Consider the following 56,352-nt stretch of genomic DNA (forward strand, 5'->3'; position numbering starts at 1 on the left):
ACGCACGTTCTCGTGCCACGGGATGCGACCGCGCGAGTTCGGGCGCACGACCAGCGGCTCGTACGTCTCGAAGCCCACGAGCTTCCAGCGCTCGTACTCGTCGACCGGCTGGTGCACCTCGATGTACTCGCCGCCCGGAAGTCGGACGATGCGACCCGATTCGTAGCCGTGCAGCGCGATCTCGCGGTCCTTCTTCTGGAGCGCGATGCAGATGCGCTTCGTGACGAAGTAGGCGATGATCGGCCCGATGATGAGCAGCGCCTGGAGGGTGTGGATGACCCCTTCCATCGTGAGCCAGAAGTGCGTCGCGATGATGTCGGAGGATGCCGCGGCCCACAGCACCGCGTAGAACGTGACGCCGGCCGCGCCGATCGCCGTGCGGGTCGCCGCGTTGCGGGGGCGCTGTGCGATGTGGTGCTCGCGCTTGTCGCCCGTGACCCACGCCTCGATGAAGGGGTAGATCAGGACGAGCACGATGAAGACGCCGATCACGCCGAGCGGGATCAGGATGTTCCACGACCACGTGTGACCGAGGAAGACGCTCTCGAGATGCGGGGGCACGAGTCGCAGGGCGCCGTCGGCGAAGCCGATGTACCAGTCGGGCTGCGTACCGGCCGAGACGGGCGACGGGTCGTACGGGCCGTAGTTCCAGATCGGGTTGATCGTGAACAGCGAGGCGATGAGCACGATCACGCCGAACGTGATGAACAGGAAGCCGCCCATCTTGGTCATGTACACGGGCATCATCGGGTAGCCCACGACATTGCTGTTCGTGCGGGCGGGGCCGCCGAACTGCGTGTGCTTGTTGATGACCATGAGCATGAGGTGCAGTACCAGGAGGCCGACGAGGATCGCCGGCAGCAGCAGGATGTGCAGCGTGTAGAGGCGTCCGACGATCTGCGTGCCGGGGAACTCGCCGCCGAAGAGCAGGAACGAGGTCCACGTGCCGATGAGCGGGATGCCCTTGACCATGCCGTCGATGATGCGCAGGCCGTTGCCCGAGAGCAGGTCGTCGGGGAGCGAGTAGCCCGTGAACCCTTCGCCCATCGCGAGGATGAAGAGGATGAAGCCGATGACCCAGTTGAGCTCACGAGGCTTGCGGAAGGCGCCCGTGAAGAACACGCGGAGCATGTGCACGCCGATGCCGGCGACGAACACGAGAGCAGCCCAGTGGTGGATCTGCCGCACGAGCAGACCGCCGCGGATGTCGAACGAGATCCGCAGGGTCGAGTCGAGCGCCGCCGACATCTCGAGACCGCGCATCGGGAGGTAGGACCCCGTGTAGTGCGTCTCGACCATCGAGGCCTGGAAGAAGAACGTCAGGAACGTACCCGACAGCAGCACGACCACGAAGGCCCACAGCGCGATCTCACCGAGCATGAACGACCAGTGGTCGGGGAAGATCTTGCGGCCGAGCTCCTTGACGAAACCCGAGAGGCTCGTTCGCTCGTCGATGTAGTTGGCCGTGGCGGCGACGAATCGTCCCCCCAGCGGCTTCTCCGGCTGCGACGTCGTGTCGGTCCCGTGCTCTTCAGAGACAGTGGCGGTACTCAATGACGCTCCCAGAAGCTCGGGCCGACGGGTTCGGTGAAGTCGCTCATGGCCACGAGGTAGCCCTCGTCGTCGACTTCGATGGGCAGCTGCGGCAGCGCGCGCGCAGCCGGGCCGAAGATCACCGCGGCGCCGTTGGCCACGTCGAACTGCGACTGGTGACACGGGCACAGCAGGTGGTGGGTCTGCTGCTCGTACAGCGCGACGGGGCAGCCGACGTGCGTGCAGACCTTCGAGTAGGCGACGATGCCGTCGTACGTCCAGTCGAGCTTGTTCGTCTCGGGGTTGAGCTGCTCGGGGAGAAGGCGCATGAGCAGGACGATCGCCTTCGCCTTCTCTTCGAGGTAGCCGTCGTGGTGGCTGAGCTCGGCGAGCGGCTCGGGGATGACGTGCACGGCGGAGCCGAGCGTGATGTCGGCGGCGCGGATCGGCGTGCCCTCGGGGTCGTGCGCGAGTCGCATCCCCTTCTTCCACATCGTGTGGCTGAGGAGGTAGACCGGGTTGCCGCCGTTGGGGTGCTCGGGGGTGTCCTGCGGCGCGAGACCGCGGAAGAGCGCGATGCCGGGGACGATGGATGCCGCGACCGCCGCGATGAGCGAGTTGCGGATCATCGTGCGGCGCCCGAACCCGGACTCCTCGTTGGCGTCCGCGAACGCCTGGACGGCAGCCGCACGGGTCGTGTCACGACCGCGTGTCGCGTGCCGGGGCTCGATGAACTCCTTGTCGGACATGACGGCCTTGGACCAGTGGATGGCGCCGATGCCGATGGCGAGCAGAGCGAGAGCGATGCCGAGTCCGACGAAGAGGTTGTTGTTGCGGATGTCGACGATCCGGCCGCTCTCGATCGGGAAGATCATGTAGGCCGCGACGGCCCAGATCGACGCGGCGACCGAGAGGTAGAAGAGCGTGTAGACGGTGCGGACGGCGGTCTTCATCGCCGCCGGGTCCTTGTCGGTCATCCGCGCGCGGTGCGGCGGCAGCTCCGGGTTGTGCACCGGGTCGGTGACCGCGACGGCGAGCCCGGGGGAGGGCTTCCAAGAAGCCCTCTCGTGCTCGAGCGCGTCATCCTCGTGTGCCATGCTGCTCCTCGTTCGTGCTGTGTTTCGTATCGTTCGTCAGTTGGACTTCGCCGTGATCCACACGGTGATGGCGATCAATGCGCCGATGCCGAAGATCCAGATGAAGAGGCCCTCGGAGACGGGGCCGAGCGAGCCGAGCGAGAAGCCGCCCGGTGATTCGTTCTCTTGGAGGAAGAGCAGCGCGGAGATGATGTCGCGCTTGTCTTCCGTCGTGAGGTTCATGTCGTTGAAGACCGGCATGTTCTGCGGGCCGGTGACCATCGCGGCGTACATGTGCAGTGCGCTCGTGTTCTGCAGGCCGGGGGCGTACTTGCCCTCGGTGAGCGCACCACCCGCGGCGGCGACGTTGTGGCACATGGCGCAGTTGATGCGGAAGAGCTCCGCGCCGCGTGCGACATCGCCCTCGCCGTCGATCGTCTCTTCGGACGGATAGGTCGGGCCGGGCGCCATCGACTGCACGTAGGCGGCCATCGCCTTGATCTGCTCTTCGGTGAACTGCACCGGCTTCTGCGGAGCCTGAGGCCCCTGCATCTGCAGCGGCATGCGACCGGTAGCGACCTGGAACTCGACCGCGAGCTCGCCGACGCCGTAGAGCGACGGGCCGCTCTCGGTGCCCTGCAGATCGAGACCGTGGCAGGTGGCGCAGTTGGCCTGGAACAGCTTCTTGCCGTCTTCGACCGAGAGGGCCGAGGCGACCTGGGTGTCGCTCGTGGCGGCGACCGCCGCAGAGGCGCCGGCGTAGATGCCGCCGGTGAGCAGAAGACCGATGCCGATGAGCGCGGCGGCAGCCCAGGGACTGCGGCGGCCGGCCTGGCGGCGCGTCTTGTGTCGTGCCATGTGGGGGTTCAGCTCCACTCTTATTTCAGGAAGTAGATGACGAGGAACAGGGCGATCCAGACGACATCCACGAAGTGCCAGTAGTACGAGACCACGATCGACGAGGTCATCTCTTTGCGCCCGAAGTTCTTCACCGCGTAGGCGCGGCCGATGACGAGCAGGAAGGCGATGAGGCCGCCCGTCACGTGCAGGGCGTGGAAGCCCGTCGTGATGTAGAAGGCCGAGGCGTACGCGTTGGCCGAGATCGGCATGCCTTCGTAGACGAGCTGGGCGTATTCCCACACCTGGCCGGACACGAAGATCGCGCCGAGCGCGAAGGTCAGCCAGAACCACTCGACCATGCCCCAGCGGTGCCAGAACCGGTTCGACTTCACGGTGTAGGGCTGGAAGCGCTCGGCCGCGAAGACGCCCATCTGGCAGGTCACGGACGACAGCACGAGGATGATCGTGTTGACCAGCGCATAAGGGACGTTGAGCAGCTGCGTCTCTTCGGCCCACAGGCCGGGGGAGGTGCTGCGAAGGGTGAAGTAGATCGCGAACAGGCCCGCGAAGAACATCACCTCGCTGCCGAGCCACACGATGGTTCCGACAGCGACCGGATCCGGTCGCTTCACGGACCGCATCGCCTGAGAGTAGGTCGCTGAGGTGGTCGTCACGCTCCCCATTATTGCCGATACCGCGGCGCGATTTTCGCATCGGCGGGTATCGATTTGGGTTGATGCGAACTTAGGCATGCCTAAGAGATGGCCGAGAATCCGCCGTGCGTCGGCTCGGCGCGGGCTGTACGGCGCCCGCGGCTAGGCTCTGGTGACATGGCGGATCTGTTCTCCTGGCCCGATGTGCTCACGAACCTGCTCGAAGGGCGCGATTTGAGCGTCTCGGAATCGACCTGGGCGATGCGCCGGATCATGGCGGGCGAAGCCACGCCGTCGCAGATCGGCGGGTTCCTCGTCGCGCTGCGCGCGAAGGGCGAGACCGTCGACGAGATCGTCGGATTCCGCGACGCGATCCTCGAGGCGGCGGTCCCGCTTCCGGTGGATGCCGGGGTGCTCGACATCGTCGGCACGGGCGGCGATCGCTTCGGCACCGTCAACGTCTCGACCATGGCGGCGATCGTCGCGGCATCCTCCGGCGTCCCCGTCGTCAAGCACGGGAACCGCGCCGCGAGCTCGTCGTCGGGGTCGTCCGACGTGCTGGGCGCTCTCGGGATCGACCTGACCCTCACGCCCGAATCGGTCGCCGAGACGCTCTCGCGCGCGGGCATCGCGTTCGTGTTCGCGTCCGCCTTCCATCCCGGGTTCAAGCACGCGGGTCCGACGCGGAGCGAACTGGGTGTGCCGACCGTGTTCAACTTCCTCGGCCCCCTGTGCAACCCCGCGCGCGCCGAGGCCAACGCGGTGGGCGTCGCCCAGCTCGATCGCGTGCCCCTCATCACGGGCGTCTTCCGCACGCGCGGCGCGACGGCGCTCGTCTTCCGCGGCGACGACGGCCTCGACGAGCTCACGACGACGGGCCACAGCCGCATCTGGGAGGTCAGTCGCGGCGACATCCACGAACACGACCTGGACCCGCGCGACCTCGGCATCCCGCTCGCCGACATCGACGATCTGCTGGGCGGTGACCCTGCGCACAACGCCGACGTGGTGCGCCGCGTGATCGGCGGCGAGACCGGGCCCGTGCGCGACATCGTGCTGCTCAACGCGGCAGCAGGGATCGTCGCCTATCGGCTGTTCCGGGACGCCGCGCAGGTCCAGCGGCCCATCGTCGAGCGGCTCGCGGGGGCGATGGCGGATGCCGCGGCATCCATCGACGACGGTCGCGCGCAGCGCACACTCGACCAGTGGGTGGCCGTGACGCGGGAACTGTCGCGCTGACGCCCGTGATCGGGCGCGTTTTGCACGGCGCGGCGCCCTTCCGCTCGTGTCGGGCGCGCCGATAGCGTGACGGTGACAGGTTCCCGTTCCGCGAGGAGGACGCCATGACCGACATCACCGCTTCAGACACCGCAGCCGCCGTCGAGCCGCCTGCACGCTCTCTCGGGGCCGTCAAGGTCGTGGGGATCCTCGGCATCCTCGCCGGCATCGTGCTGATCGTGGGCGGCATCGTCGTGTGGATCATGGTGTCGTCGCAGCTGCGGGCCGAGAACATCACGATCCCCGACGACGCGATGGCGTTCCAGGGCCAGATCGTGCAGGGGCCGTTCACGGCGTATGTGCAGGCCGACATCATCCAGCATCACGCGCTCGCGCTGTCGGACGGCAAGACCTACGCGGAGCTGCCGATGGAGGACCCGGTGCGGGCGACGCTCATGAACGCCTCGTTCCTGCGCGCTTCCCTCTTCACGTCGGTCGTGTCGTTCGGCGTCGCCTTCTTCGCGATGGGGATGGGCATCCTGTCGATCCTCTTCGGCTGGGCGCTGCACCGCCTCGCGAGTGCGCCGGTCGTCGTCAAGCGCGCGCGCCTCGCCGACGCGTAACCTGCGGGGATGGACCCGCACGAGGCGCTCTCCGAGATCGCGACGCTGCTCGAACGTGAGCGTTCGTCGCGCTACAAGTCGAAGGCGTTCCGTGCAGCGGCCGATGCGATCGAAGGGCTGAGTGACGCGGAGGTGCGGGATGCCGCATCCCTCCGCCGTCGCAAGGGCATCGGCGATTCGACGTTCGCCGTCATCCAGCAGGCGCTCTCGGGCGAGGTGCCGGGCTATCTTGCGGACTTGCGGGAGCGGGCCGGGGTGCAGCGCTCGTCGACCCTGCGTGGCCTGCTGCGGGGCGACCTCCACGCGCACAGCGACTGGTCGGACGGCCTGACCTCGATCGATCTGATGGTCGATGCAGCCCGTGCGCTCGGGCACGAGTACCTCGCTCTGACCGACCATTCCCCGCGGCTACGCGTCGCGAACGGCCTGTCGGCGGAGCGACTGCGCGCGCAGCTGAAGGTCGTCGCGGACATGAGCGGCGACGGATTCACGCTCCTGTCGGGCATCGAGGTCGACATCCTGGACCACGGCGAGCTCGACCAGGATCCGGATCTGCTGGACGAGCTCGACATCGTCGTGGCCTCCGCGCATTCCAAGCTCCGCATGGAGCGCGGGCCGATGACGCGGCGGCTCGTGAAGGCCGTGTCGAACCCGCGGGTCGACGTGCTCGGCCACGTGACGGGCCGCCTCGTCGAGGGTTCGCGGGGGACGCGCCCGCCGTCGACGTTCGACGCGCGGCCGGTCTTCGCCGCCTGCGCCGAGCACGGAGTGGCGGTCGAGATCAATTCGCGACCCGAGCGTCAGGATCCCCCCGACGATCTGATCGCGATCGCGCTGGGCGAGGGATGCCTGTTCTCGATCGACTCCGATGCGCACGCGCCCGGGCAGTTGTCGCTGCTGGACTACGGCGCCGAGCGGGCGGAGCGGGCGGGGGTACCGGCCGAGCGGATCGTCACGACGTGGCCGCTCGACCGACTGCGGGAGTGGACGCGCCGTCCCCGCTAGGACGGCGCGTTCGCGCGCAGCACTTCGAGCCGCGCGCGGTACTCGACCTCGTCGATGTCGCCCTGCGCGAACCGCTCGGCGAGCGTGCTCTCGGCCCGACGACCCGGCGTCCGGCGCCGCTCGGCGGCCGCGTGACGCCAGCGGCGGCCGAAGATCGCGAACAGCAGGGCGACGACGGCGATCCAGAACAGCGGGATGAGCAGGAACCACAGGCCGGGTCCCGGACCCCAGCCCCAGGGGCCGTGCGGGTGAAGGGCGACGGCGGTGAGAACGTCGGACATGGGCTTTCCTCTCGGTGTGCCCCGGCGGTCGCCGAGCGCATCACCAGTCCACCCGACCCGCGGCATCCCGGAATCCGCCCGTCGGCGTGAATCGCTCTGCTCCCGGTGGAGTACGAGGTCAGTCGGCGCGCCACCCCGGGGTGACGAGGCCGGCCTCGTAGCCGATGACGACGAGGGCGGCGCGATCGCGCGCGTGGAGCTTCTGCATGACGCGGGAAACGTGGGTCTTCGCGGTCAGCGGCGAGAGGAACAGCCGCTGGGCGATCTCGTCGTTCGTGAGCCCCTCTGCGACAAGGCGGAGCACGTCGACCTCGCGTTCGGTGAGCGTCTTCAGGAGGTGCGGATCGGGCGCATCGCGCATTCCGGTCGCCGCGCGTTCGAGGAGTCGTCGCGTGATGCCCGGCGAGAGCAGCGCGTCGCCCGCCGCGACGACGCGCACGGCGCGGATGAGGTCGACGGGCTCGGTGTCCTTCACGAGGAAGCCGCTCGCACCGGCGCGGATCGCCCGCGCGACGTACTCGTCGAGCTCGAAGGTCGTGACGATCACGACCCTGGTGCGGGCGAGCGCGGGGTCGGCCGCGATCTGCTCGGTCGTCCACAGACCGTCGCCGTCCGGCATCCTGATGTCGATCATCGCCACGTCGACGGGCGTCGTCCGCAGGATCCGCAGGAGCTCTTCGCCTCCGGATGCCTCGGCCACGACCTCGATGTCGGGCTCCGAGTCGAGGAGCGCGCGGAATCCGGCCCGCACGAGCTGGTGGTCGTCCGCGAGCGCGACCCGGATCACGCTGCGCCGTCCCACGGGATCCGGGCCGTCACCACGGTGCCGTTCGGTGTGCCCGGCGTGACGGCGAGGTCGCCGCCGGCGAGCTCGGCGCGTTCGCGCATTCCGCGGATGCCGGCGCCCTCGCCGCCGTGCACGCCGGTGCCGTCGTCCGTCACCGAGAGGACGAGCGCGTCGTCGCGGTGGTCGACCACGACGTTCGCGCGGGTAGCTGCGGAGTGTCGCACGACGTTCGTGAGCGCCTCCTGCGCGATGCGGTAGGCGGCCGTCTGCACGGCACCCCGCGGGCGCTCGTCCGCGAGGCGGTCGTCGAGTGTCACCGTCAGCCCGAGTCCCGTGCGCTGGGCCACGAGCGCAGGAAGCTCGGCGAGCTGCGGCTGCGGCGTGAGCGGCGCGGTCGCGGGCGCGCCCGCCGTATCACCACGCAGGAAGGACAGCACGCCGCGCACTTCGTCGAGACCGGTCGCACTGAGGCTGCGGATGCTCGCGAGGGCCTCGCGCGCACGCTCCGGCTCGCGGTCGAACAGGTGCAGACCGACGCCCGACTGCACCGCGATCTGGCTGAGCGAATGCGCGAGCACGTCGTGCAGCTCGCGAGCCATGCGGGCGCGCTCCTCCTGCTCGGCGACGCGGCGCCGCTCGGCGAGCTGTGCGCGTCGCTCCGCCCCGTGCTCGCGGCGGCCCGGATTCCCTCGCCGATCGCGAAGCAGAGCGCCAGACCCAGCGTCGTGAGGGCGACGCGGAACGGATGCCACGTCATCCCGATCGCGCCCGCGGCGACGATCGTGGCGAGCCAGGCGCTGCCGACCGAGATGAGGGCCCAGAGGCGCGCGCCGCGCACGACGGCTCCGACGATGGCGAAGGCGAGGGCGACGAAGGGCGGCCCGGCTTCGGGGGCGACGAACAGGTCCAGGGCGGTGAGCGCGGCGACGACGGCGACCGTCGGCCCCGGGAATCGGCGCGCGGCGAGAAGGGCGAGGGCGGATGCCGCGGCCAGCGCGAGACTCGCGGACGCCGCGGCGGGGGGCGTGCGGGTCCACGCCGCGATCGCGACGGTTCCGCCGACCTGGATCAGGAAGGCGAGGGCGACCGGGAGGTACAGCGTGAGCCCGGGCGGCGGTCGGAATCGGGGCTCGCTCTCGATCGCGTAGGGCCCCGACATGCGGACGAGCCTACGCCCGGGTTCGCTGAGCGTCGTCTGAGCCGGGGAGTGCTCGCGCCTACTCCCGCGGGAGTAGGCGCGTCCGCGCGGTGCGCGCTGCGAGGGTCGCGAACGCCTCGACGAGCGCGGGCAATGCCTGTGCTGCGCTCGAGCACTAACGATCGGTTCTCGGCGGCCATCTCGCCATCACGACATATCAGGAACTCGGGATGCCGTCGGAGGCGCCGGGCGCGTCGGGGGTGGTGTTCGGACTTCTGGTCGCGCAGAACGGGTTCCGGATCATGGCGTACGACGTCCCGGGCTCATCCCCGAGTGGTTCCGTAGGGGCGGGGTCGGCTCGACGTGAGAACGGGATGACGTTCACAGATCAGCCGTTTCTTCGTGTCGGTATCGGGCGAGACACTCGACGACGTGACGACCTTGTGGAACGGTCTGTCGGAGGGGGCGACGGTCGTCGAACCCTTGGCGGCGTCGGCGTGGAGTGCCCGGTTCGGGATGCTCACCGATCGCTTCGGCGTGACGTGGACCTTCGGTGTCGTCACGGCGTGGTCGGTGCGCTGTGCCCGCAGTGGATGGCGTGCGCCGCGCGCGGTGCGCCCGGCGGCTCTCGCGTGTGAGCGCGGTGGCCGCCGCGTGCCGCCACGATGCCCTGGGCTGCCTGGCGCGCCGACCGGATCTGGCGGTGCCGGCAGGAAGCGGGCGAGTGAAATCAGACGCGCGGAGGTGGAGCGTTCGAACCCTCCTCCGCAGGCGGATGATGAGCTGCCCGGAACGATCGTTCGAGTGCCATCGGGCGTGGCGCGCGGCGGTGCGGTTCGGCGCGGCGCGCGGCGGGCCGGTCGGAACGGTGGCGCGCGGCTACGCGATCGGGGCCGTTGCGCGCGTGGGATCACGGCCACGTTCACGCGGTCAAACCTGATGGGTTGACCGTACGGCTCGACAGAGCTGATCGATAAGAACGGATCGATCAGAACGGCGGTGGGTCGTCTTCCGTGCCCGGAGTCGCCTTCCCGTGGCCGGAGCTCGGAACGAACCTCACCGTAGGCGGGGGTCGGTCGATGTAGATGCGCCGGGTCGGACTCGTCCACTCGAGGACGCCGCCGCCCACCTGGCGGACCGTCCAGGCCGACTCGTGTTTGAGGGTGTGATGGCGTCGGCAGAAGTGCGCGAGGTTGCAGTCCGTCGTAGCGCCGCCGCGCGCTGCGTCGACAGTGTGGTCGATGTCGCAACGGTGCGCGGGTCGGCGGCAGCCGGGGAACCGGCAGTGCTCGTCTCGGGCTGCGAGGAAGCGCACGATCGCGGGGTTGGGTCGGTAGCGATCCACAGCGAGGACGTCCCCCGTGAATGGGTCGGTCAGTACGCGGTCCCAGCCCGGCGCGTGTCCGGCCAGGCGTCGTGCCGATGCGAGGTCGATGGGCGTGGAGCCCGCGATGATCGCCGGACCGGCGTCGCGTCCTGCGAGCGCCAGGGCGGGAATCGTCACCTGAACCCTGGCCGCGATTGCGGCGAGACCGTCACCGTGCGCGACCGGCGAACCGCCGAGCAGGGTGTCGCACAGGATGTCGAGGCGCAGCTGGTCCATCGTTCGCGAGTCAGGCGTCTGATCGGCTGGCGCGGGAGGTCCACCGGTCACGGATCGCGCTCCGGTGACGACTTCCAGACGTCCGAGAGAGTCCGCTGACGACGCCTCGTCGTCCGGGGGTGCGTCGGTCGGGCATCCGGCTTCGGTGTGCACGTCAGCAGGCCCGCGCGCATTCGGGGAAGACGAATCCTCGCACCGATCCGCGTCCGACACGTCGGCAAGGGGAGGGCGATCCTTGACCGCACGGGCCATCTGCGTGAGGCGGTCGACGATGCCGTGGGCGAGCGGAGCACTCATATCGGCGGTCAGACGCGCCATGCCATCGCCCCGATCCGTGACCCGCACCATGTGGCGGGCCTCGGCATCCGTCATCCGGTCCTGCACGCCTTCGGGGTCGATCTTGGCGACAATCGCACGGGCGATCGCGCGCAGGCGCGGTGCGGATTCGGTGTCGGCGATGCGCAGGATCTCCTGTTCGAAGTGTGCCCGGCGGTCGTCATCGACGATTCCCGCGCCCGCGTCGAGGATCGCCGACACGTGTGCGGAGTCCACGCGACCGCTCTCCCACGCATGCAGGGTCGCCGGGAAGCGGGTGACGAGCGTCCACGCGTCGCCGATGCGCCCCTGGATCGCGCGATCGCTGACCCGCATCGCTGTGCCGAGCTCGGCGCTGACTTCGCGCAGCGGCAGATCGGCTCGAGAGCGGCGGCCTTCGCGACGAAGCTCGTCGGATCGGTTGGTGACGAGGTCGGCGGCTGAAGCGAGGAGTCGAGCCTCTCGAGCCTGCAGAGCGGCGATCGAGGAGCGCACCTCGACCACGTCATCGACGAGGTCGCTCAACGCCGACCACTGCGGCGGCGGAGGGGTACTGCTTGCGCCCATTGCGGCTCCAGGTTCGAGGCTCGGTCAACGAGCGAATCGATCGGCGCGACGGGCACTTCGCGTACCTAGAGACTAGTACATAAATTCGAGACTTGTCAAGCTCGCGGAAAAGAGGAATCCTCAGACAGTCCGCGGTTCAGCCGACGGAGTCGAGAGCCTCGACCAGTCGCGTCATCGAGGCGCCGAGGGCCCACTTCTCGGCGAGGGCCGCGGCATCCGTCTTCTGATCCTCGGTGAGGGGATGAAGGCGGGAGTCCACCGTCGGCAGATCCAGATCGCGTACGACCGCCACGACGGTCGGTGCGACGGCGAGGTAGGGGCGGCCGGCGTCGAGCTTCGCGCGGACGCCGGCCGACATGCCCTCACCCGTCTCTGCGGCGGAGAGGATGCCGGCGAGATCGCCGTGCGCGGCCAGCAGGCCGGCGGCGGTCTTCTCTCCGATGCCCGCGACGCCCGGGAGTCCGTCGGACGAGTCTCCGCGCAGCGTCGCGAAGTCGGCGTACTGGCTCGGCAGGACGCCGTACTTGGCGACGACCGAGGCATCCGTCAGCACCTCGAGGTTGCTCATGCCGCGCGCCGTGTAGACGACCCGCACGTCACGCGCGTCGTCGATGAGCTGGAACAGATCACGGTCGCCCGTCACGACGTCGACGGGCATCGTCGCGGTCGTCGCGAGGGTTCCGATGACGTCGTCCGCCTCGTGCTCGGCTGCGCCGACGATCACGATGCCCGCGGCCGCGAGCGCTTCGCGGATGACCGGGATCTGGATCTCGAGGGGGTCGGGCACTTCTTCGACGTCGGGGCCGCCCGCGACGACCTCGGCGACGCGGTGCGTCTTGTAGGTCGGGATGAGGTCGACGCGCCACTGCGGCCGCCAGTCGTCGTCCCAGCACGCGACGAGATGCGTCGGCTCGTACATCGTCACGAGCTTCGCGATGATGTCGAGGAACCCGCGGACGGCGTTGACAGGTCGTCCGTCGGGGGCGCGCACGGTGTCGGGCACGCCGTAGAACGCGCGGAAGTACAGCGAGGCGCTGTCGAGGAGCATGAGACGGTCGGCCATGACGACAGTCTGGCAGGGCTGGCCGACGCGTTTCGCGGCGCTGTAGCGCCATCCTCGACCGGGGGTCGCGATCCGCGGTCATGGAGCGCTCGTGCAGCAGATTGCGCCCCTCACTTCGCCGGCCCGGAAAGTGGGGGCGCGAATTTCGGTCACGCGGCGGTCGTCGCCGCAGTTTACGGGCGACATGGGCGGCACGCGGTTCGACGTCGTCGGCTCGCCCCTGCGCGCGGGTGCGGACTGATCAGCAGCCGGGACCGCGCGGATTCTCGGCGCACGACGCCAGCACGAGCGCTGTGCGCGCCTCGAAGATCCGGATGCTGTGGCCAGACGTGGATGCCGTGACCTGACCGATGACCGGGCGCCAGTTCCCCGTGCCGAAGTCGACTGCCGCGTCGTACAGCACGCGCACGGATGCCGCGTAGGTGCCGTGTTCGCGGTAGGCATGGCTCGTCGCGGTCGGCGTGAACTGCGCGGCCCCCAGACGTGCCCACGTGACGCCTCCGCTCGCCGAACGCTGCGTCGCACCGTCGCCGTAGTCGAAGACGAAGCCCGCCGGCACGAACCGCACGGTCACCGGGAAGCCGAGCAGGTCGCCGGAGATGTGCTGGACGGATGCCGCGGCCACGAGATTCGTCGGAAGCCCCGCCACCCCGAGCCCGGCGGGCTCCGTTGCAATGCTCGGTGCTGCCGGGCGGAACGAGACGAGGTCCTCGGCGTAGACCGTGGGGAGCGCGCCGACCGCGTAGCCGCAGCGGTTGTCGAGCTGGTCGTCGCACGTGTCGCGGCCGGGAATCGGACGCGGGCTGGGGATGCCGGGCCCGTTCGATCCGGATTCCGAGCCGGCGTCGGGCCCCGCCCCCGGAGTCGAGGTCGAACCTGTCACGTCGACGTGATCGCCGCCGTTGGTGGTGCTCGCACAGAGGCCGGATGACACCTGGACTGCGCTGCAGGGCTCGGCGGCGTGAGTGGACGACGAGACGCTCAGCGCAAGCGCAAGAGTCAACAACGTCGCTAGCACTCTGCACCGGCTTTCCCCGGCTCCACGAAGTCGATGATGAGCGCGGTCTCCGATGACTTAGATGGAGCGAAGCTGACCTGGATCGATTGGAGGGTGGCCCGATCGGGTGGCAGTACTGACCTGCCCGAGGCATCGATGATGTCTACTCCCTCAGAGAGCAAGCACACGTCCGCGGTCAGCTCGAGCGGTCGGAGCGTCGCGCGACTGAAGTCGATGGCCGTGATGGTGCTCTTACCTCGCAGGGCGTATCCCTCTGCGTGGAGCTCGGAGAACGTCCCACGATCGCTCGCATTCAATTCCCCGGTAGTCCAGGCATACACGGCCTCGAAAGTGCTCGGGTCGGCCAGATCGACCTGGTTCAACGCATCCACATACGCCCGATACGTCTCTTCCGCCGCGGCGAACGCCTCTTCCTCCGTCGCGAACGTCGCGATGGTCGGCGACGAAGACGGCACGGAATCGGCAGCCGCGCTGCACCCCACGAGTGCAGACGCCGCGAGCGACAAAACGGCGAGAGACCACAGCATCCGGAACTTCACGCCGACAACCGTAAGCACCGGGCACGTGAACCGTCCGCGATTTATCCACACCGACGCCCCTGTGCAGAAGAGGACCTTCCTGCCATTCTTGCCCCATGAGCATTCGCCGCATCGCCGCCGTCGCCGTCCTCGCCGTCGCCTTCGCGCTCACCGCCTGCACGTCCGCGGGCACGCCCGTCATCGCCCCTGTGACGATGGACGTGAACGACCTGCAGGGCGCGACGGTCGACCTCAAGGTCGGGCAGGTGCTCAACATCAACACCGGCAGCCTCGCGGTGACGAGCTACAGCGGCGAGGTCGAAGACACGAGCATCGCCGAGTTCGTGAAGGGCTCCGACACGCAGGACGCCCAGTTCAATCCCGGTGTCAAGGGTCTCGCCGAGGGATCGACGAAGGTCGTGCTGTCGAACAGCGACGGCGGCATCGAGGACGTCACCTTCACAGTGGACGTCACGTCCTGACGAACCGCGGCCCCGAATAGCCGTCGCGCGAGACGGTCTCGGTCCACATCGACGCGGGCCGCACCCACAGCCCGCCGTCGCCGGAGACCGCGCGATACACGACGTGCTCCTCTTCGGTCTCGCTGTGGCGCGCGACGCCGATGACTTCGTACTCGGCGCCCTTGAAGTGCCGATATCTGCCGGGTTCGATCATTCGCTCAGTGCCTCGTGGATTCGTCTCAGGTCTTCCAGCATGGATCCGATGAGCATCCAATGCTCGGAGTTCGGTGCCCGCACGTCCACCGGCCGCGTGAGCGCCGGCAGTTCGTCGGGCTCGACGGCCGCGCCACCTCCGACGATCCGCACGTCGTGCGCCGCGCGGCGCAGCTGCTCGGCGATCGCCTGGACGACCGGCTCATCGGTGACAGACGGGTCGTAGTGGTCGGCGAAGGCGCGCGTCATGCCGATGGTCTGCGTGACGATCGGTGCGAAGCGGTCGAGCTCCGCCCGCAGCGCCGCGAGTTCGCTGCGATGCGCGCGCCGGGGGTTGAGAGTGAGGGAGTCGGATGCCTCGGCCAGCGCGGCATCCGCCTTCTCTCTCATGGGCTTCATGAGTCGCGCCTCGAGCAGCAGCTCTTCGACCTGCGCACGCGAGCGGGGCGATTCGAGCGCGCTGGCAAGCCGTTCCAGCGACGCGGCGAGCTCCGCCGCGAGCCCGTCGACGGCGTCACGCGCCGGGGAGACGGCGACGGGCGGCACGATGACGAGGTTGACGACGATGCCGATGGCCGCGCCCAGGAGCGTCTCGAGGATGCGGTCCAGCGCATAGCTCGGCGTCGTCCCGCCGAGGGCGAGGACGAGCAGCGCGCTGATCGCCACCTGATTGGCGGTACCCGGCGTCATCCGCAGCGCCCACGCCACGAGCAGCGCGATGACCGTCGCGAGCAGGATCACCCACGTCGCGCCGCCGAACGCGATGCCCAGGGCGGACGCGATGACGACGCCGGCGATGACCCCGATGGAGCGTTCGAGCGCCTTCGTGAGCGACTGGTTGACACTCGGCTGCACGACCAGCAGCGCCGCGATCGCGGCGAAGACGGGAGGCGGTCCCTGGATGAGCCAACCTGCGAGCAGCCACGCCGCGATCGTCGCAGCCGCCGACTTGAGCACCTGCAGGAACGGCGACCGGCGCGGCGCGCGGAGAGCGGCGGTCATGCGCATGGGTCGAGCGTAGCCGCGCGGTCCGCGGCGTCGGGAGCGGGGCGGCTACCCCTCCATCTCGTCGATGTAGCGACGCACCACCGGCCACGCGCCCTCGGACGAGTTCGACAGGATCGTGACGGTGAGCCCGGTCTGGGGGTCGTGACGCGTCCAGGCAGAGACGCCGGCGTCGTATCCCGTCAGGATGAGCCCTGGTCCGTCCTCGTCGAGGTAGAGGCCGAGGCCGTAGCGCAGGTCTTCGTCCTCGTCGACGTTGCGCGGTGCCGTCATGAGGTCGCGGGTCGCGGCATCCACGATCCGTCCGCCGACGAACGCGCGCCAGAACGTCGAGATGTCGGATGCCGTCGTGAACGCGCCCCCGTCGCCGCTGCCGCGGATCGGCAGGTGCAGCAGGTTGGTGCGCAGCGACGCGGGATCCTCGTAGAGATAGCCGAGCGCCGCGTCGCCCGGCAGCTCGTCGGTGCGCAGGTACCCCGTGTGCGGGAGACCCGCGCGGTCGAGGACCCGCGCCTGCACGAGCTCGTGGAAGGGCGTCCCACTCGCGCGCTGCGCGACGAGGGCGAGGAGCATGAAGCCGCCGTTGTTGTACTGGAACGTCTCGCCGGGCGGGGTCTTCTGGGGGAATCCGTCGAGCATCGGCACGAACGCCTCGACGTCGGTCAGCGTGTGCACCGGCAGGGTCAGGACGTAGTCATCCACCTCCCAGTCGGCCTCCTCATCGAGGTAGTCGCCGATGCCCGAGGTGTGGGCCAGCAGCTGCTCGATCGTGACGTCGTCGTCGACGAGCGGCAGATCCGAGCCGAGCACGGAGCGCACGCGCGTGTCGAGTGACAGGAGGCCGTCCTGGACGAGCGACATCACGGCGATCGCCGTGAAGCCCTTCGAGAGACTCGCGACCGCGAAGCGGGTCTCGGTCGTGTTCGGGATCCCGTGCCCGCGATCGGCGAGACCGTAGGCCCCGGCGAAGACGGTCTCGCCTTCGACGTCGATGCGGATCGTGCCCGACATGCCCTTGCCGCGGGCTGTCTCATCGAGGGCGGCGCCCAGTTCGTCGGGGGTCATGCCGCCAGGGTACGCCTGGCCGTAGGCTCGATGCATGCTCGCCACCGTCATCCACGCCGCCCACGACATCCGCGTCGAAGAGGTTCCCGATCCCGTGCTCTCCACCGGGGGCGACGCGATCGTGCGGGTCGTCGCGGCGTGCGTGTGCGGTTCGGACCTCTGGCCCTACCGCGGCGTCACGCCGACGAACGAGCCGCACCGCATCGGCCATGAGTTCGTCGGCGTCGTCGAGGCCGTCGGCCCCGATGTCGAGCTCGTCAAGGAGGGCGATTTCGTCATCGCCCCCTTCTACGTGTGCGACGGCACGTGCCTCAACTGCCGCAACGGCGTCTCGACCTCGTGCCTCGGCGGCGGATGGTGGGGGAGCGACGACCGACTCGGCGGGTTCGCCGACGGCGGGCAGGGAGAGCGCGTGCGCGTGCCCCTCGCCGACGGCACGCTCGCCGTCGTCCCCGGGCCCGTCGCGCCGGAAGAGATCCCCGGCCTGCTCACGCTCAGCGATGTGATGGGCACGGGTTGGCACGCCGCCGTTTCGGCGGGAGTGCGCTCGGGGGAGTCCGTCGCGGTCGTCGGCGACGGCGCCGTCGGCCTGTGCGCGATCATCGCCGCGAAGCGGCTGGGCGCCACGACGATCATCGCGATGTCGCGGCATCCGCAGCGCCAGGCGCTCGCGCGCCGCTTCGGCGCGACGCACATCGTCGAAGAGCGGGGGGATGCCGGAGTGGATGCCGTGCGCGAGCTCACCGACGGCATCGGGGCGGACCGCGTGCTCGAGTGCGTCGGCACGAAGGAGTCGATGGATCAGGCTCTGCGCTCGACGCGCCCGGGCGGCATGGTGGGGTACGTCGGCGTTCCCAACGGCGGGCCCGAGCTGCCGATCCGCTCGATGTTCAGCCGCAACGTCGGCGTCAACGGAGGTGTCGCGCCCGTCCGTGGTTACATCGAGGAGCTCCTGCCCGATGTGCGCTCCGGCGCGATCGAGCCGGGTCTCGTCTTCGATCTGGAGCTTCCGCTGACCGAGGCCGCCGAGGCGTACGCCGCGATGGACGAGCGCCGCGCGACGAAGGTCCTGCTGCGGCCGTGAACCCTCGCGACGCGCTCGAGGCGCGCCGCCGCGATGTCCTCACGCGCCTGGCGCACCTCGACGACGTGCTCGCGGGGCTGCGCCAGGACCGCGGCGCCGACAGCGCCGACGACGAGCACGATCCCGAAGGGGCGACGCTCTCGGGCGAGTGGTCGCGGCTCGAAGGGCTGCGTTCCGACGCGGCGCGCGAGGTCGAAGAGGTGGATGCCGCGCTCGCCCGCGTGGCCGCGGGTTCGTACGGCGTCTGCACGGACTGCGGCCGCGACATCCCGTCCGCACGTCTCGCCGCGCGACCCGACGCGACCCGCTGCGTCGCCTGCGCGGAGCGCGCCGGAGGGTAGCGCGGGGCCTGACCTCACTGCTCAGTCGAACGCGAGCACACGGTCGCCCCAGCTGCTGCGCAGCGCGGCATCCAGATCGTCCACGATGCGGTCGGTCGCATCGATCACGAGCGTCGACCGGTTCTCGAGGTCGTACGCCGGCCAGAGCGGCTCGGCGGCATCGATCTCGGCGCCGGGTGTCGCGCCGCGCGCGAACGCGATCCAGCGGGCCTGGACGCGCCGGGACACCTCCTCGGCGATGCGACGACCCCCGAGCCAGAAGGTCGGGTCGATCCGTCCGCGTGAGAAGTTGTCCCACACGTAGGCGAGCTCCGCGCCGTGGGTCGCACCGATCGCGAGGGCGTCGAGCGCGGGTGTGGAGTGATCGAACCGGTAGAGCCAGACATCGGCGACTCGACTGTGTCCCTCCGCGATCCAGATCGTCGGCAGGCGGAAGGCGATGTCGCGTGCGACGCCCGAGCCGACCGCCCGCTGCCGCACGCCCTCGTATGCCCGCAGCACCGTCGCACGGTCGGGCAGGGGCAGGTCGGGCCGCTCCGCCCTCATGTCGGCGAACATCTTCAGGATGCGGTCCTCGGTGACCGGCATGAGCGGACTCTTCATGTGGATGAAGAACGACGCCTCGTCGTGGTTGGTCCCGATGAGCAGCGGGACCGGGATGCCGCGGCCCGACGACAGCACGTCCGCCGGCGCTTCGGGGAGCAGGTCGCCGTCCACGACCGGGGCGAAGGCGAGCGTGCCCGGCGCCTCGGTGGGCACGCCGGCGTAGACGACCATGCCGGCCTTGACGATGTCGTCGACGGCGAGTTCGCGCACACCGGCGGCGGACGAGGCATCCATCCCCGCCGCCGTCAGGAACTGCTCGGCGACGCGTCGAGCTCGCACGGGGCCGTACATGCTCGTCGCGGGGGAAGACTCCGCGATCGCCCGGTGGAAGAGTCCCTCCGCCGAGGGCGTGGCGAGGAGCGTCGTGACGAGCCCGCCTCCCGCGGACTCGCCGAAGATCGTCACACGGTCGGGATCGCCGCCGAACGCCGCGATGTTGACCTGCACCCACCGCAGGGCGAGCAGCACGTCCTTGAGGGCGAGGTTCCCGTCGTAGGGGTCCTCCGGGGTCGCGTACGACCTCAGGTCGAGGAACCCGAGCGCACCGATGCGGTAGTTGAGCGTCACGACGACGAGATCGCCCCGGGTCACCAGGTTCGTCGCGTCGAACATGGGCTGGCTGCCGGCGCCGTACGTGTACGCGCCCCCGTGGAGCCACACCATGACGGGACGCGGAGCGTGAGGCGGCGAAGACGGCGTCCAGACGTTGAGGAACAGGCAGTCCTCGTCGATGCGCGCATCAGGCCCGAGGTCGAGCACGGGAAGCCGCTGCTGGGGGGCTGTGGCGCCGAATGCGAGGGCGTCCACCTCGCCCGCGGGCTCGGCGGCGACGGGGTCGCGGAACCGCCGGGATCCGACGGGCGCCTGCGCGTAGCGGATGCCCCGCCACACGCTCACGCCGCGCGACGTCTCGCCGCGGAAGGTCCCGGCCGCGCATGCGGCCACCGGTGCATCCGTCATCCGATCCTCCCGATCGCGGTCAGTCTAGGAGACCGCTCGTAGAGTGGCGGGATGAGTCCGCGCGCCGCGTCACCGTGCCCCTGCGGCAGCGGCGAGTCCTTCGATGGATGCTGCGGCCCGCTCCTCGCGGGGGAGCTCGCCGCGTCGCCCGAGGCGCTCATGCGCTCGCGCTACGTCGCGTACGCGCTCGGCGATCTCGCGTACGTCGCCCGGACATGGCATCCCGGCACACGGCCGGACGTTCTCGAGCCCACTCCGGGGCTGCACTGGACGGGGCTCGAGGTCGTCGCCGCCGAGCACGGCGAGAAGCGGGGAACGGTCGAGTTCCGCGCGCGATGGCGAGAGGCCGGGCGCGCGGGCGAGATGCACGAGCGGAGCCGCTTCGTGCGCCAGAGCGGGCGGTGGTGGTACCTCGACGGCGAGGTGCGCTGAGGAACATTCCGGGCGACAGGGGCGTTCTGGTAGTCTTGAGACGTCACTCGTGTGGCTTCATTGCCGTGCGTCCAAGACATCGTAAGAAAATCCATTCGCTTCCGCCGAAGCATCCGCGTGCATCCGTGCGCGTATGCGGCGCGAAGCCCGATACCCACACCCAACAAGGACAACCCCCTACATGACTATCGCAACGACCGCCCCGGCCACCAAGCAGGTCGCCATCAACGACATCGGATCTGCTGAGGACTTCCTGGCCGCGGTCGAACTGACCATCAAGTCCTTCAACGACGGAGACCTCATCGAAGGCACCGTCGTGAAGGTCGACCGCGACGAGGTCCTCCTCGACGTCGGCTTCAAGACCGAGGGCGTCATCCCCTCGCGCGAGCTTTCCATCAAGCACGACGTCGACCCCAACGAGGTCGTCAAGGTCGGCGACGCCGTCGAGGCGCTCGTTCTCCAGAAGGAGGACAAGGAAGGCCGTCTCATCCTGTCGAAGAAGCGTGCGCAGTACGAGCGCGCGTGGGGCGACGTGGAGAAGATCAAGGAGAACGACGGCGTCGTGACCGGTCAGGTCATCGAGGTCGTCAAGGGCGGCCTCATCGTCGACATCGGCCTCCGCGGCTTCCTCCCGGCTTCGCTCATCGAGCTGCGCCGTGTCCGCGACCTCACGCCGTACCTCGGCCAGGAGATCGAGGCCAAGATCCTCGAGCTCGACAAGAACCGCAACAACGTCGTGCTCTCGCGCCGCGCCCTGCTCGAGCAGACGCAGTCCGAGTCGCGCACCACGTTCCTCAACAACCTCCACAAGGGTCAGGTCCGCAAGGGCACCGTCTCGTCGATCGTCAACTTCGGTGCGTTCGTCGACCTCGGTGGCGTCGACGGTCTCGTCCACGTCTCGGAGCTCTCGTGGAAGCACATCGAGCACGCGTCCGAGGTCGTCGAGGTCGGTCAGGAAGTCACCGTCGAGATCCTCGAGGTCGACCTCGACCGTGAGCGCGTGTCGCTCTCGCTCAAGGCGACGCAGGAGGACCCGTGGCAGGTCTTCGCCCGCACGCACGCGATCGGTCAGGTCGCTCCGGGCAAGGTCACCAAGCTCGTTCCGTTCGGTGCGTTCGTCCGCGTCGCCGACGGCATCGAGGGCCTCGTGCACATCTCGGAGCTCTCGGGCAAGCACGTCGAGCTCGCCGAGCAGGTCGTCTCGGTCGGCGAAGAGGTCTTCGTCAAGATCATCGACATCGACCTCGAGCGTCGCCGCATCTCGCTCTCGCTCAAGCAGGCGAACGAGTCGGTCGACCCCAACGGCACCGAGTTCGACCCGGCGCTTTACGGCATGGTCACCGAGTACGACGAGAACGGCGAGTACAAGTACCCGGACGGCTTCGACGCCGTGAACGGTGTCTGGCTCGAAGGCTTCGACGCCGAGCGCGAGAAGTGGGAGCAGGAGTACGCGGCTGCCCAGGCTCGCTGGGAGCAGCACAAGGCTGCTGTCGCCAAGGCCATCGAGGCCGAGGCGAACTCGCCCGTCGCCGAGTCGGGTGCGTCCTCGTTCTCGTCCGAGTCGAACTCGGGCGGCACGCTCGCCGACGACGAGGCCCTCGCGGCGCTTCGCGAGAAGCTCTCGGGTCGCTGATCCGCAGCACGCTCTGAAGCGGGCCGTCAGCCGTTCCTCGGAACGGGTGGCGGCCCGCTTCCCTTGTCGGCGCCGGTCGGGCCGTCAGCCGTTCTTCGGAACGGGTGGCGGCCCGCTTCCGCTGTCGGCGCCGGTCGGTACGGTCGATCCGTGCCCTCTTCTTCCTGCCTCGTGGGCGATGGATGCCGGGGCCTCGTGCCGCCGGATTCGCCGATCGCTCTGTGCGAGCGGCACCTCGCGATCGCGGGGGAGTCCGCGTCCGTGTCCTTCGGCGCGACGGACCTGTTGCCGTCGCCCTGTCTGCTCTGCCGGTCCCGGCTCGGTGTGCGCTGGCCGTCGGGGTGGCTGTGCGCCGTGTGCGAGTGGCCCTACGGCGAGATCCCCGACACCGACCTGCCGCCGCCGCGCGTGGACGTCGTCTACTACCTGCGGTTCGACGACCGGATCAAGATCGGCACGAGCGTCAATCCGCGGCAGCGGTTCGCGGCCATCTGGCATGACGAGGTGCTCGCCTTCGAGCGCGGCGACCGCACGCTCGAACGCCACCGGCACGAGCAATTCGCCGACGAGCGCTTCGCCCGCACCGAGTGGTTCGAGGCATCCATCCCCTTGCGGGAGCACATCGAAACGCTCGCCGGCGGAATCGACCCGTGGAGTCGGTATGCACGCTGGGTCAGCGAGGCCGTCGCGTTGCGCGGGTGAACGGGCGCAGGAGCGATAGCGTCGGTGCATGGCATCCCCCGTTCGCGCATCGCGCATCTCGAGGGGTGAGCTGTTCGAGGGGCGCACGCGCGCGAGGACCGCCCTGTTGAATCAGCTCCTCCTGGGCGCTGTCGTGCTGCTGCTGGCCATCGTCGGCTTCGTGCGCCCTTTCGAGGGCGACCGGGCGCTCTTCTACCTCGCGGTCGTCATCGTCTTCGTCGCGACGGCCGCTGCGATCGTCGTTCCCTGGAACCGTATCCCCGCGACGGTGAGCGCCGTCGTGCCGATCGTGGACGTCGTCGCCATCGCGATGATGAGCGAAGCGAGCTCGACGTCGGGCTTCAGCCTGCTGTTCATCTTCCCGGCCATGTGGCTCGCGGGCAGCTTCGGGATGCCGGGACTCGTGTTCGGCGTGGCATCCATCTGCATCGTCTACACCGTGCAGTCGATCACGGACGAGAACGATGTCTCGATCACGACGCTTCTCCCGCCGTTCGCCGTCATCGCACTCGCCACGACGAGCTACATCACCGCTCGCCGCGCCAGGATGCAGCGTTATCTGCTCGACGCGCAGACCCGACTGCTCGGTCAGGCGCTCTCGCAGGCTCGCCAACAGGAGGAGACGGTGACGGAGGTCCTCGACGCGGTCGACTTCGGCATCATCCGCATCGATGCGGACGGCCGCATCGCCGTCACGAACGAGGCGCACTGGTCGCTGCAGAGCTTCCCCGATCCCGCCGATCCGACGGGGCCGCCCATCGTCCGGCCGGCGTATGCGCGTGACGGAATCACGCTCCTGGCGGCCCGGCGGCAGCCGCTCGCACGCGCCCTGCGCGGCGAAGCGTTCGACGACGAGGTCGTGTGGTTCGGCGAGCCGGGCGAGGAACGTCGCGCTCTCACGATCACGACACGACGTGTGCACAACGACGACGGCAGTCCGGCGGGAGCCGTCGTCATCTCGCGCGACATCACGGTCGAGTTGAGCGCGATCCGCGCGCGCGAGGACCTCGTGGCCTCCGTCTCGCACGAGCTGCGGACGCCGTTGACGTCGATCGTCGGCTACCTCGAGCTCGTTCTCGACGAAGAAGGTCTCGCGCCGTCCGCGCGCCGCGGCCTCGAAGTCGCGGAGCGCAACGCGAACCGACTGCTCACGATCATCGCCGACATCCTCGCCGCCTCGGGTCGCGGTCGCTCGACGATCGAGCTCAGCATCCATCCCGAACCCACCGACATCTCGGTGATCGCGGCAGCCGCCGTCGAGCTGCAGACGCCGCGCGCCGCCGAACGCGGGATCACGATCGATGCGTCGGGGCTCGAGCCGGCGATCGCCAATGTCGATCCATCGCGGCTGCGACAGGTGCTCGACAATCTGCTGTCGAACGCGGTCAAGTACAACGTGGATGACGGCACGATCGACGTCGGCACGACGGCCGACGCCGACCACGCATGGATCGTCGTCCGGGACTCGGGCACCGGCATCTCGGACACCGAGCTGCCCCAGTTGTTCGGACGATTCTTCCGCGCCGACGCCGTACGCAAGACCTCGACGCACGGAAGCGGGCTCGGACTCTCGATCAGTCGGGACATCATCCGCTCGCACGGAGGCGAGATCACGGTGCAGAGCGAGCTCGGCGTCGGCACGACGTTCGTCGTCCGGCTGCCGCTGCGCGCGGCACCGGCGACCGGGCTGATCGACGTCGTGGCCACGCCCACCCCTCAGGAGGAATCATGAGTCTGGATCTCTATACGGTCTCGCTGCTGACCGCGCTCGTGGTCGTCGTCTCGAGCGTCGTGTTCCTGGTCGGGATGCTGCTGCGCAAGGACGAGGACGCCGGGCGGCTCTGGGGGCTCGCCTTCCTCATGGGGCTGCTCACGGTCGTGTCGTATCTGGTCTGGGCGGCGACGCCCGACTCCTGGTGGGCCGTCGCGGTCGGCAACGCCGCTTTCGTGGCCAACATCGGCAGCATGTGGCTCGGTGCTCGACGGTTCAACAACCACCCGATCGGCATCGCGAGCATCGCGGTGGGCGTCGGCGCGGTCGCGGCGGCCGTCGCAGTCGCTCTCGAGGGCCCGGCCGGCGGCGACTGGGCGGGCGCTGCCGTCTTCCTGGCCGGGGTGATGCTGTTCGCGGGGCTCGGAGCTTTCGAGTGCCTGCGGGGCGAGATGGGCCAGAATCGTCTCGCCTGGGCGATGTCGGTGAGCCTCGGGCTCGTGACGGTGTTCTTCGCCGTGCGCATCGTCGCCTTCTTCGCACTCGGAGTCGACAGCGAGTTCTTCCGGACCTGGCTCGACACCGTCCCGGCGAGCTTCCTCACGATCACGCTCTCGATCGTCGCCGTGGTGGTCACGACCGTGCTGCTGTCGGGACGCGCGCGGCTCACGGCATCCATCGATCCCGAACGTCTCACGCTCAGCGACGACGACGTCCTGCCCGAAGTGTCCTTCGCACACGTTCTGCTCGACATGACAGCCCGCGCGCGGCGCCGCGAGGACCTCGTCGGTGTCGTCTCGCTGCGCATCGACGACCTGCCCGCCATCGCGACGGCGTTCGGCAGCGAAGCCGCTGCGGGGGTCGGCAACGCGTTCCGGGCGATCGTGCGCCGGTACGCGCCGACGAGCGCGTTCGTCGGCATGGACGGCCAGACCGGCCTGCTCGTCGGCATCCAGGCGGACTCCGAGACGGATGCGAGCCGCATCGCGATGCGGATCCGGCGCGGACTCTTCGACGAGCTCAGCGGGGTCGTCGGCGTCATCCTGCCCGTCGTCGGCGTCGGCATCAGCCTGAGCTCGCGGTGCGGCTACGAGCCGGGCGTGCTCATCCGCGAGGCGCGGACAGCGGCGCGGGAGGCCGCAGCGAGTCCGGACAAGGTCGTCGTGCTCTCACGCGGTGACTGATCAGCGGCCTCGGGCGGCAGCCTCGTCAGCGGGTCAGCCGGTACCCGACGCCGCGCACCGTCTCGATCCAGCGCGGGTTGCTCGGAGTCTCGCCGAGCTTGCGCCGCAGGTTCGCCATGTGCACCTCGATGGCGCGCGCGTCGGCGTCGCTGACGTAGTCGCTGCCATAGCTGTCGCCGCGCAGCATGAGCGCGAGGTCCGTCTTGCCGACGACGCGGCCTCGGGCGGCCAGGAGCTCCGCGAGGATGTCGAACTCGCTGCGGGTGAGGTCGCACTCCTCGCCATCGCGGCTCACGATGCGCATGGCGGGATGCACGCGCAGGCCGCGATGCTCGAGCCACGCACCGTCGTCCGTCGGCGCCCCGGCGGCAGCGGGCGCGGCACCCGCGGGCGCCTCGACGTCGGCGGCGGCATCGGCCGGAGCCGCGCTGTGCACGCGGGGCCGGCGCAGCATCGCCTCGATACGGGCACGGAGTTCGCGCGGGCGGAAGGGCTTCGTGACGTAGTCGTCGGCACCCGATTCGAGGCCCTGCAGGGCATCGATCTCTTCGCTGCGAGCGGTGAGCATGACGATGTACGTGCTGCTGATGGCGCGCACGCGCTTGGCTGTCTCGAACCCGTCGATGCCGGGCATGCTGACGTCGAGCGTCGTCACGACGGGGCGATGCTCGCGCACGAGTTCGATGCCTTCCAGGCCCGACGCCGCCGCGTGGACTTCGAAACCGGCCGAGGCGAGGACGTCGCTCAGAAGCTGCCGGATGTCGGCTTCGTCCTCGATCACGACGGCGACGCGGTTCTCGTCCACGCTCACACTCCCGCTCATCGATTCTTCGGAAGCTCTAGGCCCCGTGACATCCGCGATGATATCCCAGAAGACCTCACGGAAGCGGCGGCCCGCCACGTCGTTGCTCATTTGCACGTCACCCCCGTTCCGCGCTTGTCGACCATGGTGAAGTAGAAGGTCCGCGACGACTGCCAGAACTGGCCCGTGTTGGCCACGAGCTTGGGCAGCTCGGAGCATGCGGAGGTCGGGGTGATCTCGCCGCCGGTCGTGGCGGCGTTGTTCCACTTCCACGTGCCGACCCCGGTGTCGCTGCCCAGCGTCGCGGCGTTGAGGTCGAGGGTGAGCTGGACGTATCCCGAACCGGCGTTGGACTGGACATCGACGTAGTAGTTGCGGAAGTGCTGCGAGTTGTCGCCCCACTGGTCGTAGCGCACCTTGGTCACGGTGCAGGTTCCGCCCTGCATGACCGTGCCGTTCTGGTTCATCGCGACGCAGCCGTACGTGGCGGCGGGTGGCGCGGGCGCCCAGTCGCCCGACGTCACGGCAGCGGACGAGTACGAGGCATCCGTCCACGCCGCCTGCGTCGGAGCGACGGATGCGGCGGCCACCGCGACACCGGCGACGAGAGCGAGCGCGGCCACGAGTGCGAGCGCCCGCGAGCGCCACGAGGGTGAACCGGCCATGGCGGCCGTCATCGGCGCGGCCCCCACCGCGACATCGATGACGGCCGCACGGCCGACCGTTGATCGCCGGCTCATCCGGTGGCCCCCGCCACGCGGTGGGCACGGGAGCGCGTCTTCGGGTCACGCGCGACCGGTGCCGGGATCAGCCACGTGATGCCCAGGAGGGCGACGAGACCGATCATGAGCGGGATCGCAACAGCCGGAGTCGTGACGCGCGAGATGACCGTGCCGGCCCCCGCCAGCTGCATCGTCGGCTTCCACACTTCCCCCGAGATGTGGTAGTCGAGCGCGTCCTCGAACTCGTTGTTGTCGCCCTTCATCGTGACGAGGAAGCCGTCCCCTTCGGCTTCGATCGCCACGATGCGGTGCGTCACGAGGTGACTCGTGAGCTCACTCGGAAGGCTCACCACGTCGCCGACCCCCAGATCGGCGGCGGATGCCTTCGTCGCGACGAGCAGGTCGCCCGTCATGATGCCGGGCTCCATCGAACCCGAGATCACGATGAGCGGCTTGATGATGCCGGCGGCCGTCGCTCCCCAGACCAGGCCGCAGGCGATTCCGACAGCGGCGAGAGCCCAGAGGGCGACCATGGCGATGCGACGAAGCGTGTTCACGATGTTCTCCTCTGGGTCTCGTAGCTGCGGAAGGGTGATGGATCAGGGTCAGGAGGTGGCTTCGCCGGCGAGCGTGACGACGATCGTGCCGGACTTGCCCTTGTTGGCGACGTCCCAGTCGGCCGGTGCCGTCACGGTGAGCGTGAAGGCGTCGGTGTCGCCGGTCGAACCCGACGGTGCGAGCGATGCGGCGAGGTCGCCGACCTCGGCCTTGGGGTTGGTCGCGAAGGTGGAGCCGGCCCACTCGACGGACGAGACGAGCTTGGCGTTGACGTTGCCCGCGTTCTTGACGTAGAGCGTGACGGTGCGCGTCTGACCCGGCAGGAGCTTCGCGAACTTGTCGGCCGCGACCGTGATCTGCACGGCCTTCTTGTCGTCCGACTGCTTCCAGTCCTTGTTGTCGAGCGAGGCCTGCAGATCGAAGGTCGCGCCGTCGGCGGCCGCAGCCATGAACACGTTGTCGGTCCAGGCCGCGCTCGTGAGCGCGGCGCCGACGCCGCCGACCGCGAGGGTCGCGAGGGCGAAGGCCACGATGGGGCGACGCTTGTTCTTCTTGGGAGCCGCCGTGCGGTTCTCGCGGCGAGTGGTGGGCTGCGTGGTGAGGTCCGACATGACGTGCCTTTCGAGGAAGTGTGGGTGTCGCCTGGAGTGATCCCCCCGGATCTTTCGACTCCGTTCGCTTGCGACATGAGAGACGGTATGGGCCCGTCCTCAGGGCGTCCTTGGCTGAGGCTCAGGAGCGTCTTCAGATGCCCGTCCTGAGCCAAACCTGAGCGACGGGCGTCGAGGATGCCGCGGGCGTGGCATCCTCGAAGTCATGCCTCTCATCGCGCTGACGGGTGGAATCGCATCCGGCAAATCGACGATCGCCCGCAGGCTCGCAGAGCACGGCGCCGTGGTGGTCGACGCCGACCAGATCGTGCGGGACGTCCAGCAGCCCGGAACACCCGTGCTCGCAACGCTCGCCGACGCGTTCGGGTCCGACGTCATCGCCGCAGACGGGTCTCTTGATCGGCCGGCGCTCGGCGCGCGGGTCTTCGGCGACCCCGAGGCCGTGTCGCGGCTCAACGCGATCGTGCATCCCGCGGTGCGAGACGAGTCCGCCCGCCGCTTCTCGGAGGCCTTCGCGGCTGATACCGACGCGGTCGTCGTGTACGACGTCCCTCTCCTCGTCGAAGCGCGCGCGAGCGACCCGTGGCAGCTCATCGTCGTCGCCCATGCCCCGGCCGACGTCCGCACGCGGCGGATGGTGGATCTGCGGGGGATGACGGAGCAGGATGCCGCAGCCCGCCTCGCGTCGCAGGTGTCCGACGAGGTGCGGCTCGCGATCGCCGATGTCGTCATCGACACCTCCGGGACCATCCAACACACCCTCGACCAGTCCGACGAGCTGTGGGAGACGCTCGACGATCGCGTCGCCGAGCGCGCCGCGCGCTGAGGCTGTCCGTCTCGGCAGGACGCGCGTATCCTGGAGGGCACTCTCCGAGGAGGTGCGACATGGGCTTTCTGTCACGATTCCGCCGACGCACGGTGCCCTACGCGGCCGTGACCGAGGAGGAGAAGATCTCCCGGTACGTGTACCTGCTCAACACCCTGCCGGCATCCGTCATCGAGTCCGCGCACGCGACGGCGTTCGCCGACCTGCCGGCCGCACAACGCCGCGAGATGTTCGAGCAGCTGAAGCCGTTCATGGCCGAGAGCGAGCGGGACGCGGCATCCGACGATCCCATCGTCCTGGCGAGACTGCTGCGGCGCGCCGAGGAGCACCGGGCGCAGCGTGCAGCGGGAGGCACGGATGCGGCGGCGACCACCGCGACGGCCACGGCCGTCCGCGAGCGCGACGGCGTCGATTCGCGCGACGTCCTGGTGAATGCGGGCGTGATGGGGCTCGTCGCGAATCAGATCCTCGTCTCGTCGGTCATCGCGGTGTACTTCACGCAGGGCGCGGGCTCGATCGGCATCGATGCCGAGCCCGGCTGGGTGGGTTCGACGTTCGATCCGGGATCGGCGGGCGGCACGGGTTGGGACGGAGGCCCCGGCGGGCTCGACGGCGGCGGCCATGACGGCGGCGGCTACGACGGTGGGGGATTCGGCGGGTTCGACGGGGGTGGCTTCGGCGGCGGGTTCGACGGCGGCGGAGGCATGTGACGTCGTCGCGATACAGCCGCGATACGTCGTGTTCACATCGCGTCGGTAGCCTCGCGCCATGACCTGAGCACCACCTCTACTCCGGGGGGAGCACCGCCATGGCACGCAGAACCGATGGATCGGCCGTCTTCGACGACGGCGATTGGGACGATTTCGCGATGGGCGACTTCGAGTCGGGCGACGACGACGTCCACTGAGCGGGCGTGCGCTCTGAGCGGATTCGGGCGCCGTGTCGGCGGCCGCGTCTAGCCTGGAACGGTGCAGACCACACGTTCCGTCCGGCCGTTCGAAGTCGTGAGCGAATACGAGCCCTCGGGCGACCAGCCTCATGCGATCGCCGACCTCGCAGCGCGCATCAACGCGGGTGAGACCGACGTCGTGCTCCTGGGTGCGACCGGCACCGGCAAGTCCGCCACGACCGCATGGCTCGTCGAGGCGGTGCAGCGGCCGACCCTCGTGCTCGCCCACAACAAGACGCTGGCCGCTCAGCTCGCGAACGAGTTCCGCGAGCTCATGCCGCACAACGCCGTCGAGTATTTCGTGAGCTATTACGACTACTACCAGCCCGAGGCGTATGTGCCCCAGACCGACACCTTCATCGAGAAGGACTCGTCGATCAACGCCGAGGTCGAGCGGCTGCGGCACTCCACGACGAACTCGCTCCTGTCGCGCCGTGACGTCATCGTCGTCTCGACGGTGTCGTGCATCTACGGCCTCGGCTCGCCCGAAGAGTACCTGCGGGCGATGGTCGCCCTTCAGGTGGGGGAGCGCTACGATCGCGACGCGCTCATCCGCAAATTCATCGCGATGCAGTACAACCGCAACGACGTGGACTTCTCGCGCGGCAACTTCCGCGTGCGCGGTGACACGATCGAGATCATTCCCGTGTACGAGGAGTACGCGATCCGCGTCGAGCTGTTCGGCGACGAGATCGAGGCGCTGTACATGCTGCATCCGCTCACCGGCGACGTCGTCCAGCGACTCGACTCGGTGCCGATCTTCCCCGCAACGCACTACGCGGCGGGTACCGAGACGGTGCAGCGGGCGATCGGCACGATCGAGACCGAGCTCGAGGAGCGGTTGAAAGAACTCGAGTCGCAGAACAAGCTGCTCGAGGCGCAGCGACTGCGCATGCGCACGACGTTCGACCTCGAGATGCTGCAGCAGCTCGGCTTCTGCTCGGGCATCGAGAACTACTCGCGCCACCTCGACGGGCGCGCAGCCGGTGAGCCTCCGCACACGCTCCTGGACTTCTTCCCCGACGACTTCCTGATGGTGATCGACGAGTCCCACGCGACCGTTCCCCAGATCGGTGCGATGTACGAGGGGGATGCCTCGCGCAAGCGCACGCTCGTCGAGCACGGGTTCCGCCTGCCGAGTGCGATGGACAACCGACCGCTCCGGTGGGACGAGTTCAAGGATCGAATCGGCCAGACGGTGTACCTCTCGGCCACACCCGGGCGGTACGAGATGGGCATCGCCGACGGGGTGGTCGAGCAGATCATCCGCCCGACGGGCCTGGTCGACCCGCAGATCATCGTCAAGCCGTCCAAGGGCCAGATCGACGATCTGCTCGAAGAGATCCGCATCCGCGCCGGTCGTGACGAGCGGGTGCTCGTCACGACACTGACGAAGAAGATGGCCGAAGAGCTCACCGACTTCCTCGGCGAGCACGGTGTGCGGGTGCGCTACCTGCACTCCGACGTCGACACGCTCCGTCGCGTCGAGCTGCTGAGCGAGCTGCGCGCGGGCGTCTACGACGTGCTCGTCGGCATCAACCTGCTCCGCGAGGGTCTCGACCTGCCCGAAGTCTCGCTCGTCGCGATCCTCGACGCCGACAAAGAGGGGTTCCTCCGTTCGGGTACGTCGCTCATCCAGACGATCGGCCGTGCGGCCCGCAACGTCTCGGGCGAGGTCCACATGTACGCCGATTCGGTGACCGACTCGATGCGCAACGCGATCGACGAGACCGATCGCCGGCGCGAGAAGCAGATCGCCTACAACAAGGAGAAGGGCATCGATCCGCAGCCGCTGCGCAAGCGGATCGCCGACATCACCGATGCCCTCGCCCGCGAGGGAGCCGATACCGAGAAGATGCTGTCGCGCGCGTCCGCGAAGACCAAGAGCGGCAAAGGCAAGTCGCCCACGCCGAGCCTGCGCCGCGAGGGCATCGCGGCCGAGGGCGCGGAACAGCTCGAGGCCACGATCGCCGACCTCACGACGCAGATGCTGTCGGCGGCGGGCGAGCTCAAGTTCGAGCTCGCCGGGCGCCTCCGCGACGAGGTTCAGGACCTCAAGAAGGAGCTCCGCGCCATGGAGCGTGCGGGCCACGCCTGACGGCGCGGCGCCCGATCACGGGCAGTGCATGAGCGGCTTCGGCCCGGAACGGTCGAACGTGTGCGCCGACATGGCCGCGCCGCATAGGGGGCAGGGGCGCTCGGTGCGCACGGGCTCGGGCGTCGTCTCGTAGGGGCCGACCGCCGCGGGGCCGGCCAGACGGATGAGCCTTGCGTTCAGGTAGGCGTACCAGCCACCCGCCGCGCGTACGCGCTCGCGCAGCGAGCCGGTCCCTTTCGGTGAGCCGTCGGCCGAGGCATCCATTCGCTCCATGGTCATTAGTGTACTAACGATTCGTGCCGATAGGATGCTCCGCATGAGCGACGACGATCTGCTGCGGCTCGAGAACCAGTTGTGCTTCGCCGTCGTGACCGCTGCGCGGAACGTCGTGGCCGTCTATCGGCCGGTGCTCGAGCCGTTGGGGCTGACGCATCCGCAGTACCTCGTCATGCTCGCACTGTGGGAGAGCTCGCCCCGCGCGCTCGGTGAACTTGCGGACGAACTCGCCATGGAGCCCGCGACGCTCAGCCCGCTGGTCAAGCGGCTCGAGGCGCAAGGCAGGGTCACGCGCTCCCGACGGGCGACGGACGAGCGCGTGCTCGACATCGGGCTGACCGACGAGGGCCGGGCGCTGCGCTCGGACGCGCTCGATGTGCCGCGGCGGATCATGGCGAGCACGGGTCTCGATGCGGCTGAAATCGCGCGCCTGCGCGATGCGCTGTCGCGCTTCGCGGGCGGCACGACCCGCTCCACGTGACGCCGACGCGACCGCTCTGTCTCGGTTGCGTTGCCGTTCGATGAACTCCTTCTCATGTTCCTGGGTGGATTCCCGGCGGAATCATAGGCTCGAACGTGCGCACGGCGGCGCGACATGATCGAGCCCCCGACGCGTCCCCATCGGTCAGAACTCAGAGGAATCCCATGCGATCTCGGTCACACCCCGACCACGTGTCATCCCCCACTCGCCGTCGCGTCGCCGCTCTTGCGGCGGCGACAGTCGCGGCCCTCGGTGCCAGCGTTCTCGCGGCCGCTCCCGCTCAGGCGGCGACGACCGAGATCCAGATCATCGCGACGAACGACTTCCACGGCCGCATCCTCGCCGACGGTGCCAACGCCGCCGGCGCCGCCGTGCTCTCGGGTGCGGTGAAGCACCTGCGGGCGACGAACCCCAACACGATCTTCGCCGCGGCGGGCGACCTCATCGGCGCGTCGACGTTCGAGTCGTTCATCGCGAACGACAAGCCGACGATCGACGCGCTCAACGCCGCCGGACTGGATGTCTCGGCGGTCGGCAACCACGAGCTCGACCAGGGCTATGACGACCTGATCAACCGCGTCATGGACCCGACCGACCCCGAGGGCGGCGCGCAGTGGCAGTACATCGCGGCCAACCTCAAGGTCCGCGCTACCGGAAACCCCGCCGTCCCGGCGACGTGGATCGAAGAGCGCGGCGGAGTGCAGGTCGGATTCGTCGGAGCCGTGACCGAGGAGCTCCCCGCCCTCGTGAGCCCGGGTGGCATCGCCGACATCGAGGTGACGTCGATCGTCGACTCGGTCAACGCCGAAGCGACGAAGCTCGTGAACGACGAGGGCGCCGACCTCGTCGTCATGCTCGTCCATGAGGGTGCGCCCAGCACGGACTGCACGGCGATGAACCAGGGCACCGGCGCGTGGGCCAACATCGTCAACAACGTGTCGGCCGACGTCGACGCGATCGTGTCGGGTCACACGCATCTCGCCTACAACTGCGAGTTCCCCGTCGCGGCGTGGGCCGACAAGGCGGTCAAGAATCGTCCGGTCGTCTCGGCCGGCCAGTACGGGACGAACCTCAACAAGCTCACCTTCACCGTCACCGACGGAGAGGTCGCGGCCAAGACGCAGTCGATCATCACGCTGACCGACGGCACTCACAAGGCGGATCCCGATGTCGCAGCCATCGTCGAGAAGGCGCGGGTCGAGGCCGACATCCTCGGAGCCGAGCCGCTCGGTCAGATCGGGGCGGCGTTCAATCGTGCGCAGCTGAGCAGCATCAACTCCACCACCGGGCTTCCCAACGAGAACCGCGGCGGAGAGTCGACGCTCGGCAACCTGGTCGCCGAAGTCCAGCGCTGGGCGACCGAGGAGCCGGAGTCGGGCGCGGCGCAGATCGCGTTCATGAACCCGGGCGGCCTGCGCGCCGACATGGTGGGCACGAACCCCGGCGACGATTCGTACCCGCGCACGCTGACGTACAAGCAGGCCGCGGTCGTGCAGCCGTTCGCGAACACGCTCGTCAACCTGCAGCTCACCGGCGCGCAGATCAAGACGGTGCTCGAACAGCAGTGGCAGCGCGATGCTTTCAACGCGCTGCCGACGCGGCCGTTCCTGCGGTTGGGCGTGTCCGACGGGTTCGAGTACACCTACTCGCAGGCGACCGTCACCGAGACGCAGCTCGACAACCCGAACACCGCGGCGAACGAGGCGGGCCTGACCTACTCGGCGCCGAAGGGCACCATCACGAGCATGACGCTGAACGGCGAGCCGATCGATCCGGCGGCGACGTACTCCGTCACGGTCAACTCGTTCCTCTCGACGGGTGGCGACAACTTCCGGGAGCTCGCGAACGGCACCGGCAAGCGCGACACCGGCAAGATCGACCTGACGGCGATGGTGGATTACATGGATGCCTTCGCGGCGACCACTCCGCTCACGGCGGATTACGCGCAGCGCGCCGTCGAGGTCGCCTTCCCCGCCGATGCCCCGGCATCGTACGAGGCAGGCGCGACCGTCGCGTTCGACGTCAAGTCGTGGACGATGTCCACCGCAGCCGACGTCAAGGACACGAACGTCGACGTATCGCTCGGGAATCGCTCGCTGGGCAGCTTCCCGCTCGACAACTCGATCGGCACCGCGGTGTACGACGACTACGGCACCGCCTCGATCTCGGTCGATCTGCCGGCGAACGTGCCCTTCGGCGCAGCCGTCCTGACGCTCTCGGGCGCTGAGACGGGCACCGAGGTGACGGTGCCGATCACGATCGCCGACGCGACGGCACCGACCGTGACGGTCAAGCCCGCTTCGCAGGGCGTCGACGGCGTGTACAAGCGCGTCTCGTTCGCCTTCGCCGACACGGGCAAGCTCGACAAGCTGACGATCAACGGAGTCGAGACCGACCTCCCCGACGCGCGGCGGGCCTCGCTGAACGGTGTGAAGCCGGGCGTGTACGGCGCGAAGTACGGCGCGAACGAGCTGAAGGTCTACGACGCGTCGGGCAACGTCGCGACGCTGGCCTTCGTCCTCGACGACGTGTCGCCGACGATCACGGTCAAGAGCGGTGAGAGCTTCACGGTCGGAACCGCGTCGCGCGGGTACGAGAAGGTCTCGTTCAAGCTGTACGACCAGTACAAGATCGACAAGATCACGCTCAACGGCACCGAGAAGAACCTGACCGATAACGCGTGGTCGGATCTCAACTTCGTGAAGCCGGGCTCCTTCGGCGCGAAGGCCGGCGCGAACGTGCTCAAGGTCTACGACGTGCTCGGCAACGTCACGACGCTGCGGTTCAAGCTCGTCGCGCCGTAGGCGCCTGATGGACGATGGATGCCGCGGGGTCGAGGCCCCGCGGCATCCATCGTCTTCGGGTGACGCTTCGCGGCCCGCGAACACGAAGCGGATCCCATGTCGGAGGCCCCACCTAAACTTGTAACGTGCCCATCGTTCCCGTCATCGCGCCCGGATTCCCGTCCTCCTCCGGGGGGCATGACACCCACCCTCGAGGCAACTCGAGTGGAACGCTCAGCGTTCGCGGTGCCCGCGTCCACAATCTCAAGAACGTCGACCTCGACATCCCGCGCGACTCGCTCGTCGTGTTCACGGGCCTGTCGGGCTCGGGCAAGTCGAGCCTCGCGTTCGACACGATCTTCGCCGAGGGCCAGCGCCGCTACGTCGAGTCCCTGAGCGCTTACGCGCGTCAGTTCCTGGGGCAGGTCGACCGCCCCGACGTCGACTTCATCGAGGGCCTCTCGCCCGCCGTCTCGATCGACCAGAAGTCCACGAACCGCAACCCGCGCTCGACCGTCGGCACGATCACCGAGATCTTCGACTACATGCGCCTCCTGTGGGCGCGCATCGGCGTGCCGCACTGTCCCGAGTGCGGCGAAGTGATCCAGCGCCAGACGGTGCAGCAGATCGCCGATCAGCTCATGGAGCTTCCGGAGCGCACGCGGTACCAGATCGTCGCGCCGATCGTCACTCAGAAGAAGGGCGAGTTCGTCGACCTCTTCAAAGAGCTCGGGGCCAAGGGCTACGCGCGCGCGATCGTCGACGGCGAGCTCATCCAGCTCGCCGAGCCGCCCGTGCTCAAGAAGAGCTACAAGCACGACATCGCCGTCGTCGTCGACCGCCTCGTCGCCGCCGACGACATCCTGGGGCGCATCACCGACTCCGTCGAGACCGCGCTCGGCCTTGCAGGCGGCGTCGTGCAGGTGAACTTCGTCGACGAAGAGGGGGATGCCGCGTGGCAGTCGTTCTCCGAGAAGCTCGCGTGCCCCAACGGCCACCCGCTGCAGCTCACCGAGATCGAGCCGCGCACGTTCTCGTTCAACGCGCCGTTCGGCGCCTGCCCCGCGTGCTCGGGTCTGGGCACCCGCATGTCGGTCGATCAGGAGCTCATGCTCGGCGACGAGGAGCTCTCGATCAGCGAGGGCGTGCTCATCCCCTGGACGACGCAGGGCAAGGGTCTCTTCCAGTACTACGAGCGCCTGCTCGAGGGCCTCGCCGCCGATCTGAACTTCTCGCTCGACACTCCGTGGAAGGACCTCCGGGTCGACGTGCAGGAGGCGGTTCTGCGCGGCGAGAACTACAAGGTCACGGTCAAGTGGAAGAACCGCTACGGCCGCGAGATGCGCTACTCGTCCGGCTTCGAGGGCGTCGTGCCCTACATCGAGCGCCAATACGTGCAGGCCGAGTCCGACACGCAGCGCCAGCGCTGGTCCGAGTACCTGCGCGAAGTGCCGTGTCCCGTGTGCGACGGCAACCGTCTCAAGCCCGAAGTGCTCGCAGTGCTCGTGCACGGGCATTCCATCGCGGATGCCTCGCGTCTGAGCCTCGCGGACGCGCACGCGTACTTCGCGAACCTCCAGCTCACCGACCGCGAGGCCAAGATCGCGGCGCAGGTGCTCCGCGAGATCCGCGCGCGCCTCGACTTCCTGCTGCAGGTCGGCCTGAACTACCTGAGCCTCAGCAGGTCGGCGGGCTCGCTCTCGGGCGGCGAGGCGCAGCGCATCCGGCTCGCGACGCAGATCGGCTCGGGACTCACGGGCGTGCTCTACGTGCTGGATGAGCCGTCGATCGGTCTGCACCAGCGCGACAACCGGCGCCTCATCGAGACGCTGCTCACGCTCCGCGATCTCGGCAACACCCTGATCGTCGTCGAGCACGACGAGGAGACGATCCACGCCTCCGACTGGATCGTCGACATCGGCCCTCGTGCGGGCGTCGACGGCGGCGACGTCGTGCATTCGGGCCCGCTCGCCGAGCTGCTGACCGAACCACGGTCGATCACGGCCGACTATCTCGCCGGACGCCGTTCGATCGAGACGCCGAAGAAGCGGCGCAAGATCGACAGGAAGCGCCAGATCACGGTCGTCGGCGCGCGCGAGAACAACCTGAAGAACGTCACCGTCGACTTCCCGCTCGGCGTCATGACGGCCGTGACCGGCGTCAGCGGCTCGGGCAAGTCGTCGCTCGTGAACGGCATCCTGTACGAAGTCCTCGCGACCAAGCTCAACGGCGCGCGTCGCGTCGCGGGCAAGCACACGCGCGTGACGGGACTCGACAACCTCGACAAGGTCGTGCACGTCGACCAGGCGCCGATCGGCCGCACGCCGCGCTCGAACCCGGCGACCTACACGGGCGTCTTCGACCGCATCCGCACGCTCTTCAGCGAGACGACCGAGGCGAAGGTGCGCGGCTACCTGCCCGGGCGCTTCAGCTTCAACGTCAAGGGCGGCCGTTGCGAGGCGTGCTCGGGCGACGGCACGATCAAGATCGAGATGAACTTCCTCCCCGACGTCTACGTCGACTGCGAGGTCTGCCACGGCAAGCGCTACAACCGCGACACCCTCGCGGTGCACTACAAGGGCAAGAACATCGCCGAGGTGCTCGAGATGCCGATCTCCGAGGCGGCGGAGTTCTTCGAGCCGATCCAGGCGATCCACCGCTACCTCAAGACGCTCGTCGACGTGGGCCTGGGCTACGTGCGGCTCGGCCAGTCCGCCACGACGCTCTCGGGCGGCGAGGCGCAGCGCGTCAAGCTCGCGACCGAGCTGCAGCGCCGCTCGAACGGCCGGTCGATCTACGTGCTCGACGAGCCGACGACGGGTCTGCACTTCGAAGACGTCGCGCGCCTGCTCGAAGTGCTGAACGGCCTCGTCGACAAGGGCAACACCGTCATCGTGATCGAGCACAACCTCGACGTCATCAAGTCCTCCGACTGGATCATCGACCTCGGCCCCGAGGGCGGGTCGGGCGGCGGCGAGATCATCGCGACGGGCACGCCCGAGCAGGTCGCGCAGGTGGAGGGCAGCCACACGGCGACCTTCCTGGCGGAGGTGCTCGGCACGCAGGCGGCCCGCAAGGCGGGCTGAGCGGATGCCGGCATCCCGTCGCCCCACGGTCTCCTACAAACCGAAGCCGGGCGAGATCCCGACCAATCCGGGGGTCTATCGCTTCCGTGACAAGGACGGCCGCGTCCTCTACGTCGGCAAGGCGAAGAGCCTCCGTGCGCGCCTGTCGAACTACTTCGCACCGCTGCACACGCTGCACGAACGCACGCGGCGGATGGTCACGACCGCGGCATCGGTCGAATGGACGGTCGTCGCGAGCGACGTCGACTCACTGCAGCTCGAGTACATGTGGATCAAGGAGTTCGATCCGCCGTTCAACGTGCGCTACCGCGACGACAAGTCGTACCCCTTCATGGCGATCACGCTCGGCGACGAAGCGCCGCGCGTCATCGTGACGCGCAACCGTCGCATCCCCGGAGCGAAGTACTTCGGGCCGTATCCCAAGGTCTGGGCCGTGCACGACACGATCGACCAGATGATCAAGGTCTTCCCGATCCGCACGTGCAGCGACTCGTCGTACAAGAAGGCGATGGCGACAGGGCGTCCGTGCTTCCCCGGGCAGATCGGCCGCTGCGGCGGCCCGTGCTCGATGAAGGTCACGATCGAGGAGCACCGCGCGATCGTGGACGACTTCGTCGCCTTCATGGCCGGCGGCGACCAGCGCTTCACGCGCGACCTGACGCGGCGCATGCGCGAGGCATCCGCCGCCATGGACTACGAGGCCGCCGCCGTGTACCGAGACCGGCTGCAGGCGATCGACGCCGTGCTCAACAAGAGCGCCCTCGTGCTCGCCGCCGACACCGACGCCGACCTGTTCGGCGTCGCCGAGGACGAACTCGCCGCGACGGTGCAGCACTTCGTCATCCGCGGCGGGCGCGTGCGCGGCGTGCGCGCGACGACGATCGAGAAGGAGATCGACATCGCGGGTGCCGATCTCGTCGATCAGGTGATCCAGCGGGCGTACGGGGATGCTCCGGCATCCGACATCCCGAAGCAGGTGCTCGTGCCGTCCCTGCCCGACGACGCCGCCGAGCTCGAGCAGTGGCTGCGCGACAAGCGCGGCAAGAACGTCACGATCCAGGTGGCGCAGCGGGGGCGCAAGGCCGAGCTCATGAAGACGGCCCACCTCAATGCGCAGCAGGCGCTCATGCTCCACAAGACGCGGCGCACGAGCGACTACGTCGCTCGGACGCAGGCGCTCACGGATCTGCAGGAGGCCCTCGATCTCGCCGAGGCGCCGCTGCGCATCGAGTGCTTCGACGTCTCGCACCTCGGCGGCACGAATGTCGTCGCCTCGATGGTCGTCTTCGAGGACGGGCTCGCGCGCAAGGATCAGTACCGCTCGTTCGGGGTCGCTGAGACCACCGACGACACCGATTCGCTCTATCAGGTGCTCCGTCGACGGCTCGCGTATCTCGATCGGCCCGAGGAAGACGACGTGATCCCGGATGCCGCGGCCGACGGCTCCGTCGTCACGACCCGCAAGAAGCCCCGGTTCGCGTACCGGCCGCAGCTTCTCGTGGTCGACGGCGGCAAGCCGCAGGTCGAGGCCGCCGCCCGCGCGCTGCGCGATGCCGGCCACGAGGAGATCGCGCTGTGCGGCATCGCGAAGAGGCTCGAGGAGGTGTGGATGCCGGGGGAGGAGTACCCCGTCATCCTGCCCCGCACGAGCGAGGCGCTGTACCTGCTCCAGCGCCTGCGCGATGAGGCGCACCGCTTCGCGATCACGCATCAGCGCCGGCGCCGGCGGCGCGACATCCAGAGCGTGCTCGCCGAGGTCCCGGGCCTCGGCGAAGCCCGCATCCGGGCGCTGCTGCGGCACTTCGGCTCCGTCGCAGCACTCAAGGGCGCGACGACCGACGAGATCGCCGAACTGCCCGGAGTGGGTCCGAAGCTCGCTTCGGCGATTCACGAGCACCTCGCGAGTGGCTAGGCTGGATCCGACGACGGGGGTGGTGATGAGCGACGACGTGTCGCGACGCGAGAGCGGCGAAGTGCTCATCGTGACGGGGATGTCGGGTGCCGGGCGCTCGACGGCGGCGAACGCGCTCGAAGACCTCGATTGGTACGTCGTCGACAATCTGCCGCCGCAGATGCTCAAGCCCCTGCTGGATCTCACCGAGATCGCGGCCGATGCGCTGCCGAAGGTCGCCGTCGTCGTCGATGTCCGCGGCCGCGACCTGTTCTCCGAGCTCCCGGTCGCCCTGCAGCAGCTGCGGGATCGCCGCAAGCTGCGACTGCTGTTCCTGGATGCCTCGGACGACGTCCTGGTGCGTCGATTCGAAGCCGTGCGCCGGCCTCACCCCCTGCAGGCCGAGGGGACGATCATCGACGGCATCCGACGCGAGCGCGAGCGCCTCGCGGCCGTGCGCGAAAGCGCGGACGTCATCCTCGACACGTCCGGCTACAACATCCACCAGCTGGCGACCCGCATCGTCGACCTGTTCTCGGACGAAGGTTCCGCGCGGCACACGCTCACGATCATGAGCTTCGGCTTCAAGTACGGGCTCCCGCCCGACGCGGACATGGCCGCCGACATGCGCTTCCTGCCGAACCCGTTCTGGAACGACGAGCTGAAGTCCCTCACGGGAGAGGACGAAGCCGTGCGCGACTTCGTCCTCGATCAAGAAGGCGCCGTGGAGTTCATCGACGCGTACGCCGCGGCGCTGCGGCCCGTGCTCGAGGGCTATCAGCGCGAGAACAAGCGGCATTCCGTGCTCGCGGTCGGCTGCACGGGGGGCAAGCATCGCTCCGTCGTGACCGCTCGCGAGCTCGCCGAGCGCCTGGCGCATGTGCCCGGCGTCGCCGTCCGGATCAAGCACCGCGACCTCGGCCGCGAGTGACGGCGGGTAGGCTGGACGATCTTCCCCGCCCCATTCCTCAGAGGAGAAACGTGTCGCTGACAGCCGACGTGAAGGCCGAGCTGACCGCCGTGCGCGACCCGCGCCCGACCGCCCGTGTGGCCGAACTCACCTCGCTGCTTCGGTTCTCGGGCGGGTTGCACTCGATCGCGAACCGCGTGGCGGTCGAGGCCGAGCTCGACACCGACCAGCTCGCGCGTCGCGTCGCGCGCGATCTCATGGAGCTCTACGGAGTGCGGCCCGAGCTCGTCCACGTGCAAGGGTCCGGTGGGCGCAGCGGCAGCTATGCGGTGCGGGTGATCGACGGCGGCGAGACCCTCGCGCGCCAGACGGGTCTCCTCGACCAGCGCCGACGCCCCGTGCGCGGGCTTCCGAACAAGCTCACGACCGGCTCGCGCGAAGATCTTGCGGCGATCTGGCGTGGCGCGTTCCTCGCCGCCGGCTCCCTCAGCGAGCCCGGCCGCTCGGCGGCGCTCGAGATCACGTGCCCCGCCCCCGAGGCGGCGATGGCGCTCGAGGGCGCGGCGCGACGGCTCGGCATCCCCGCCAAGGCGCGCGAGGTCCGCGGCATCCCGCGCGTCGTCGTCCGCGAAGGCGAGGCGATCCGCGTCGCCCTGGCGATGATGGGGGCCAAGAACGCCGCCGCCGACTGGGATCAGATGCGTCAGCGCCGTGAGGTCCGCGCGGGTGTGAACCGCCTCGTGAACTTCGACGACGCGAATCTGCGCCGATCGGCGCAGGCCGCCGTCGCGGCGTGCGCGCGTGTCGAGCGCGCGCTCGAGATCCTCGGCGACGAGGTGCCCGAGCACCTGCGCGAAGCGGGCGAACTGCGCCTCGCGCACCGCGATGCGAGTCTCGACGAGCTCGGCCACCACGCGGATCCACCGCTCACGAAGGACGCCGTCGCCGGCCGCATCCGTCGCCTGCTCGCGATGGCCGACAAGAAGGCCGAGGTCGAGGGGCTGCCCGACACCGAGTCGGCCGTTCCGGCCGGCGTCGAGGACTGATAACAGCACGTCATCGAGGGAACAACCCCCTCGCTCGTGCGTTGCCTCTCAGTAGGATGAAACGCGTCACCCTCGCCGCGCGGGGAGCCTCCATGCGCGGTGTCGACAGGAAGAAGAGAACATGGCGAAGTACACCCTGCCCGACCTCCCTTACGACTTCGCGGCGCTCGAGCCGCACATCAGCGGCAAGATCATGCAGCTGCATCACGACAAGCACCATGCGGCGTACGTGGCCGGCGCGAACACGGCCCTCGAGCAGCTCGCCGAGGCACGCGAATCGGGCAACCTCGCGAACGTGAACAAGCTCGAGAAGGACCTCGCGTTCCACCTCGGCGGCCACGTCAACCACTCCATCTTCTGGACCAACCTGTCGCCGGACGGCGGCGGTCAGCCCGAGGGTGAGCTCGCGGCAGCGATCGACGAGTTCTTCGGTGGCTTCGAGAAGTTCCAGGCGCACTTCGCCGCCGCGGCGAACGGCATCCAGGGCTCCGGATGGGCCGTCCTCAGCTGGGACCCGATCGGCGAGCAGCTGATCATCCAGCAGCTCTTCGACCAGCAGAGCAACACGGCGCAGGGCACGATCCCGGTCTTCCAGCTCGACATGTGGGAGCACGCGTTCTACCTCGACTACCTCAACGTCAAGGCCGATTACGTCAAGGCCGTCTGGAACATCGCGAACTGGCAGAACGTCGCTGATCGCCTCGCCGCAGCCCGCGAGAAGACCTCGGGCCTGCTGGTACTGTCATAGCAAGCGCGGCGTCCCGACGGGTTCGCCCGCCGGGACGCCGTTGTCCACCGTCGTAATCGCATCATTTCGCGCATTCGCGCACGACACACTCAGGAGACATTCCGTGACTGTCAAGATCGGGATCAACGGCTTCGGCCGCATCGGACGCAACTTCCTCCGCGCAGCGCTCGAGCAGGGCGCGGACCTCGAAATCGTGGCGGTGAACGACCTCACCGACAACAAGGCCCTCGCGCACCTCCTCAAGTACGACTCGGTGGGCGGTCGCCTCGACGCCGACGTCTCGTACGATGCGGACTCGATCACCGTCAACGGCAAGGCCATCAAGGTCTTCGAAGAGCGCGACCCGGCGAACCTGCCGTGGGGCGAGCTCGGCGTCGACATCGTCATCGAGTCGACCGGCCGGTTCACCAACGCCGCCGATGCGGGCAAGCACATCGCCGGTGGCGCCAAGAAGGTCATCATCTCGGCTCCGGGCACGGACGTCGACGGCACGTTCGTCATGGGCGTGAACGACGACACGTACGACTCGGCGACGATGAACATCATCTCGAACGCGTCGTGCACGACGAACTGCCTCGCCCCGCTCGCCAAGGTCTTCAACGACAACTTCGGCATCGAGCGCGGCTTCATGATGACGGCGCACGCCTACACGGCCGACCAGAACCTGCAGGACGGCCCGCACAGCGACCTGCACCGTGCCCGCGCGGCCGCGATCAACATCGTCCCCGCCTCGACCGGCGCGGCGAAGGCGATCGGCCTCGTGCTGCCCGAGCTCAACGGCAAACTGAGCGGCTCGTCGTACCGCGTGCCGATCCCCACGGGCTCGATCGTCGACCTCACGATCATCACGCCGGCCGAGGGTCTGACCGCCGACGTCATCAACGCCGCGTACGAGAAGGCCGCGGCCGACGGCGAGCTCGCCGGGTACCTGAAGTACAACACCGACCCGATCGTCTCGACCGACATCGTGCACGACCCGCACTCGTCGATCTTCGACGCCGGCCTGACCAACGTCTCGGGCAACCTCGTGAAGGTCTCGGCGTGGTACGACAACGAGTGGGGCTACTCCAACCGCCTCGTCGACCTCACCGAGCTGGTCGCCGACAAGCTCTGACGATCATGGCCCTGCGCACCCTCGATTCGCTGGGGTCGCTCGCCGGCAAGCGCGTCATCGTCCGTTGTGATCTGAACGTCCCCCTGAAGGACGGCGTCATCACGGACGATGGCCGCGTGCGGGCGTCGCTTCCCACGCTCAACGCCCTCATCGACCAGGGCGCACGCCTCGTCGTGTGCTCGCACCTGGGTCGCCCCGACGGCGCGCCCGACGCGAAGTACAGCCTCGAGCCGGTCGCGCAGCGGCTATCCGAGCTGCTCGGCAAGCCCGTCGCCTTCTCCCGTGACACGGTGGGGGAGTCCGCGCACGAAGCGGTCGCCGCGCTCGACGACGGCGATGTCGCGGTGATCGAGAACCTGCGCTTCAACCCGGGTGAGACGGCGAAGGATGACGCGGCCCGCCGCGCCTTCGCCGATGAGCTCGCGGCGCTCGGCGACGCCCTCGTCTCGGACGGCTTCGGCGTCGTGCACCGCAAGCAGGCGTCGGTCTACGATCTCGCCGAGATCCTGCCGTCGGCCGCAGGGCTGCTCATCGCGACCGAGCTCGACGTGCTCGATCGTCTGACCGAGAACCCCGAGCGCCCGTATGCGGTCGTGCTCGGCGGCTCGAAGGTGAGCGACAAGCTCGGCGTCATCGAGCATCTGCTGCCGCGCGCCGACAAGATCCTGGTCGGCGGGGGGATGCTGTTCACGTTCCTCGCGGCGCAGGGTTTCAAGGTCGGCAAGTCGCTCCTCGAGGAAGACCAGATCGACCGCGTCAAGGGCTACATCGCGACGGCGGCAGTGAAGGGCGTCGAGCTCATCCTTCCCGTGGATGCCGTGATGGCGGCATCCTTCAGCGCCGACGCCGATCACGTGGTCGCTCCTGCCGACGCGCTGGAAGAGACCGCGTTCGGGGCGTCCGGCCTCGGCCTGGACATCGGACCCGAGACGGCGAAGCTCTTCGCCGACGCGATCCGCACATCGAAGACGGTCTTCTGGAACGGCCCGATGGGCGTGTTCGAGATGCCGGCCTTCGCCGCCGGCACCAAGGCGGTCGCGCAGGCGCTCACCGCCGTCGACGGACTCTCGGTCGTCGGGGGCGGCGACTCCGCCGCAGCCGTGCGTCAGCTCGGCTTCCGCGACGATCAATTCGGCCACATCTCGACGGGCGGCGGCGCGAGCCTCGAGTTCCTCGAGGGCAAGAAGCTCCCCGGACTGGAGGTCCTCGGATGGCAGTGAATGGCAGAACCCCGCTCATCGCAGGCAACTGGAAGATGAACCTCGACCACCTTCAGGCGGTCGCGTTCGTCCAGAAGCTGCACTGGGCTCTGAAGGACGCCAAGCACGAGGACGACTCGGTCGAGGTCGCGGTCTTCCCGCCCTTCACCGACCTGCGCACGGTCCAGACGCTCATCGACGCCGACAAGATCCCGTTCGCCTTCGGCGCGCAGGACCTCTCGACGCACGACTCGGGCGCCTACACGGGCGAGATCTCGGGTGCCTTCCTGTCGAAGCTGCAGTGCGGCTACGTCATCATCGGGCACTCCGAGCGTCGCCAGTACCACCACGAGACCGACGAGGTCGTCGCGGCCAAGGTCCAGGCGGCGCTCCGTCACGGGTTGGTTCCCGTGATCTGCGTCGGCGAGACGCTCGAGCAGCGCGAGGAGTCCGGGCCCACCGCGGTTTCGGTGGCGCAGCTCGAGGTGGCGCTCGAAGGGGTGCCCGCCTCCGCCGATATCGTCGTGGCCTACGAGCCGGTGTGGGCGATCGGGACGGGCCAGGTCGCCTCGCCCGAGCAGGCGCAGGAGGTCTGCGCTGCGCTGCGCGCCGTGCTCGCCGACAAACTGGACGCGGATGCCGCGGCCCGCACGCGCATCCTGTACGGCGGCTCGGTCAAGTCCTCCAATGTCGCGAGCTTCATGCGCGAGCCCGACGTCGACGGGGCGCTCGTGGGCGGTGCGAGCCTCGTCGTGGACGAGTTCGCGGCGATCATCCGCTACCAGAAGCACGTCGGCGTCTAGGTCACCCGTATACTTGACCCTTGTGCGATCCGACGGGTCGCCTTGAAAGGCTTTGAAGAACAGTGCAGATCCTCGAGTTCGTCCTGCAGGTGCTCCTCGGCATCACGAGCCTCCTGCTGACCCTCCTCATCCTGCTCCACAAGGGGCGCGGCGGCGGTTTGTCCGACATGTTCGGCGGCGGCATGACGTCGGCCCTCGGATCGTCGGGCCTTGCGGAGCGCAACCTCAACCGCTTCACGATCGTCCTCGCACTCGCGTGGTTCATCTCGATCGTCGCCCTCGGCCTGATCACGAAGTTCCAGGGTCTCTGATGGCTACCGGTGGCAACGCGATCCGCGGCACCCGCGTCGGCGCGGGCCCGATGGGCGAGCAGGACCACGGCTTCCACGCCGATCGCGTCGCGATCTCGTACTGGGACGCCCTGGGCAACGAGACGGTTCGCTACTTCGCGGCGGGCATCCCCGAGGAGGAGATCCCCGAGACGATCGACTCCCCGCACTCCGGCCTTCCCGCCGGTCGTGACAAAGAGAATCCGCCGGCGGTCGCCAAGACAGAGCCGTACAAGACGCACCTCGCCTACGTGAAGGAGCGCCGGACCGAAGAAGAGGCCGAGAGCCTCCTCGACGACGCCCTGCACCAGTTGCGCGAGCGTCGCGGCCAGGACTGAGAACGTCTGAATTTGAGAAGAGCGGATGCCGTGAGGCATCCGCTCTTCTAGTACTCGCTGTCGATGAGCTCGGGCGGCACCTCTGCGGCTGCCGCCTGGTCGACGAAGAAGATCGTGCGCTTGCGCCCCTTCGCTCCAGCTGCCGGAACGCTCTCATAGCTCGCGCCTGCGAGGGCGAGGCCGAGAGCCGCCGCCTTGTCGGCACCGGCGAGCACCATCCACACGCGCTTGGACGAGTTGATGACCGGGCGGGTGAAGCTGACACGCTCGGGCGGGGGTTTGGGGGAGTCGCGCACAGGTACGACCGCGCGGTCCGCGATCTGGATCTCGGGGCGATCGGGGAACAGCGATGCGATGTGCGCATCGGGGCCGACGCCGAGGAAGCACACGTCGAACGACGGCCACGCGAACTCGGCGCAGCGGAATCGTGCGAGTTCGTCGGCGTACGCGTCGGCGGCCTCATCGAGCGAGAGACCGTCGTCGGTCGCGGCGACCGCATGGATGTTCTCGGGCGGGAGGGGGAGGGCGTCGAGCATCGCGGTGCGCGCCTGGACCTCGTTGCGCTCCGGGTCGTTCACCGCGAGGAACCGCTCGTCGCTCCACCAGAAGTGCACGAGCGACCAGTCGATCTCGGTGGAGCGGTGCTGGGCCGCGGCCGCGGCGAGAACAGCGCCGCCCATGGACCCGCCGGTCAGCGAGATGTGCGCGCGCTTGCCGAGCGAGGTGCGCTTGGCGACGCGGTGAAGGAAGCGTTCCGCCACCGACTCGGCGAGAGCGCGGGAATCGGAGGCGATCACGACGCGCTTCTCGGTCGAGTACTCAGGCATGCGTCTCCGTCGTCGCCGGTGGGTCGAGAAGGGCCCAGCCCTCCGTGATGACTCGACCATACAGGACGTCGGGATCCAGGCGACGGAGCTCTTCCGCGAGGCATTCACGCAGGGTCCGGCGGGGCAGCACGAGGTCGTGCATCGGCTGACCGGGCTGCGTCAGGCAGGCGATCGCCGCCGAGGAACGCTCGAGGAGCACATCGCCGCTCGCGCGGATGAGCTTGACCGACTTGATGCCGTCGTGCCACTCGCTCTCGGGCAGATAGCGCCAGTCGACGGGCACGTCGAGCATGAGCCGCAGCCACGCGGCGAGCAGTGCGGTCGACGGCGACGTGCTCGCGCCCCGCACTTCGACCGCCGTCACGGTGTCGTACGGCGGCTGGTCGAGCACGGCCGCGAGCTGCTCGCGCCAGTGCGTCAGACGCGTCCACGCGAGGTCGGTGTCACCCGGGGCGTGGTTGTCACCGAGGTGTGCGACCCAGGCCGACGGATCGGACTTCGTCGCGGCATCCGTGATCCGTCGCTGCGCGATGCGGCCGATCGACGTCGTCGAAGGGGACTCCGGCGTCGTGTTGGGCCACCACACGACGACGGGAGCATCGGGCAGCAGCAGCCCCGTGACGAGACTCTCGAGATTGGAGGAGCCGGCTTCGCCGAAGGCGTGCAGCGTCACGACCTCGCTGGCTCCGGCATCCCCACCGACGCGGATCTGCGCGTCGAGTCGCGAGTCGGCGTCGTCGGCGTTGATGACGAGCACGATGACGCGCATCGGGTGCTCGCGGGATGCGTCGTTCGCGGCCTCGATGACCTCTTCCATCGCGCCCTCGCGGGTCAGGATGATGAGGGTGAGCACGCGACCGAGAGCGACCGCGCCGCCCTCTTCGCGGACGTTCACGAGAGCCCGCGAGATCTTGCTCACGGTGGTGTCGGGCAGATCGACGATCACGGTCGCCTCCAGGTGCGCCCGTCGCGGGCGAGCATTTCGTCGGCGGATGCCGGGCCCCACGAACCGGGGGCGTACTGCTCGAGGGGACCGCCCTGCTGCGCCCAGAACTGCTCGATGGGGTCGAGGATCTTCCACGAGAGGTCGACTTCCTCGTGGCGGGGGAAGAGCGGCGGATCGCCGAGGAGCACGTCGAGGATGAGTCGTTCGTACGCTTCGGGGCTCGCTTCGGTGAAGGCGTGCCCGTAGCCGAAGTCCATCGTGACGTCGCGCACCTGGGCGCCGGCGCCGGGAACCTTCGAGCCGAAGCGGATCGTGACTCCCTCGTCGGGCTGGACGCGGATGACGAGGGCGTTCTGCCCCTGCCCCGCCGTCTGACTGCGCGAGAAGAGCTGCTCGGGCGCGGTCTTGAAGATCACGGCGATCTCGGTGACGCGGCGGCCGAGGCGCTTGCCCGTGCGCAGGTAGAACGGCACCCCCGCCCAGCGGCGCGTGTTGATCTCGAGGGTGACGGCGGCATACGTCTCGGTCGTGGATTCGGGGTTCATCCCCTCCTCTTCGAGGAAGCCGAGCACCTTCTCGCCCCCCTGCCAACCGCCGGCGTACTGGCCGCGGGCCGTCGTGCGCGCAAGATCCTTCGGCAGCGTCACAGCGGCGAGCACCTTCTCCTTCTCGGCGCGGAGGTTCTTCGCATCGAAGGTGATGGGCTCCTCCATCGCCGTGAGGGCGAGGAGCTGCAGCAGGTGGTTCTGGATCACGTCGCGCGCCGCGCCGATGCCGTCGTAGTACCCGGCGCGACCACCGACGCCGATGTCCTCGGCCATCGTGATCTGCACGTGGTCGACGTAGTTGGCGTTCCAGATCGGCTCGTACAGCTCGTTCGCGAAGCGCAGCGCCAAGATGTTCTGGACCGTCTCCTTGCCGAGGTAGTGGTCGATGCGGAAGATCGAGTCGGTCGGGAACGCCGAGCGCAGGGCGTCATTGAGCTCCTGCGCCGATTCGCGGTCGTGGCCGAACGGCTTCTCGATCACGACGCGACGCCAGCGCTCGGGCTGATCCGCCGTGTCGTCGACGAGCCCCGAGGCCTTCAGCTGCTCCGCGACGATCGGGAAGTCCTTGGGCGGGATCGACAGGTAGAACGCGTGGTTTCCCATCGTGCCCCGCTCGACATCCAGCTTGTCGACCGTCTCTTTCAGGCGTTGGAACGCCTTCTCGTCGTCGAACTCGCCCTGGACGAAGCGGATGCCCTCCATGAGCTGCTGCCACGTCTCGTCGCGGAACTCGGTGCGAGCGTGGTCCTTGACGGCGTCATGCACGACCTTCGCGAAGTCCTGGTCATCCCAGTCGCGACGTGCGAAGCCGACGAGGGCGAACCCGGGGGGCAGCAGGCCGCGATTGGCGAGGTCGTAGACGGCGGGCATGAGCTTCTTGCGGGAGAGGTCTCCCGTCACCCCGAAGATCACGAGCGCGCTCGGACCGGCGATGCGGTTGAGGCGGTGGTCTTCGGCGTCGCGCAGCGGGTTGTGCCCGCGCGAGATCTCGACTGACATGTGTCGCTTCCTGGTGATCCGTCCGGGCTACTGGGCTGCTTCGAACAGCGTCAGCACTTCGACCTGGGGGTCGGTGAGCGTGAGCGTCACGACGGGGCGGCCGTGATCCGCGAGCACGCTCGCATCGCCCGCGGCCTGCGCCTGGATCAGCTGGCCGAACGTGAAGGGGCGACCGGGGATCTCCAGGTCGACATCGGTCTGCTCGAGGATCTGCAGGAACACGCCGTTCGCGGGTCCGCCCTTGTGGTACTGGCCGGTCGAGTGCAGAAAGCGCGGGCCCCAGCCGAAGGTCGCGGGGCGACCCGAGTCGGCCGCGACGAGCTCGCGCAGGCCCTGCAGCTGCGGCAGGCGGAGTCGGTCGACGTAGGCCTGAACCGAGACGTAGCCGTCGGTGTCGAGTCGCGACCAGAGGGCGTCGAGGACGCCGGCGATGGTTCCGGATGCCGCGAGCTCAGGATCCGAGACACGCACCTCGACGCCGTCCACCGTGAAGGCCGGGGCCGTCGGCTCGGGGCGTGCATCCAGCAGGCCACGTGTCGCGATCTTCGCCGACTCGACGTCGGGCTGGTCGAACGGGTCGATCCCCAGCATCCGGCCGGCGATCGCCGTCGCGTACTCCCAGACGATCAGCTGTGCGCCGAGCGAGCCCGACACGAGCACTTCGCCCTCGTGGTGCTCGAAGAGGTGGAAGCGGTTCGCCTCGTCCACGAGTCGGACGATCTGCAGGTCTGCGGGCTTCGCCTCGAGCTCGGGAGAGACCGAGAGGAGCACGACGGGCAGGATGCCCGTGCCGTCCTTGCCCGTGGACTCTGCCACGAGCTGCTCGATCCAGTCGGGCAGGCCGACGATGTGCGTGCCGTCGGTGATGAGGCCGAGCTTGTCGCGTCGGGGGCTGCCGCCGGCGATCGCGGCCGCGAGGACGAGGGCCGGGTTGTCGGGGCTGTCGATCGCGACCTCGAGCAGCGTGGCATCCGCTTCGTCGAGCAGTTCTCCGATGTCGACGCCCGCGAGTCCCGTCGGCACGAGGCCGAAGGCGGTCAGGGCGGAATAGCGGCCGCCGACGGTCGGGTCGGCGTTGAAGACGCGATAGCCGTCGGCGCGTGCCGCGACGTCGAGCGGCGAACCGGGATCGGTCACGACGACGATGCGCTCGAGCGGGTTGATGCCGAGGTCGCGGAAGGCGGCCTCGAACGTGCGCTTCGCCGAGTCGGTCTCGACCGTCGAGCCGGACTTCGACGACACGACGAGCACGGTCTGCTCGAGTCCGCCGGACTCGGCGTCGCCGTCGAGCGCGGCGAGCACCTGGCCGGGCGCGGTCGAGTCGAGGATGACGAGCGGTACGCCTGCCGTCTGCGCGATGACCTCGGGGGCGAGCGACGAGCCGCCCATGCCCGCGAGGACGACACGCGTGACACCCTTGGCGACGAGTTCGGCGCGGAGTGCCTGGATCTCGGGGACGAGCGGCCGCGAGACGCTCACGGCCTGCACCCACCCGAGGCGCTTCGAGGCCTCGGCCTCGGCGGCGGGGCCCCACAGGGTCGCGTCGCCCGCCGTGATGCCCGACGCGACGAGGTCGCCGATCAGTCCGGGCAGCGTCTCGGCGACGACCGCCTTGACGTGGCCGGTGAGGTGGATGTCGAAGGTCATCGTGCCACCGCCGCCGTGTTGAGGGCTTCGCGGACGGTGTTCTTGAGGTCCTGCCACGAGGCGATGAACTTCTCGACGCCTTCGTCTTCGAGCAGCTGCGTGACGTCGGCGAAGTCGATGCCGACCGCGGCGAGGTCGGCGAAGACCTTGTGCGCCGTCTCGTAGGTGCCCGAGATCGTGTCGCCCGCGACGACACCGTGGTCGAAGGTGGCCTCGAGGGTCTTCTCGGGCATCGTGTTGACGGTGCCGGGGGCGACGAGCTCGGTGACGTAGAGCGTGTCGGGCAGGGCCGGGTCCTTGACGCCGGTCGAGGCCCACAGGGGCCGCTGCAGCGTGCCGCCCGCCGCCAGAAGCGCGGTCGCACGGGGCTCGGCGAACTTCTGCTCGTACAGCTCGTACGCAAGACGTGCGTTCGCGACGCCGGCGAGGGACTTCAGGCCGAGGGCTTCGTCGGTGCCGATCGCGGCGAGGCGCTTGTCGACCTCGGTGTCCACGCGCGAGACGAAGAACGACGCGACGGATTGGATCCTCGAGAGGTCGTGGCCGTTCGCCTGTGCGAGCTCGAGGCCCGCCAGGTACGCGTCGATGACCTCGGCGTACCGCTCGAGGCTGAAGATCAGGGTCACGTTGACCGAGATGCCCTCGCCGATCACCTGCGTGATCGCGGGCAGACCGGCCTTGGTCGCGGGGATCTTGATGAGCACGTTCGCGCGGTCGACGGTGGACCACAGCTCCTTGGCCTGCGCGACGGTCGCGTCGGTGTCGTGGGCGAGGTCGGGGGAGACCTCGATCGATACCCGCCCGTCGACACCGCCCGACTTCTCGAACACGGGCGTGAAGATGTCGGCCGCGTCGCGGACGTCGTCGGTCGTCGCGGCGAAGATGGCGTCGTCGACGGATGCTCCGGATGCCGCGAGCTCCGAGATCTGGGCGGTGTACGCCTCGGCGCCACCGCCGATCGCGGCCTGGAAGATGCTCGGGTTCGTCGTCACACCGACGACGTCGCGCGTCGCGATCAGCTCGGCGAGGTTGCCGGACGTGATCCGCGACCGCGAGAGATCGTCGAGCCAGATGCTGACGCCCGCCGCGGAGAGCTGTTCGGTGGGGGTGCTCATGCGTTCTCCTTGAGGGTTGCGCGTGCCGCTTCGACGACCGCGTCGGCGGTGATGCCGAACTTCTCGAACAGGGTCTTGTAGTCGGCCGATGCGCCGAAGTGCTCGATCGAGACCGACCGGCCGGTGTCGCCGACGATGTCGCGCCACGTGAGCGCGATGCCCGCCTCGACCGACACGCGGGCCTTGATCGCCTTGGGGAGCACGGATTCGCGGTACTCGGGCGACTGCTCGGCGAACCACTCGAGCGACGGCGCCGACACGACGCGCGCCTTCACACCCTCGGCCGCGAGCGTCTCGCGGGCGGCGACGGCGAGCTGCACTTCGGAGCCGGTCGCGATGAGGATGACGTCGGGCGTCGCGCCGTCGGGCGCGTCGACGAGGACGTAGGCGCCCTTCGCGACGCCCTCGGTCGTTGCGAAGCCGTCGACACCGCGGGGGAACACGGGGATGTTCTGACGCGTCAGGGCGATGCCCGCAGGGCCGCCGTGGCGGCGGAGCAGCTCGAGCCACGCGGCGGCCGTCTCGTTCGCGTCCGCGGGGCGCACGACGGTGAAGTTCGGGATCGCGCGGAGCGTCGCGAGCTGCTCGATCGGCTGGTGGGTCGGTCCGTCCTCGCCGAGCGCGACCGAGTCATGCGTCCACACGAAGAGGCTCGGGATGTCCATGAGCGCCGCGAGACGGACGGGCGGACGCATGTAGTCGCTGAAGATCAGGAACGTACCGCCGAAGGCGCGCGTCGGACCGTGCAGCACGATGCCGTTGACGATCGCGCCCATGGCGTGCTCGCGGATGCCGAAGTGCAGCACGCGGCCGTACGGATCGCCCGACCACTCGTGCGTCGACCACTCGGCCGGGATGAACGACTTCGCGTCCTTGATCGTCGTGAGGTTCGACTCGGCGAGGTCGGCCGAGCCGCCCCACAGCTCGGGGAGCTCGCCGGCGAGGGCGTTGATCACGAGGCCGGATGCCGCGCGGGTCGAGACATCCTTGCCCGCCTCGAACGAGGGGAGCGCCGCCGCGATGTCGCCGGGCAGCTCGCGGGCCGACACGCGATCCCAGAGCGCCTTGCGCTCGGGGTTCGCGGCGGCCCAGGCATCCCAGGACTCCTGCCACTCGGCACGTGCCTCGTCTGCCCGCGCCTGCAGCTCACGCGTGTGTGCGAGCACGTCATCGGCCACGACGAAGCTCTTCTCGGGGTCGAACCCGAGGACCTTCTTCGTCGCGGCGAGCTCGTCGGCGCCGAGCGCGGAGCCGTGGATCTTGCCGGTGTTCTGCTTGCCGGGCGATGGCCAGCCGATGATCGTGCGCAGGATGATGAGCGATGGCTTGGCCGTCTCGCCCTTCGCCGCCTCGATCGCCGCGTACAGCTCCTGCACGTCCTCGACGTACTGGCCCGTCTTCTTCCAGTCCACGACCTGCACCTGCCAGCCGTAGGCCTCGTAGCGCTTCGCGACGTCCTCGGTGAAGGCGACGTTCGTGTCGTCCTCGATCGAGATCTGGTTCGAGTCGTAGATCGCGATCAGGTTGCCGAGGTTCTGGTGACCGGCGAGGGAGGACGCCTCGGAGGTCACACCCTCCTGCAGGTCGCCGTCGCCCGCGATGACGTAGATGTGGTGGTCGAACGGGCTCTCGCCCGCCGGCGCCTCGGGGTCGAACAGGCCACGCTCGTAGCGGGCCGCGTACGCGAAGCCGACGGAGGACGCGAGACCCTGGCCGAGCGGGCCGGTCGTGATCTCGACGCCCTTCGTGTGCCCGTACTCGGGGTGACCCGGCGTGAGCGACCCCCACGTGCGGAGCGCCTCAAGATCGCCCAGCTCGAGGCCGAAGCCGCCGAGGTAGAGCTGCACGTACTGCGTCAGCGACGAGTGGCCCGCCGAGAGGATGAACCGGTCGCGGCCCACCCAGTGCGTGTCGGACGGGTCATGCCGCAGCACCCGCTGATACAGGAGGTACGCCGCGGGGGCCAGGCTCATCGCCGTCCCCGGGTGGCCGTTGCCCACCTTCTCCACGGCATCCGCCGCAAGAACTCGGGCGGTGTCCACCGCGCGCCGATCGATTTCATCCCAACGCAGATCCGACACCCGGCCGCCTTCCAAAGAGAGAGGGAGTGCGCCGTTCGAGGCCGGTCCGCGGACCGCGTCACCACGGGAGGAGCAGCCGGCGCGAAGGCGCGCGTGTGGTTTCAGCATAGCGAAGGCGCATGCCGCGTCGGGGATGCGGGACGCTGTGTGACACGAGTATGTTGCGCGCGCCGCGAAAACAGTCGTGCGCGGGCGATGCCATAGACTTGGGTGGTTCTTCAGACGGCGATTGCGGGGGCGATGGACATCTCGACAGCGTCGGCGGCCGCGGTGGCGGCGCCGACCCGGCGTCCTTCCCTCGGCCGAACCATCCGCGCGTATGTCGCGCTGACCAAGCCGCGCGTGCTCGAGCTCCTGCTCGTGACCACCGTGCCGGTCATGATCCTCGCGCAGGGCGGTTTCCCGAGCCTCTGGCTGGTCCTGGCGACCGTCATCGGCGGTTCGGCGTCCGCGGGCTCGGCCGCCGCGTTCAACATGTACCTCGATCGGGACATCGACGCGCACATGCAGCGCACGGTGAATCGCCCGCTGGTGACGGGCGAGGTGTCGCCGCGAGGTGCGCTCATCTTCGCGTGGTCGCTCGCGGTCTTCTCGACCGTCTGGCTGTGGATCACGACGAACTGGCTCGCTGCGACGTTCTCGGCGATCGCGATCTTCTTCTACGTCGTCATCTACACGATGATCCTGAAGCGGCGTACGGAGCAGAACATCGTGTGGGGCGGGATCGCGGGCTGCTTCCCCGTGCTGATCGGCTGGACTGCCGTCACCGGCTCGCTCGCCTGGCCGCCTGTGATCCTCTTCGTCCTCGTCTTCCTGTGGACCCCGCCGCACTACTGGCCGCTGTCCATGAAGTACAAGGACCAGTACGACGAAGTCGACGTGCCGATGCTCGGTGCGACCCGCAACGGGTCGCAGGTGGGGCTCCAGGTCATCCTCTACGCGTGGGCGACCGTCGCCTGCTCGCTGCTCCTCATCCCGGTCGCG

General features: G+C 68.9%; 54 protein-coding genes (2 of these 54 running past the window's edge). 28 read left to right on the forward strand and 26 right to left on the reverse strand.

Annotation, left to right across the window (positions count from 1 at the left end):
* The 4 genes in view from qcrB to ctaE are tightly spaced (at most 36 nt apart) and all read right to left on the reverse strand, a layout consistent with a single transcriptional unit that may run on beyond the window.
* A protein-coding gene (gene qcrB, locus MA876_RS08410) for a cytochrome bc1 complex cytochrome b subunit (protein ID WP_248147738.1) crosses the window boundary here: on the reverse strand, window positions 1-1,554 show its 5' portion. The gene continues 288 nt to the left of window position 1, outside the view; only the first 1,554 of its 1,842 coding nucleotides appear in the window; its start codon is at window positions 1,552-1,554; the stop codon falls past the left edge of the window.
* A complete protein-coding gene (gene qcrA, locus MA876_RS08415; protein WP_248147740.1) occupies window positions 1,551-2,630 on the reverse strand; it encodes a cytochrome bc1 complex Rieske iron-sulfur subunit in 1,080 nt (359 codons plus the stop codon). Before qcrA ends, qcrB begins: the two co-directional genes overlap by 4 nt.
* A gap of 36 nt (window positions 2,631-2,666) precedes the next feature.
* Window positions 2,667-3,467, reverse strand: coding sequence for a cytochrome bc1 complex diheme cytochrome c subunit (qcrC, locus tag MA876_RS08420; RefSeq protein WP_248147742.1), 801 nt, complete (start codon window positions 3,465-3,467; stop codon window positions 2,667-2,669).
* 20 nt (window positions 3,468-3,487) lie between these two features.
* Complete coding sequence (gene ctaE, locus MA876_RS08425) at window positions 3,488-4,132, reverse strand: aa3-type cytochrome oxidase subunit III (protein WP_248147743.1); 645 nt, start codon at window positions 4,130-4,132, stop codon at window positions 3,488-3,490.
* A 147-nt stretch (window positions 4,133-4,279) separates the two neighbouring features.
* On the opposite strand from ctaE, the gene trpD reads away from it, so the two are divergent.
* The 3 genes from trpD to MA876_RS08440 all read left to right on the forward strand — a co-directional run bounded on the left by trpD (window position 4,280) and on the right by MA876_RS08440 (window position 6,948).
* The gene (trpD, locus tag MA876_RS08430) at window positions 4,280-5,341 is read left to right on the forward strand and encodes an anthranilate phosphoribosyltransferase (RefSeq protein WP_248147744.1); all 1,062 of its coding nucleotides are present in this window, start codon (window positions 4,280-4,282) and stop codon (window positions 5,339-5,341) included.
* A 104-nt stretch (window positions 5,342-5,445) separates the two neighbouring features.
* On the forward strand, window positions 5,446-5,943 hold the full coding sequence (locus MA876_RS08435; protein ID WP_248147745.1) for an aromatic ring-opening dioxygenase LigA: 498 nt from the start codon (window positions 5,446-5,448) through the stop codon (window positions 5,941-5,943).
* A gap of 9 nt (window positions 5,944-5,952) precedes the next feature.
* Window positions 5,953-6,948, forward strand: a complete 996-nt coding sequence (locus MA876_RS08440) for a PHP domain-containing protein (RefSeq protein ID WP_248147746.1) — start codon at window positions 5,953-5,955, stop codon at window positions 6,946-6,948.
* Here MA876_RS08440 and MA876_RS08445 read toward each other — a convergent pair.
* From MA876_RS08445 to MA876_RS08455, 3 genes are all read right to left on the reverse strand, one after another.
* The gene (locus MA876_RS08445) at window positions 6,945-7,229 is read right to left on the reverse strand and encodes an SHOCT domain-containing protein (RefSeq protein WP_248147747.1); all 285 of its coding nucleotides are present in this window, start codon (window positions 7,227-7,229) and stop codon (window positions 6,945-6,947) included. The genes MA876_RS08440 and MA876_RS08445 overlap by 4 nt on opposite strands.
* A gap of 118 nt (window positions 7,230-7,347) precedes the next feature.
* Entirely contained in the window at window positions 7,348-8,016 is a 669-nt protein-coding gene (locus tag MA876_RS08450; protein ID WP_248147748.1) for a response regulator transcription factor, read from the reverse strand.
* Window positions 8,013-8,615: a sensor histidine kinase gene (locus tag MA876_RS08455; protein WP_248147749.1), complete on the reverse strand. Its 603-nt coding sequence runs from the start codon at window positions 8,613-8,615 to the stop codon at window positions 8,013-8,015. Before MA876_RS08455 ends, MA876_RS08450 begins: the two co-directional genes overlap by 4 nt.
* Here MA876_RS08455 and MA876_RS08460 point away from each other — a divergent pair.
* On the forward strand, window positions 8,583-9,164 hold the full coding sequence (locus tag MA876_RS08460; RefSeq protein ID WP_248147750.1) for a hypothetical protein: 582 nt from the start codon (window positions 8,583-8,585) through the stop codon (window positions 9,162-9,164). The genes MA876_RS08455 and MA876_RS08460 overlap by 33 nt on opposite strands.
* A 978-nt stretch (window positions 9,165-10,142) precedes the next feature.
* Here MA876_RS08460 and MA876_RS08470 read toward each other — a convergent pair.
* From MA876_RS08470 to MA876_RS08485, 4 genes are all read right to left on the reverse strand, one after another.
* Window positions 10,143-11,639, reverse strand: coding sequence for an HNH endonuclease (locus MA876_RS08470; protein WP_248147751.1), 1,497 nt, complete (start codon window positions 11,637-11,639; stop codon window positions 10,143-10,145).
* Between the two features lie 136 nt (window positions 11,640-11,775).
* Window positions 11,776-12,702 carry a 5'-3' exonuclease gene (locus MA876_RS08475; protein WP_248147752.1) on the reverse strand — a complete coding sequence of 309 codons (927 nt, stop codon included), beginning with the start codon at window positions 12,700-12,702 and terminating at the stop codon, window positions 11,776-11,778.
* A gap of 241 nt (window positions 12,703-12,943) precedes the next feature.
* Window positions 12,944-13,585 (reverse strand): hypothetical protein, encoded by a 642-nt coding sequence (locus MA876_RS08480; protein ID WP_248147753.1) that lies wholly within the window; start codon window positions 13,583-13,585, stop codon window positions 12,944-12,946.
* Between the two features lie 128 nt (window positions 13,586-13,713).
* Window positions 13,714-14,259, reverse strand: a complete 546-nt coding sequence (locus tag MA876_RS08485; protein WP_248147756.1) for a hypothetical protein — start codon at window positions 14,257-14,259, stop codon at window positions 13,714-13,716.
* Window positions 14,260-14,354: 95 nt separating this feature from the next.
* Here MA876_RS08485 and MA876_RS08490 point away from each other — a divergent pair, with 95 nt between their 5' ends.
* On the forward strand, window positions 14,355-14,720 hold the full coding sequence (locus tag MA876_RS08490) for a hypothetical protein (protein ID WP_248147758.1): 366 nt from the start codon (window positions 14,355-14,357) through the stop codon (window positions 14,718-14,720).
* Here MA876_RS08490 and MA876_RS08495 read toward each other — a convergent pair.
* Genes MA876_RS08495 through MA876_RS08505 form a run of 3 tightly spaced genes read right to left on the reverse strand, consistent with a single transcriptional unit; the run spans window position 14,710 to window position 16,982 of the window.
* Entirely contained in the window at window positions 14,710-14,913 is a 204-nt protein-coding gene (locus tag MA876_RS08495; protein WP_248147760.1) for a DUF1653 domain-containing protein, read from the reverse strand. The genes MA876_RS08490 and MA876_RS08495 overlap by 11 nt on opposite strands.
* Window positions 14,910-15,920, reverse strand: coding sequence for an FUSC family protein (locus tag MA876_RS08500; protein WP_248147762.1), 1,011 nt, complete (start codon window positions 15,918-15,920; stop codon window positions 14,910-14,912). Before MA876_RS08500 ends, MA876_RS08495 begins: the two co-directional genes overlap by 4 nt.
* Window positions 15,921-15,965: 45 nt before the next feature.
* A complete protein-coding gene (locus MA876_RS08505; protein WP_248147764.1) occupies window positions 15,966-16,982 on the reverse strand; it encodes a serine hydrolase domain-containing protein in 1,017 nt (338 codons plus the stop codon).
* Window positions 16,983-17,016: 34 nt separating this feature from the next.
* On the opposite strand from MA876_RS08505, the gene MA876_RS08510 reads away from it, so the two are divergent.
* Together MA876_RS08510 and MA876_RS08515 are read left to right on the forward strand one after the other, a co-directional pair.
* Entirely contained in the window at window positions 17,017-18,066 is a 1,050-nt protein-coding gene (locus MA876_RS08510; RefSeq protein ID WP_248147765.1) for a zinc-dependent alcohol dehydrogenase family protein, read from the forward strand.
* Window positions 18,063-18,407: a TraR/DksA family transcriptional regulator gene (locus MA876_RS08515; RefSeq protein ID WP_248147766.1), complete on the forward strand. Its 345-nt coding sequence runs from the start codon at window positions 18,063-18,065 to the stop codon at window positions 18,405-18,407. Before MA876_RS08510 ends, MA876_RS08515 begins: the two co-directional genes overlap by 4 nt.
* 21 nt (window positions 18,408-18,428) lie before the next feature.
* Here the strand turns inward: MA876_RS08515 and MA876_RS08520 are convergent, their stop codons facing one another.
* On the reverse strand, window positions 18,429-19,973 hold the full coding sequence (locus MA876_RS08520; RefSeq protein WP_248147767.1) for a carboxylesterase/lipase family protein: 1,545 nt from the start codon (window positions 19,971-19,973) through the stop codon (window positions 18,429-18,431).
* 51 nt (window positions 19,974-20,024) lie between these two features.
* On the opposite strand from MA876_RS08520, the gene MA876_RS08525 reads away from it, so the two are divergent.
* From MA876_RS08525 to MA876_RS08545, 5 genes are all read left to right on the forward strand, one after another.
* The gene (locus MA876_RS08525) at window positions 20,025-20,405 is read left to right on the forward strand and encodes a YchJ family protein (protein WP_248147768.1); all 381 of its coding nucleotides are present in this window, start codon (window positions 20,025-20,027) and stop codon (window positions 20,403-20,405) included.
* 181 nt (window positions 20,406-20,586) lie between these two features.
* Window positions 20,587-22,038, forward strand: a complete 1,452-nt coding sequence (rpsA, locus tag MA876_RS08530; RefSeq protein ID WP_248147769.1) for a 30S ribosomal protein S1 — start codon at window positions 20,587-20,589, stop codon at window positions 22,036-22,038.
* A gap of 150 nt (window positions 22,039-22,188) precedes the next feature.
* Window positions 22,189-22,740: a GIY-YIG nuclease family protein gene (locus MA876_RS08535; protein WP_248147770.1), complete on the forward strand. Its 552-nt coding sequence runs from the start codon at window positions 22,189-22,191 to the stop codon at window positions 22,738-22,740.
* A gap of 28 nt (window positions 22,741-22,768) precedes the next feature.
* Window positions 22,769-24,472 carry a sensor histidine kinase gene (locus MA876_RS08540; protein ID WP_248147771.1) on the forward strand — a complete coding sequence of 568 codons (1,704 nt, stop codon included), beginning with the start codon at window positions 22,769-22,771 and terminating at the stop codon, window positions 24,470-24,472.
* Entirely contained in the window at window positions 24,469-25,635 is a 1,167-nt protein-coding gene (locus MA876_RS08545; RefSeq protein WP_248147773.1) for a hypothetical protein, read from the forward strand. Before MA876_RS08540 ends, MA876_RS08545 begins: the two co-directional genes overlap by 4 nt.
* A gap of 25 nt (window positions 25,636-25,660) precedes the next feature.
* Here MA876_RS08545 and MA876_RS08550 read toward each other — a convergent pair whose 3' ends face one another.
* From MA876_RS08550 to MA876_RS08565, 4 genes are all read right to left on the reverse strand, one after another.
* On the reverse strand, window positions 25,661-26,446 hold the full coding sequence (locus MA876_RS08550) for a response regulator transcription factor (protein WP_372491501.1): 786 nt from the start codon (window positions 26,444-26,446) through the stop codon (window positions 25,661-25,663).
* 98 nt (window positions 26,447-26,544) lie between these two features.
* Window positions 26,545-27,177, reverse strand: a complete 633-nt coding sequence (locus tag MA876_RS08555) for a hypothetical protein (RefSeq protein ID WP_248147775.1) — start codon at window positions 27,175-27,177, stop codon at window positions 26,545-26,547.
* Window positions 27,174-27,716, reverse strand: coding sequence for a signal peptidase I (locus MA876_RS08560; protein ID WP_248147777.1), 543 nt, complete (start codon window positions 27,714-27,716; stop codon window positions 27,174-27,176). The genes MA876_RS08555 and MA876_RS08560 overlap by 4 nt, the downstream gene beginning before the upstream one ends.
* 48 nt (window positions 27,717-27,764) lie before the next feature.
* On the reverse strand, window positions 27,765-28,328 hold the full coding sequence (locus MA876_RS08565) for a COG1361 family protein (RefSeq protein WP_248147778.1): 564 nt from the start codon (window positions 28,326-28,328) through the stop codon (window positions 27,765-27,767).
* Between the two features lie 205 nt (window positions 28,329-28,533).
* On the opposite strand from MA876_RS08565, the gene coaE reads away from it, so the two are divergent.
* The 3 genes from coaE to uvrB all read left to right on the forward strand — a co-directional run bounded on the left by coaE (window position 28,534) and on the right by uvrB (window position 32,201).
* Window positions 28,534-29,154, forward strand: coding sequence for a dephospho-CoA kinase (gene coaE / locus MA876_RS08570; protein WP_248147780.1), 621 nt, complete (start codon window positions 28,534-28,536; stop codon window positions 29,152-29,154).
* Between the two features lie 59 nt (window positions 29,155-29,213).
* On the forward strand, window positions 29,214-29,864 hold the full coding sequence (locus tag MA876_RS08575) for a hypothetical protein (protein WP_248148029.1): 651 nt from the start codon (window positions 29,214-29,216) through the stop codon (window positions 29,862-29,864).
* Window positions 29,865-30,122: 258 nt separating this feature from the next.
* The gene (gene uvrB, locus MA876_RS08580) at window positions 30,123-32,201 is read left to right on the forward strand and encodes an excinuclease ABC subunit UvrB (RefSeq protein ID WP_248147782.1); all 2,079 of its coding nucleotides are present in this window, start codon (window positions 30,123-30,125) and stop codon (window positions 32,199-32,201) included.
* A gap of 15 nt (window positions 32,202-32,216) precedes the next feature.
* On the opposite strand, the gene MA876_RS08585 is transcribed toward uvrB, so the two are convergent.
* Window positions 32,217-32,465, reverse strand: a complete 249-nt coding sequence (locus tag MA876_RS08585; protein ID WP_248148021.1) for a hypothetical protein — start codon at window positions 32,463-32,465, stop codon at window positions 32,217-32,219.
* Between the two features lie 52 nt (window positions 32,466-32,517).
* Here MA876_RS08585 and MA876_RS08590 point away from each other — a divergent pair, with 52 nt between their 5' ends.
* The 12 genes from MA876_RS08590 to MA876_RS08645 all read left to right on the forward strand — a co-directional run bounded on the left by MA876_RS08590 (window position 32,518) and on the right by MA876_RS08645 (window position 47,205).
* Window positions 32,518-32,958 (forward strand): MarR family winged helix-turn-helix transcriptional regulator, encoded by a 441-nt coding sequence (locus tag MA876_RS08590; RefSeq protein ID WP_248147783.1) that lies wholly within the window; start codon window positions 32,518-32,520, stop codon window positions 32,956-32,958.
* A 191-nt stretch (window positions 32,959-33,149) separates the two neighbouring features.
* Window positions 33,150-35,762, forward strand: coding sequence for a bifunctional metallophosphatase/5'-nucleotidase (locus MA876_RS08595; RefSeq protein ID WP_248147784.1), 2,613 nt, complete (start codon window positions 33,150-33,152; stop codon window positions 35,760-35,762).
* A gap of 143 nt (window positions 35,763-35,905) precedes the next feature.
* Window positions 35,906-38,827 carry an excinuclease ABC subunit UvrA gene (gene uvrA, locus MA876_RS08600; RefSeq protein WP_372491507.1) on the forward strand — a complete coding sequence of 974 codons (2,922 nt, stop codon included), beginning with the start codon at window positions 35,906-35,908 and terminating at the stop codon, window positions 38,825-38,827.
* Between the two features lie 4 nt (window positions 38,828-38,831).
* On the forward strand, window positions 38,832-40,739 hold the full coding sequence (uvrC, locus tag MA876_RS08605) for an excinuclease ABC subunit UvrC (RefSeq protein ID WP_248147786.1): 1,908 nt from the start codon (window positions 38,832-38,834) through the stop codon (window positions 40,737-40,739).
* Between the two features lie 25 nt (window positions 40,740-40,764).
* Window positions 40,765-41,649, forward strand: a complete 885-nt coding sequence (gene rapZ / locus MA876_RS08610; protein ID WP_248147787.1) for an RNase adapter RapZ — start codon at window positions 40,765-40,767, stop codon at window positions 41,647-41,649.
* Window positions 41,650-41,699: 50 nt separating this feature from the next.
* Window positions 41,700-42,674 (forward strand): DNA-binding protein WhiA, encoded by a 975-nt coding sequence (gene whiA, locus MA876_RS08615; RefSeq protein WP_248147788.1) that lies wholly within the window; start codon window positions 41,700-41,702, stop codon window positions 42,672-42,674.
* A gap of 121 nt (window positions 42,675-42,795) precedes the next feature.
* The gene (locus tag MA876_RS08620; protein WP_248147789.1) at window positions 42,796-43,422 is read left to right on the forward strand and encodes a superoxide dismutase; all 627 of its coding nucleotides are present in this window, start codon (window positions 42,796-42,798) and stop codon (window positions 43,420-43,422) included.
* A gap of 103 nt (window positions 43,423-43,525) precedes the next feature.
* Window positions 43,526-44,536 (forward strand): type I glyceraldehyde-3-phosphate dehydrogenase, encoded by a 1,011-nt coding sequence (gap, locus tag MA876_RS08625; protein ID WP_248147791.1) that lies wholly within the window; start codon window positions 43,526-43,528, stop codon window positions 44,534-44,536.
* A gap of 5 nt (window positions 44,537-44,541) precedes the next feature.
* Window positions 44,542-45,756 carry a phosphoglycerate kinase gene (locus MA876_RS08630; RefSeq protein WP_248147793.1) on the forward strand — a complete coding sequence of 405 codons (1,215 nt, stop codon included), beginning with the start codon at window positions 44,542-44,544 and terminating at the stop codon, window positions 45,754-45,756.
* The gene (gene tpiA / locus MA876_RS08635; RefSeq protein ID WP_248147794.1) at window positions 45,747-46,538 is read left to right on the forward strand and encodes a triose-phosphate isomerase; all 792 of its coding nucleotides are present in this window, start codon (window positions 45,747-45,749) and stop codon (window positions 46,536-46,538) included. The genes MA876_RS08630 and tpiA overlap by 10 nt, the downstream gene beginning before the upstream one ends.
* 62 nt (window positions 46,539-46,600) lie before the next feature.
* On the forward strand, window positions 46,601-46,849 hold the full coding sequence (gene secG, locus MA876_RS08640) for a preprotein translocase subunit SecG (RefSeq protein ID WP_248147796.1): 249 nt from the start codon (window positions 46,601-46,603) through the stop codon (window positions 46,847-46,849).
* The gene (locus tag MA876_RS08645) at window positions 46,849-47,205 is read left to right on the forward strand and encodes an RNA polymerase-binding protein RbpA (RefSeq protein WP_248147798.1); all 357 of its coding nucleotides are present in this window, start codon (window positions 46,849-46,851) and stop codon (window positions 47,203-47,205) included. The genes secG and MA876_RS08645 overlap by 1 nt, the downstream gene beginning before the upstream one ends.
* Window positions 47,206-47,252: 47 nt before the next feature.
* Here the strand turns inward: MA876_RS08645 and pgl are convergent, their stop codons facing one another.
* The 6 genes from pgl to tkt are packed head-to-tail and all read right to left on the reverse strand — an operon-like array spanning window position 47,253 to window position 55,368.
* Complete coding sequence (gene pgl / locus MA876_RS08650; RefSeq protein WP_248147800.1) at window positions 47,253-48,032, reverse strand: 6-phosphogluconolactonase; 780 nt, start codon at window positions 48,030-48,032, stop codon at window positions 47,253-47,255.
* Window positions 48,025-48,978 (reverse strand): glucose-6-phosphate dehydrogenase assembly protein OpcA, encoded by a 954-nt coding sequence (locus MA876_RS08655; RefSeq protein ID WP_248147802.1) that lies wholly within the window; start codon window positions 48,976-48,978, stop codon window positions 48,025-48,027. Before MA876_RS08655 ends, pgl begins: the two co-directional genes overlap by 8 nt.
* Window positions 48,975-50,525: a glucose-6-phosphate dehydrogenase gene (zwf, locus tag MA876_RS08660; protein WP_248147804.1), complete on the reverse strand. Its 1,551-nt coding sequence runs from the start codon at window positions 50,523-50,525 to the stop codon at window positions 48,975-48,977. The genes MA876_RS08655 and zwf overlap by 4 nt, the downstream gene beginning before the upstream one ends.
* 27 nt (window positions 50,526-50,552) lie before the next feature.
* Window positions 50,553-52,172, reverse strand: a complete 1,620-nt coding sequence (locus tag MA876_RS08665) for a glucose-6-phosphate isomerase (protein WP_248147806.1) — start codon at window positions 52,170-52,172, stop codon at window positions 50,553-50,555.
* Window positions 52,169-53,287 (reverse strand): transaldolase, encoded by a 1,119-nt coding sequence (gene tal / locus MA876_RS08670; RefSeq protein ID WP_248147808.1) that lies wholly within the window; start codon window positions 53,285-53,287, stop codon window positions 52,169-52,171. The genes MA876_RS08665 and tal overlap by 4 nt, the downstream gene beginning before the upstream one ends.
* The gene (tkt, locus tag MA876_RS08675) at window positions 53,284-55,368 is read right to left on the reverse strand and encodes a transketolase (protein WP_248147810.1); all 2,085 of its coding nucleotides are present in this window, start codon (window positions 55,366-55,368) and stop codon (window positions 53,284-53,286) included. The genes tal and tkt overlap by 4 nt, the downstream gene beginning before the upstream one ends.
* A gap of 240 nt (window positions 55,369-55,608) precedes the next feature.
* Between tkt and MA876_RS08680 the strand changes: the two genes are divergently transcribed.
* On the forward strand, window positions 55,609-56,352 hold the 5' portion of the coding sequence (locus MA876_RS08680; protein ID WP_248148023.1) for a heme o synthase. The gene runs 189 nt beyond the window's last position; only the first 744 of its 933 coding nucleotides appear in the window; the start codon lies at window positions 55,609-55,611; its stop codon lies off the right edge, out of view.

This window comes from Microbacterium aoyamense (assembly GCF_023155855.1).
Taxonomy (GTDB): domain Bacteria; phylum Actinomycetota; class Actinomycetes; order Actinomycetales; family Microbacteriaceae; genus Microbacterium; species Microbacterium aoyamense.

What these genes read in the sequence shown, in the direction of transcription:
- qcrA (WP_248147740.1), bottom strand. Translation starts at nt 2,630, where the DNA reads ATGGCACACGAGGATGACGCGCTCGAGCACGAGAGGGCTTCTTGGAAG.
- qcrC (WP_248147742.1), bottom strand. Translation starts at nt 3,467, where the DNA reads ATGGCACGACACAAGACGCGCCGCCAGGCCGGCCGCCGCAGTCCCTGG.
- ctaE (WP_248147743.1), bottom strand. Translation starts at nt 4,132, where the DNA reads ATGGGGAGCGTGACGACCACCTCAGCGACCTACTCTCAGGCGATGCGG.
- trpD (WP_248147744.1), top strand. Translation starts at nt 4,280, where the DNA reads ATGGCGGATCTGTTCTCCTGGCCCGATGTGCTCACGAACCTGCTCGAA.
- MA876_RS08435 (WP_248147745.1), top strand. Translation starts at nt 5,446, where the DNA reads ATGACCGACATCACCGCTTCAGACACCGCAGCCGCCGTCGAGCCGCCT.
- MA876_RS08440 (WP_248147746.1), top strand. Translation starts at nt 5,953, where the DNA reads ATGGACCCGCACGAGGCGCTCTCCGAGATCGCGACGCTGCTCGAACGT.
- MA876_RS08445 (WP_248147747.1), bottom strand. Translation starts at nt 7,229, where the DNA reads ATGTCCGACGTTCTCACCGCCGTCGCCCTTCACCCGCACGGCCCCTGG.
- MA876_RS08460 (WP_248147750.1), top strand. Translation starts at nt 8,583, where the DNA reads ATGCGCGAGCACGTCGTGCAGCTCGCGAGCCATGCGGGCGCGCTCCTC.
- MA876_RS08455 (WP_248147749.1), bottom strand. Translation starts at nt 8,615, where the DNA reads ATGGCTCGCGAGCTGCACGACGTGCTCGCGCATTCGCTCAGCCAGATC.
- MA876_RS08470 (WP_248147751.1), bottom strand. Translation starts at nt 11,639, where the DNA reads ATGGGCGCAAGCAGTACCCCTCCGCCGCCGCAGTGGTCGGCGTTGAGC.
- MA876_RS08475 (WP_248147752.1), bottom strand. Translation starts at nt 12,702, where the DNA reads ATGGCCGACCGTCTCATGCTCCTCGACAGCGCCTCGCTGTACTTCCGC.
- MA876_RS08490 (WP_248147758.1), top strand. Translation starts at nt 14,355, where the DNA reads ATGAGCATTCGCCGCATCGCCGCCGTCGCCGTCCTCGCCGTCGCCTTC.
- MA876_RS08495 (WP_248147760.1), bottom strand. Translation starts at nt 14,913, where the DNA reads ATGATCGAACCCGGCAGATATCGGCACTTCAAGGGCGCCGAGTACGAA.
- MA876_RS08500 (WP_248147762.1), bottom strand. Translation starts at nt 15,920, where the DNA reads ATGCGCATGACCGCCGCTCTCCGCGCGCCGCGCCGGTCGCCGTTCCTG.
- MA876_RS08505 (WP_248147764.1), bottom strand. Translation starts at nt 16,982, where the DNA reads ATGACCCCCGACGAACTGGGCGCCGCCCTCGATGAGACAGCCCGCGGC.
- MA876_RS08510 (WP_248147765.1), top strand. Translation starts at nt 17,017, where the DNA reads ATGCTCGCCACCGTCATCCACGCCGCCCACGACATCCGCGTCGAAGAG.
- MA876_RS08520 (WP_248147767.1), bottom strand. Translation starts at nt 19,973, where the DNA reads ATGACGGATGCACCGGTGGCCGCATGCGCGGCCGGGACCTTCCGCGGC.
- MA876_RS08525 (WP_248147768.1), top strand. Translation starts at nt 20,025, where the DNA reads ATGAGTCCGCGCGCCGCGTCACCGTGCCCCTGCGGCAGCGGCGAGTCC.
- rpsA (WP_248147769.1), top strand. Translation starts at nt 20,587, where the DNA reads ATGACTATCGCAACGACCGCCCCGGCCACCAAGCAGGTCGCCATCAAC.
- MA876_RS08540 (WP_248147771.1), top strand. Translation starts at nt 22,769, where the DNA reads ATGGCATCCCCCGTTCGCGCATCGCGCATCTCGAGGGGTGAGCTGTTC.
- MA876_RS08545 (WP_248147773.1), top strand. Translation starts at nt 24,469, where the DNA reads ATGAGTCTGGATCTCTATACGGTCTCGCTGCTGACCGCGCTCGTGGTC.
- MA876_RS08555 (WP_248147775.1), bottom strand. Translation starts at nt 27,177, where the DNA reads ATGAGCCGGCGATCAACGGTCGGCCGTGCGGCCGTCATCGATGTCGCG.
- MA876_RS08565 (WP_248147778.1), bottom strand. Translation starts at nt 28,328, where the DNA reads ATGTCGGACCTCACCACGCAGCCCACCACTCGCCGCGAGAACCGCACG.
- coaE (WP_248147780.1), top strand. Translation starts at nt 28,534, where the DNA reads ATGCCTCTCATCGCGCTGACGGGTGGAATCGCATCCGGCAAATCGACG.
- MA876_RS08575 (WP_248148029.1), top strand. Translation starts at nt 29,214, where the DNA reads ATGGGCTTTCTGTCACGATTCCGCCGACGCACGGTGCCCTACGCGGCC.
- MA876_RS08585 (WP_248148021.1), bottom strand. Translation starts at nt 32,465, where the DNA reads ATGGATGCCTCGGCCGACGGCTCACCGAAAGGGACCGGCTCGCTGCGC.
- MA876_RS08590 (WP_248147783.1), top strand. Translation starts at nt 32,518, where the DNA reads ATGAGCGACGACGATCTGCTGCGGCTCGAGAACCAGTTGTGCTTCGCC.
- uvrC (WP_248147786.1), top strand. Translation starts at nt 38,832, where the DNA reads ATGCCGGCATCCCGTCGCCCCACGGTCTCCTACAAACCGAAGCCGGGC.
- rapZ (WP_248147787.1), top strand. Translation starts at nt 40,765, where the DNA reads ATGAGCGACGACGTGTCGCGACGCGAGAGCGGCGAAGTGCTCATCGTG.
- MA876_RS08620 (WP_248147789.1), top strand. Translation starts at nt 42,796, where the DNA reads ATGGCGAAGTACACCCTGCCCGACCTCCCTTACGACTTCGCGGCGCTC.
- MA876_RS08630 (WP_248147793.1), top strand. Translation starts at nt 44,542, where the DNA reads ATGGCCCTGCGCACCCTCGATTCGCTGGGGTCGCTCGCCGGCAAGCGC.
- tpiA (WP_248147794.1), top strand. Translation starts at nt 45,747, where the DNA reads ATGGCAGTGAATGGCAGAACCCCGCTCATCGCAGGCAACTGGAAGATG.
- MA876_RS08645 (WP_248147798.1), top strand. Translation starts at nt 46,849, where the DNA reads ATGGCTACCGGTGGCAACGCGATCCGCGGCACCCGCGTCGGCGCGGGC.
- pgl (WP_248147800.1), bottom strand. Translation starts at nt 48,032, where the DNA reads ATGCCTGAGTACTCGACCGAGAAGCGCGTCGTGATCGCCTCCGATTCC.
- zwf (WP_248147804.1), bottom strand. Translation starts at nt 50,525, where the DNA reads ATGTCAGTCGAGATCTCGCGCGGGCACAACCCGCTGCGCGACGCCGAA.
- MA876_RS08665 (WP_248147806.1), bottom strand. Translation starts at nt 52,172, where the DNA reads ATGACCTTCGACATCCACCTCACCGGCCACGTCAAGGCGGTCGTCGCC.
- tal (WP_248147808.1), bottom strand. Translation starts at nt 53,287, where the DNA reads ATGAGCACCCCCACCGAACAGCTCTCCGCGGCGGGCGTCAGCATCTGG.